Raw genomic sequence first — 55,530 nt, 5'->3', positions numbered from 1 at the left:
AAGGACGTGAACACTTCCAGGAAGAAGAAGAACACGTTCACGCACATGGCGTAGGTGATGGTGGTGGAAAGGCTCTTCATGGCTTCCTTGCCGGGGTCGAAGCCGGTCACGCGCTTGACCACCAGGATCAGCAGCATGAGCAGCGCGGGACCGGAGCAAAACGCGCTCGAAAGGAAGCGGGCGGCCAGGATAGCCGTCAGCCAGTAGTGGCGTCCGGGCAGACCGGCGTACAGGAAGGCCGTCACGGTATGGATCGAAAAGGCCCAGATCACCGAGAGGTAGACCAGGGGCTTGACCCAGCCGGGAGGGGTCACGCGCTTCCAATAGGCGGTCAAGGTGGTCCAGCCGATAACCACGTTCAGCAACAGGTAGCCGGTCAAGACCATCATGTCCCAGAACAGGATCGAGTTGGGCGTGGGGTGCAGGATCACGTTCATAAGGCGCTGCGGCTGGCCCAAGTCGATGACGATGAAGCCCATGCACATGATGACGGCCGCGATGGCCAGAAATTCACCCATGATGATGAGCTTGGAATAGGCTTTGTAGTGGTGGAAGTAGTAGGGCAGCACGAGCATGACCGCCGAGGCCGCGACGCCGACCATGTAGGTGAACTGGGCGATGTAGAATCCCCAGGAGACGTCGCGCGACAGGCCCGTGATCATCAGACCGTTGTTCAACTGGTAGAGGTAGAAGCCGGAACAGACGCCCATGATGACAAGCAAGACAATCAGTGCGCCGAAGTAACGGGGGCTTCCCTTGAGGGCTTTTTCAAGCATGGGGCACTCCTAGAGGATGTAGTACACACCGGGTTCGGTGCCGACATCGGGTTTGCGCCGAATGGCGTAACGTTCCTTCAGGACCTGGCGCACCGTGGAGTTCGGATCTTCCAGGTCACCGAAGTAGATGGCCCCGTTAGCAGCCTGCACGCAGGCGGGCATTTCACCCTTGTTGAGCTTTTCCACGCAGAAGGTGCATTTTTCCACCACGCCGCGGGTGCGGTGCGGATAGATGTTGTTCATGTTTTTGACGAAGGGAGCGGGATCGCGGAAGTTGAAGCTGCGGGCGCCGAAGGGGCAGCCGGCCATGCAGTAACGGCATCCGATGCAGCGGTGGTAGTCCATGACAACCAGGCCGTCGGGACGCTGGAACGTGGCCTTGGTGGGGCAGACCCGCACACACGGCGGATGAGTGCAGTGGTTGCAGAGCAGCAGGAACTTGCGGTGTTCAATGGCCTCGGCCAGGAACTTGGGGCGTTCGGTGGGGAAAGTGGCCTCGAAGGTGTCGGTCCACATCCACTTGATTTCCTGCTTGCCTTCGATGGAGGGCACGTTGTGGAAGCTGTGACAGGCTTCGATGCACTTGGCCTGCAACGCGTCGTCGAACTTGCCGGTATCGATGACCATGGCCCAGCGCTTGGCGGTGAGCGGATGGGCGAAGTCCTCGGCCGTGGGGATCAGGGAGTCGGCGGCGTTGGCTCCTTCGCCCAGAAACCCGAGGGTTCCGGCGGAAACGACAGCGGCGGAGACGCCGGCGATTTTGAGAAAGTCGCGTCTGGTTCTCTTCATAATTATTTCTCTCCCTTCTTCACGGGCGAGATGTTGTGGCAGTTCCAGCAGTAGGGATTCACGCCAACGGCGTTGTGACACTTGTCGCAGAACTTTTCCTTGTCGGTGTGGCAGTTCATGCAGGTGTCGGTCAGGCTCATGTTGAATTCCTTGCCGGCCTGGTTCGTGAAGACGCGGGTGTTCTCGCGGATCACCTTGTCACGCCATTCGTTGAGAAGCGTCATGTGGCGGTCGCGCATTTCATTGGTGGGAAGCACGCAATCCTTGACGTTCTTGGGCAATTCGGGCTGCACGTCGAACTTGGCCTGCCCAACTCCCCGCAAGAAGGGGAACAGCGCCAGGCACAGGAAAATCACCAGGCCTGGAATGACGTATTTGCCGTGATACATTATTCCTCCTCCTCAAAGCCGGGCAAGGGTTCCTGGCGCAGGTTCATGGTGCGCTCCTGTTCCTCGTCGTCGAGAATCAGGGCGTTGCCCACAAGCTCGTGCAGGCCGGCCACGCGGACTCCGGGGGCCCAATAGTCGGCCAGCGCGGGCAGGGTGGCGCGGTCGATGGCGCAGATGCAGCCCATGGTGTTCACACCGAACTTCTGCTGCACGTAGTTCAGGGCGTTGCCGCGGGGGAGGCCGCCGCGCAGGCGCATTTCAAGAAACTCGCCGTTGTTGAGGCCGGCGCCGCCGCCGCAGCAGAAGGTCTGTTCGCGGATGCACTGGGCGGGCATTTCCGTGAAGCCGTCGGTGACGGCGTTGAGCACGTAGCGGGGTTCGTCGAAGAAGCCCATGCCGCGAGCCGTGTTACAGGAGTCGTGCCACGTGGGCTTGATGCCCGCGTTGCGGCTCTTGTCCAGCTTGAGCTTGCCGTGCTTGATGAGGTCGGCGGTGAACTCGACAAGGTGGATCATCTTCGTGGACTTGGCGTTGTCGAACACCGTGCCGGTGATGGGGCTCTTGGGCACTTCCAGGAACTCCGGCGGTCCATTCATGGTGTCCATGAACTGGTTGATGACGCGCCACATGTGGCCGCACTCGCCGCCGATGATGTATTTGACGCCCAGGCGTTTGGCTTCGGCGTACATCTTGGCGTTGAGCTTCTTCATCCAGGTGTCGTTGGTGAAGGAGCCGAAGTTGCCGCCTTCCGAAGCGTAGGTGGACCAGGTGACGTCCAGACCCAACTGGTGGAAGAGCAGCAGATAGCCCATGAAGGTGTAGATGCCGGGCTCGGCGAAAATGTCGCCCGAAGGAGTGACGAAAAGAATCTCGGCGCCCTTCTTGTTGAGCTGGGGCTCGATGGCGATACCGGTGATGGTTTCGATATCGTCGACCAGGTAGCCCATCATTTCCTTGAAGGCGTGGGGCTGGATGCCCAAGTGGTTGCCGGTGCGGTTGCAGTTGGCCACCGGTTCGAGGATCCAGTTGATGTTGAGTCCCACGAGGTGCATCATTTCACGGGCCAGGATCGTGATCTCGGCCATGTCGATGCCGTAGGGGCAGAACAGCGAACAGCGGCGGCACTGGGTGCACTGGTAGAAGTACATGAACCATTCTTTGATCACGTCTTCTTCGAGCTTGCGCGCGCCGGCCAGCCGGCCCAGAACCTTGCCGGCCATGGTGAAGTCGCCGCGGTAGATGGAGCGCAAAAGCTCGGCGCGCAGCACCGGCATGTTCTTGGGGTCACCGGAGCCGATGAAGAAGTGACACTTGTCGGCGCAGGCGCCGCAACGCACGCAGATGTCCATGAACACCTTGAGCGAGCGGTACTTCTTCAGGCGTTCGCGAAATCCTTCGGTGATGATCTCGCGCCAGTCGGGGGGCAGTTTCCAGTCTTCGTCCGTGGGGCTCCAGTCGCGGGGGTTGGCCATCCCCAGGTATTTGAGCACCTCGGGTTTGCCGGGATAGGAGAAATTGCCGGGACGAAATTCCGGCTTGATATCCATCCACGTCTTTACCGGCGTGGTGTAATCAATGCTCATCAGTTCTTCAGGCGGCGCCATTTTGGCCATAACGTATTCCTCTCAGGTCGTTCGCCACGGGGGGCTTAGGCTTGCTTGTCCACGGGAATTTCGGCCTCGATCATCTTCTCCCGGTATTCGTCCTCGTAATGCTCGTACGAATGGGGCTTCACGCTCGGGTCGTTCCAGGGATTGACATGATGGACCATACGCGTGTCGTTGGGCACGTTGCGCGTGGGACTGAAGAAGATGCCCGGGGCGTGCATGAGCTTGCTGAAAGGAAAGTAGGCCCACAGAACGCAAACCAGGAAGAAGTGCGCGTAGAACGCCGGATCCACGTTCTTGGGAATTTCGGGGTGGAAGGTCACCAGACCCATGGCCAACTGCTTGACCGCGATGACGTCCACCTTGACGAAATAGCGCATGTAGATGCCCGTAAGGCCGATGCCGATGAGCAACAGCAACGGAAAGTAGTCGTTGATCAAGGAGATGTAGCGAACTTTCCGGTCCCAGAAGCGGCGTCCCAGCAGGAAGGCCAGGGCGGCCAGGAAGGTGACGTCGGTCAGGTAGAGGGTGGGAACGCCGATCTGCAGGATGTTGTCCACGAACTCGATGCCGGTGACGGCGGTCGGGACGGGCTCAAGAAAGAAACGCAGGTGGCGAATCACCACGATGAGGAACGTCCAGTGGAACAGGAGGGCGAAGAACCAGAGCCCTTTGGCCGGCCCGTAACCCACGCGCCCATCTTTGTAGCGGTTGTCCAGGTAGAAGTTGCGGAACAGACTGCGGAAGCAGAGCACTTCCAACAGCATGCGCACAACGGTCTGGAAACCGGTTTTGGGGTTGTCGAACTTTTGATGCTTGACCCACGGCAGACCATACTGCTGCCCGCCGGTCGTGGGGATGTTGAATGGCACAGGCGTGGCCGCCCAGCCGATAACTTTTGACACGAACCCCACGATAAAAATGGTCACGGCCGCGTACGGGACGTAAATCCCGAAGACGTTGGCCATGCCCGCCCCTGCCCCAAAAGCCGACAAGGCGATCAACGCCGTGACAGCCAGCAAGGAAAGAAATGCTGCCATGTACCCTCCACCTCGCTATGTTCCAATGCCGACGCCGGCTATTCAGCCGGCTCCTCCTCACCGACGCCCACTATGAGGCGGGCATGTTTCAACAAGAGATGCTGGTGCTTTTCGAGTTCCCTCACCCTGATCTCGTTAAGCTTTTCCCTACAGGCGGTGTAGAGGTCCAGGCAGGTGAGCACGAGCCCGTCGATGAAGGATTCGACGGCCAGCAGATCCACCCAGGCCTCGCGGCGCTTGATTTCGGACCACAGCCTCTCACGTAGAACCTTTTTGAAGGTCACGAGAAAGCCCGCCGCACCCGACGGGCTGAAATTCTGAACCGCCCGCACCCGGACGACCTCGTCCAGGGCGAACATGGCTTTGTCCAGGGCTTCCTGGTTCTTGGGGTCAAGGACGGCGGAGCACACTTCTTCAAGACCCTCGCGAAGCCTCCAGGCCACGGGGTTGAGGAACTGGTCCGAGGACTTTTTCCAAAGTTTCGCTGTTTCAGGGGGATAGGTGTCCAGAACCTGGTTGTACCACTCTTTGACAATAGGGCCCCGCTGCTCGGCGAGAAGCGTCAGTACGACATTCATAATTGGATCTTTTTGGATTGCATGGAATTTGATGAGCTTGTTCCCATCGTCACAATCTTTCTTCCCTTACCCCGAAAAGCCATGTCATGTAAAGACTATATCAACAAAGTGCGCAAAGCCGTGCCCAGGACCGGGTGGAAAGCCCCTCTGGCCGGGAGTTTACAGGGACAAACCCACAGGCTAGGACGAAGCCCATCGCAACCGCCACACGGCCACTGGCCATACGGACAACCATGCACCTTTCCCCGCAAGAACGCGCACTTCTGGCCTCGGTGTCCCGCTTCGAAACCATCGGGCGCTATCAGGGACTCATGCCCGGGAAACATCTGGTCACCTTCGGCCAGGACCTGACCGCGCGCCTGGAGCGTCTGGGGTTGATCGAAGAGGTGGAGCTCACCTACAATTGCGGAAAAACCCTCAAAGCCGTGCGCCTCACCCCCCAGGGACGCCTGGAGATCGAAGACGAGCAGCACCCGCAGGGCGCAGACGATCCCGCGGAATTGACCCTTGAGCACCTCGTGCTTCTCCAGGATGTGCTCCATTTTTCGCACATGCCCCGATACCGCTTCATGCTTCCGGCAAAAAAAGCCAAAATTTACAATCAGGAAGATTTAAACGATCTTTTTGTACGAGGGTATCTGCTCAAGCTCAAGGTCTCCACCGATGACAGGGGCGCGGCCAAAGGCTACGTCATCTCGGCCAAGGGGGAAAAAGTCCTGTCAGAGGCGGGGTTTAGCTGATATTGGCGGGAGGCCCCGGAAAGGGGCGAAGGATGGGGAGGAAGACTGGGGGAGAAACCCCTTTTGTGAACAAAAGGGGTTTCTCCCCCAGGCCCCCTCTTTCCCAAAAAACTTCAATGTAAAGGTTGGGGAAACGAGCGGCAATGCGCAATGGGACCGCTTTGAACAAAGTATATTGCTAACATAGAGTAAGAGCTAAAGTTTTTTGGAGATGGGGGTGTGGGGGAAGGACCTTTTGTTCACAAAAGGTTCTTCCCCCGCTCTTGCTTCTTCCCTGCCCCCTCCCGTCCTTACCCGCAGGCTTCTTCCCCGGCGGGCGTTTCGCTGACGATGCGGGCGCCGGCGGGCCAGTTGAGTTCTATCTGCACGCATTCGCGGTCTTTTTTGCGGGCGAGTTTCATTTCCACTTCGACCATGGCCGAGGGGCGCAGAGTCAGGCAGTCTTCGCCCACGGCCATGCAGACCGATCCGGCCTTGAGGCCCGAGGCCACGTCGGCCACGGTGGAGGCCGCCTCGGACAGGGTCATGACGCCTTCCAGTTTGACTTTGTCTCTGTTTTTGTCCTTGCCCATACTGTGTTCTCCTGTTCACAAGCTCATGGGGGCGTCCAGGCGTACTTCGCGCGCGTTCTGGGACGAAAGCAGGCGCACGCTCAGCAGGCCGCGCCGAGCCAGGGTTTTGATATCGGCCGCCAGGGGGCCTTCAAGATGCTCCAGGGTTTCGGGAAAGGCCTCGCGCGCGCCGTACAGCCGCAGGCGCGAGCAGTCCGCCCCGTTGCCTTCGACGCGAAGCGTCAGGGGAGCGGCCGCGGGCGCGGTGTGGGCGCGCAGGCAGGCGTTCAGGGCGTCGAGGCCCAGGGCCAGGCTGAGGGCCGCTCGGAGATGCGCGGGGGAAAGGTCGTGGGCGCAGTCCAGGGTCCAGGGCCCGGACACGCCGTCCAGGTAGGCGGCCATGTCCACGCCGTCGCTGTCCGGTCGCAGGCGCAGGGCTTCGATCAGCCGGATGAGCAGGAGCATGGTCCTGTCCCGGGGGCCGTCGTCGGGGAGCAGTCCGGCCTGGGCGGCCAGGGTCATGAGGCGGGAGAGGGCCTTGGTGAAGCGTTCGCCGGCCAGGGAGAGCGCCTCCCCTGTTTTGGGCGGGACCGCGACGGTCGAAGGCTCCAGGATGTTTCGCAACGCGAGGGCCGCATCGGCCCCGGTCTGGCGGCCCAGGGGATCCTTGCCCAGACGGGAGCCCGGTTTCATGGTATTTTCCTTGCGAGAATCTCGCGACAGAGGTTCAGGTAGTCCAGGGCGCCCTGGCTGGAGGCGGCGTAGTCGAAGATGGGTTGGCCGAAGCCCGGCGCTTCGGCCAGGGCCACGCAGTCGCGGATGCGGGTTTCGAAAAGCAGACGGGGAAAGTGCGAGCGAATGGCCTGGGCCACTTCGCGACACAGGCGTTTGCGGTGGTTGTAGCGGGTCAGGACCACGCCCAGGATGGTGATCCGGCCGTTGAAAACCCTGGCCGACTCCACCGTGCCGAGCAGGTCGGCCAGGCTGGCCAGGGCCAGGTATTCGGCCTGAACGGGGATGAGCACCTCGCCGGCCGCGGCCAGGGCGTTGACCGTGATGAGCCCCAGGTTGGGCGGGCAGTCGAGCAGAAGCACGTCGAATCCGGTCAACCCGGCAACGGCTTGGGCCAGTAGACGTTGCTTGCCGGGAAGGGCGGCCAGTTCGGAGTCGACGCCGGACAGCCCCAGCGAGGACGGAGCGACCTTGAGCCCGCGCCGGCCCCGCAGAATTTCGCCCAGTCCGATTTCGCCCTTGAGCGCCTCGTAGGTGGTGCGGCCGGGCTGGGCCTCCACGCCGAGCGAGGCCCCCAGGCACCCCTGGGGGTCGAGATCGGCCAGGGCCACGCGCAGGCCCAGGCGGGAGAGTCCCGCTCCGATGTTGACGGCGGTGGTGGTCTTGCCCACGCCGCCTTTCTGATTGAGCAAGGCTATGGTGCGCATAGCCTTTTCGTCTACGTCATGGAGGTTTCCCCCGGGCGGCGAACGTGTGGCGGGGGTGTGACATCGCCGCGTCGGATCAGCGCCGGGCCAAACGTTCGGCCAGACCCTCCAGGGCTGCCAGGGCGGACTGCTCCTTGATGGAAGCCCGGTCGCCCGTGAAGGCGTAACATTTGGCCGACACGTGGCCGTCCACGAGCCAGGCCATCCACACCGTGCCCACGGGCTTTTCCGGCGTGCCGCCGGTGGGACCGGCCACGCCGGAGACCGCCACGGCCGTCTGGGTCTTGAAGACACCGGCGGCTCCCCGGACCATGGCCTCCACGGTTTCGCGGCTCACCGCGCCGAAGCGGTCGAGAACCTCCTGGGGCACGCCCAGGAGATCGCGCTTGATCGGGTTGGCGTAGGCCACGGCCCCGCCCACGTACCAGGACGAACTGCCGGCAAGGCCGGTGAGGGTGTGTCCGATGAGGCCGCCGGTGCACGATTCGGCCGTGGACAACAGCCAGCCGCGTTCGGTCAAGCCCTTGGCGATGCGTTCCACGCAAGGTTGCGTCGTCATGAAGGTATCCTCTCTTTGCGGCCCGCTTGACCGCGTTTGTCACCCGACGTAAGACCCGGCTACGAGAAATACGCTCCCCGGAGGCCTTTCATGCTTGATCCGCGCTTCGTGCGCAAGAACCTGGACCTTGTGCGCCAGGCTCTGGCCAATCGCAACATGCAGTTGAACCTGGACGAATTCGCCCGCCTGGACGAAGAACGCCGTGCCCTTCTGAGCGAGGTGGAAGCCCTCAAGGGCGAGCGCAACAAGCTCTCGGCCGAGGTGGCCAAGCGCAAGCGCCAAGGCGAAGACGCATCCGAACTCATGGGCCGGGCCTCCGCCGTGGGCGATTCCATCGCCGCCCTGGAGGGCAAGGCCCGCCTGGCCGACGAAGCCTCGGAAGCCTTTCTCTATTCGGTGCCCAATGTGCCCCACGCCTCCACGCCCATTGGCAAGACCGAGGCCGACAACCCGGTGGTGCGGGTGGTGGGCGAAAAGACCACGTTTCCCTTCGCGCCCAAGGAGCACTGGGAAATCGGCCAAAACCTGGCCGGTCTCGATTTCGAGCGGGCCGCCAAGCTGACGGGGGCGCGTTTCGCCGTGCTCTGGGGCTGGGCCGCCAAGCTGGAACGCGCCCTGGCCGCGTTTATGCTCGATCTGCACACGCTCACCCACGGCTACACCGAGATCGCCACGCCCTACATGGTCAATTCCCAGAGCCTGATGGGTACGGGACAACTGCCCAAGTTCGCCGAGGACCTCTTCAAACTGGAAGGCTGGGACTATTACCTCATTCCCACCGCGGAGGTGCCCGTCACCAACCTGCACCGCGACGAGACCCTGGACGAAGCCAGCCTGCCCCGCACCTACACGGCCTACACCGCCTGCTTCCGGTCCGAGGCCGGGTCCTACGGCAAGGACACCAAGGGCCTTATCCGCCAGCATCAGTTCGGCAAGGTGGAGTTGGTGCGCCTGACGCATCCCGGCCGGTCCTACGAAGAGTTGGAGCTGCTCACCACCCAGGCCGAGGAAGTGCTCAAGCGCCTGGAGCTGCCCTACCGGGTCATCAGCCTGTGCTCCGGCGATTTGGGCTTTTCTTCGGCCAAGACCTACGACATCGAGGTCTGGCTGCCCGGGCAGAACACCTACCGCGAGATTTCCTCCTGTTCCAACTTCGAGGACTTCCAGGCCAGGCGCGCGGGCATTCGCTTCAAGCCCAAGGGCGGAGGCAAGACCCAGTTGGTGCACACCCTGAACGGCTCCGGCCTGGCCGTGGGACGCACCATGGTGGCCATTCTGGAAAACTGCCAGCGCGAGGACGGCTCGGTGGCCATTCCCACGGCCTTGCAACCCTACATGGGCGGGCTTGAAGTCATCACGGCTCCCGGGAAATGACCGCGCGCGTCAGGACGCGCCAGGCCCTGGTCCGGGGCGCGTGCGTGGGAGCGGCCACGGCCGCCATGGCCCTGGTCTTCTATCTCGATCTGCGTCAAGCCGCGCTGCTTGGCGTTGTGGCCGGAGCGACGGCCCTGGGATTGCGTCTGGCGGACGCGGTCGACCGCTAGCCGACGGGGCGTTGAAAGAATTTATTCCCACGGCCTGTTCAAGACACTCGCCGGCGAGCGCGAAGGCACGGCAAGCCTGAATCGGAGTCGAAGACTGGCGGGCTTGCCGTGTGCGAAGCGGGCGCGGCCGGCGGGGATTTTGTTTGCGGGCCGCCAAGCCCCTGCCGGCAGGAGACGTTTTCCCATGCACGAGGCGCTGGCCTTCTTCTCCACGGGCGCGACCCTGGGCCTGGCCTCCGGGCTTACGCCCGGACCGCTCATGATGCTCCTCTTCGCCCAGACGCTGACCCACGGTCCGGGCGAGGGCTCCAAGGTGGCCGCGGCGCCGCTCTTCACCGACGGGCCGGTGATGCTCTTCTACCTGGCGGCCCTGAACGCCTTGAGCGCGTTTCCCGCCGCCTTGGGCCTGATCGGCCTGGTGGGCGGGGGCGTGGTGGTGCGTTTCGGCCTGGGCTGCCTGCGCAGCGGCCCCCTGGTCCTGGCCGCGCCCACGGGCGCTCCCGGGTCCTGGGCCAAGGGATTGTCCACCAACTTCTTCAACCCCAAAATGCACCTGTACTGGGCCACGGTGGGTTCCCCCATGTTGCTTTCCTCCCTGGAGCGGGGAGCGGCCTGCGCGGGGGGCTACCTCTCGGGCTTCTACCTCTGCCTGATCGGAACGAACCTGGGCCTGGTCTGGCTTTCCGGGCGGTTTCGGACCTTTCTCTCCGGTCGGGCCTACGTGGCGACCATGCGCGTCATCGGCCTTCTGCTTCTTCTGGCCGCCGCCGGACTGTTCTGGGACGGTTTGTCCCGGCTCGGTCTTGCCCGCACGCCCTGGGCCGGGTAAACGGGACTCCCAAATACGTTTCGGAGGAAAGCCATGCATCACGTCGATCCCTTCGTCGCGGGCCTTGTCCAGATGGCTCCGGAAGACACCCCCGCCGCCACCCTGCAAAAGGCCGCGGACTTCACGGCCCAGGCGGCCGACCGGGGAGCGCGCGTCGTCTGCCTGCCGGAACTCTTCGCTACGCCGTACTTCTGTCAGACGGAAGACCACGCCCATTTCGCCCTGGCCGAAACCGTGCCCGGCCCCACCACCCGGGCCCTGGGCCGCGTGGCCAAGGACAAGGGCGTCACCGTGGTGGCCCCGCTTTTCGAGCGGCGCGGTCCCGGCGTCTTTCACAACAGCCTGGCCGTCATCGACCCGAAGGGCGAGGTCCTGGGCGTGTATCGCAAGATGCACATCCCCGACGACCCGGGCTACTACGAGAAATTCTATTTCACTCCCGGCGACCTTGGATTCAAACGCTTTACGACTCCGGTGGGCCCCATCGGCACGCTCATCTGCTGGGACCAGTGGTATCCCGAAGCCGCGCGCCTCACCGCCCTGACCGGGGCCATCATCCTGTTCTATCCCACGGCCATCGGCTGGCACCCGGAGGAAAAGGCCGCGTTCGGCGTCAAGCAGCGCGACGCCTGGATAACCATCCAGCGCTCCCACGCCATCGCCAACGGCTGTTACGTGGCCAGCGTCAATCGCGTGGGACACGAGATTCCCCCCACCGGCGGACCGGGCATCGAATTCTGGGGATCGAGCTTCGTCTGCGACCCCTTCGGCGAAGTCCTGGCCCAGGCCGCTACGGATCGGGAGGAAATCCTGACCGCCGAAATTGATCCCAAGGAAGTGGACACCATCCGCACCCACTGGCCCTTCCTGCGCGACCGTCGCATAGACGCCTACCAGGCCATCGAACGGCGCTATATCGACGATTGAAGCGAAAACAAGAGAACGACCGGGGGAAAACCCCTTTCCCCAAAAACTTCACATATGCTTCGCCTGGGCCGCTCCGGACGCGAAGCGTTACGCGGGGGTCCGGGGGCGAGCTTCGCCCCCGGCCGCCGGAGGCTCTGTATGATGACCGACGCCGCAACGTATCGTCTGCCCGCCGAATGGGAGCCTCACGCCGCCACCTGGTTGGCCTGGCCCAAAAACGTCAGCGACTGGCCGGGCAAGTTCGCGCCGATCGCCTGGGTGTACGGCGAGATCGTGCGCAAGCTCGCGCCGTACGAAACCGTGCGCATCCTGGTGGATGACGCCGCGGTCGAGGGCAAGGTCCGTCGTGTGCTGCAACGCGTGGGCGCGTTCCTGGAAAACGTGCGTTTCCACCACATTCCCACCGACAGAAGCTGGGCGCGCGACATGCTGCCGGCCTTCGTTTTGCGCGACGAGAGCCCCAGGGCGGCGGCCGTGTGTTTCGGTTTCAACGCCTGGGCCAAGTATGCCGATCACGCTCTCGACGCGCGCGTGGCCGAACAGGTGGCGCAAGGCGTCCGCGTGGCGGTCCTGCCGGCCGAACACGAGGGACGCCGCGTGGTGCTCGAAGGCGGGTCCATCGACTGCAACGGCCAGGGGGTTTTGCTCACCACGCGCGAGTGCCTGCTCGACCCCATGGTGCAGACCAGGAATCCGGGGTTTTCCCAACGCGACTACGAAGCGGTGTTCCGCCGCTATTTCGGCGTGGAGCGCACCATCTGGCTGGATCGGGGCATTGCCGGCGACGATACTCACGGCCACGTGGACGACCTGTGTCGGTTCGTGGCCCCGAACCGGGTGGTGCTGTGCCGGGAGAAGGACCCGGCCGATCCCAATTACCGGGTGCTGGAGGAAAATCGGGAACTTCTCGAAACCGTGGCGCTCGACGGCCTGGGCAAGCTGGAAGTGATCGACCTGCCCATGCCCGACCCCCTGACCTTCGACGGCGTGCGCCTGCCGGCCAGCTACGCCAATTTCTACATTGGCGACGGCTGCGTTCTGGTGCCCACCTTCAACGACGAAAAAGACCGCATGGCCCTGGGCATTTTGTCCGAATGCTTCCCCGACCGGCAGGTCGTGGGCGTGCACGCCGTGGACCTGGTCTGGGGCCTGGGCACCCTGCATTGCCTGTCCCATGAGCAGGCTTCGGCCCGGGGACCGCGAGCGATCCCGTGAGGCGTCCGGACCCGGCGTCGCGGGCCGCGCGCTCCGGGCTGAGGCCGTGAGCGGCCCCGCACGCCGGCAGACGGGGGGACGAGCGCACGCCCCCGCGCCACTCTCCGCCGCCGGGGGCGGTCGGCGCGGCAAGGCCCTTTCGGGCCGGAGGACCGCCGCCCGGGTCCGGTCTTACCGGGCGATCATGGCCCGCAGCACGTCGGCGCAGGCTTCGGCGTTGTGGCTCATTTCGTGGAGGTACTCCACGCATTTGACATATTGGTAGATGTTTTCGAACTCGGCGCCGCATTCCAGGACGGAGCGCACCAGATGGCGCTTGCCGCGCGAGACCTTGAGGTGGTTCAGACGGATGCGGTGGTAGGTCTTCTTGGTGGAGGAGCGTTCCGCGCCGTCGCCGTAGATGAGGCTGATGGTGGCCTGCAGAGCCGGGCGCAGAAGTCCCACGCTCACCGCCACCAAGCGCGAGAACTCCAGGAGTTCCCGCAGGAGTTCCGCCGGGAGGCTCAGGCGTCGCATGCCCAGCCAGCTCAGGGCTTCCTGGGCGCAGTCGAGGATGTTGTCCTGGTTGCGGGTGTAGTTGAAGTACAAGACCTTGTCGACTTCGAAGAACGCGGCCCTGGGCAGATGGTTGCGGATGCGGCGCTTGATCTTGTCGGCTTGTCCTTCCAGGGTGTCGATTTCCGCGCACAGGGCGGCGAAGGCCTTGGAGCCCGCGCCGGTGGCGTATTCCTTGAGGGCCGCTTCGATGATCAGCGGGGCCTTGCCCACGGGTTCGTAGTGTTCGAGCAGGCGGGGGAGGCGCTGCTTGCCGAAATGACGGACGATCCAACGCGAAAGACCCATGGGAAGGCACCTCGATTGAGTGGATTGGCGGGCGTGAGAAACGCCGGGCGATTTGATCGGGAAACGGTAGGCAAAAACGCCACCCTTGGCAAGAAGACCGGGGCGCGCCCGGATTCGGGGCGGCAAAAGAAAAAGGCCGCGCGGTGCGCGGCCTCAAGAAACGTTGGACGACCCGGGGTCAGATCGCGTTGGGGCCGGTCTCGCCGGTGCGGATGCGCACCACTTCCTCGACATCGAGCACGAAGATCTTGCCGTCGCCCACCTCGCCCGTGTGGGCGGCCTGGCGCACCACGGCGATGACCTTGGCGGCCGCTTCGTCGGCTACGACGATGTCGATCTTGACCTTGCCCACGAAGTCCACCTTGTATTCGGCTCCCCGGTAGAACTCGGTGTGTCCGCGCTGACGGCCGAAGCCCTTGACCTCGGACACGGTCATGCCCTTGACGCCCATCTCGGTGAGGGCCTGTTTGACGTCGTCGAGCTTGTGGGGCCTGGTGATCACTTCTATCTTTTTCATGGGGCTCCTTCGGCCGGCGGCCTTATTCGCTGTAGGCGGTCTCGTTGTGCTCGCTCACGTCGAGTCCGACGCCCTCGGCGTCGGGGCTCAGACGCAGGCCCATGAGGGCGTTGACGATCTTGAGGAGCACGTAGCTCACCACGAAAGCATAGCCGCCAACGGCCACGATGCCAAGGGCCTGGATGCCCACTTGCGAGGCGTTGCCGAAGAACAGGCCGTCGGCGCCGGCGGGATTGATCGCCGTGGAGGCGAAAAAGCCGGCCAGGAAGGTGCCCAGAAGTCCGCCCAGTCCGTGGATGCCCACCACGTCCAGGCTGTCGTCGAAGCGCATGCGCGACTTGAACACCACCGCGAAGTAGCAGCACAGCCCGGCCAGCAGCCCGATGCAGACGGCCGAGTTGGGGCCGACGAATCCGGCGGCCGGGGTGATGGTGGCCAAGCCGGCCACCGCGCCCGAGGCCGCGCCCAGGGTGGTGGGCTTGCCCTGGTAGAGCCATTCCATGGCCGTCCACATGGCCATGCCGGCCATGCCGCCCAGGTGGGTGGCGATGAAGGCGTTGGCGGCCAGGCCGTCGGCGGCCAGGGCGCTGCCGCCGTTGAAGCCGAACCAGCCGAACCAGAGCAGTCCCGTGCCCAGGAGGGTCATGGGGAGATTGTGGGGAAAGAACTGGCGCTTGCCGTGGTCGCGGCGCGCCCCGATGACCATGACCGAGGCCAGGGCGGCCATGCCGCAGGTCAGGTGCACCACCAGTCCGCCGGCGAAGTCGAGCACGCCCAGGGTCTTGAGCCAGCCGCCCGCGCCCCACACCCAGTGGCACACCGGGTTGTAGACCAGCACGGCCCAGGCCACGCTGAACACCGCGAACGAGCCGAAGCGCACCCGCTCGGCAAAGGCCCCGCTGATGAGCGCCGGGGTGATGACCGCGAACATGCACTGGTAGATCATGAACACGTTGTGGGGAATGGTCGGCGCGTAGTCGGGATTTGGCGCGACGCCCACCCCGGACAGGCCGGCCCAGGCCAGGCTGCCCACCAGGCCCTTGATGTCCGGTCCGAAGCTCATGGTGTAGCCCAGGTAGACCCATTCGAAGCTGATGAGCGAAATCATGATGAAGCTTTGCATGATGGTGCCCAGCACGTTCTTGCGCCGGACCATGCCGCCGTAGAACAGAGCCAACCCCGGCGTCATGAGGAGCACCAGGGCCGCGCACACCAACATGAACGCGGTGTCGCCCGACTGAATCATGGATCACAATCTCCTGGGCCGCAGGGGGGAGCGCGACCTGCCGTCGCCCTCGGAGAGGATTTTCGGCGGGTGTTTTTCCGGGAGGCGGCATTCGCCCGGAAACAAAAAAAGATTGTTATTTCAATGGCTACTGCATGACAAAAATGTTAAGTGGCATTTTTGTCCGGGGCTGATTAACAATACTGTCGAGATTCGGCAAGAGGGACACGCGACTTTTTCCGCGCCGGACGCGCAATCGGACCGTGCGGGCCCGGGTTGCCTGAAATGGCGAAATTGGGCAAAAGAACCCGACTCGGTCGACAAGGTTTCCTCCCTTGGGCCGGCCGTTTCCCCGCGTTTGGTCGTCGTCTTCCCGTGCATGGCCGCGCGGTCGTCCCTGTCGGGAGTCCGCCGGGGGGCGCACCCCGCCAGGGGGGCGAAATTCGTATGCCATTTCCCGCGTTTCGCCGTCTTCCGGGCGTTTGTCGCCGGACAGGGCCTGACCGGGCACAAGACAGGCGTCGGCGCGCTGTTTCGACGCGGGCCGCTTTTTCATCCGGAGGCAAAGACGTGAACCGTGTCGCGCGCTTTGGTGTTGGAAACGGCTTGGGCGGCCGGGTGGCGTTCCGGGCCGCGCGGACGGGGCTGCTCGTGGCGGGCCAGGCGATGTGGTTCGCGAAAGCGGCCTGGGCCACCCGGGACGATTCGGCCCTTTCCCTGGCGACGGAGCCGGCTTCGTCCGGCGCGAGCGCCTGGGTGTTGGCCGCGGTGGCCCTGGCCGCCTTCGCGGTGCTGTGCCTGTGCCTGTGGTTGACGTTGCGCCTGCACGCGGTCAACACGCGCCGGCGCGAGCTGGAGGAACTCCTGACCCGGCAGAACGACACCCTGCGCCAGGAGGTGGAGCGGCGGACCAAGATGTCCGAGGCGCTGTTCCAGAGCCAGCGCACTTTTTCCGACATGTTCGAGTTCTGTCCCGTGGCCCTGGCCATCAGCCAGATCGAAACCGGGCTCATCTACCAGGCCAACACGGCCTTCTGCACCCTTGTGGGATGTCCAGCCGACCAGGTGCAGGGCAAGACCTCCATCGAGCTGGGGCTGTTCCGCGACGCCAAGACCCGCATGGACATCGTGGCCAAGGCCATGCGCGACAAGGCCATAGCCAACTACGAACTGCTCCATGTGGACCGGCGCGGCCGCAAGCGCATCCTGCAACTCACCGGGGCCCTGGGCAATCTCTTCGGCGAGCCCTGCCTGCTCTGGCTCATGAGCGACATCACCGGACGCAAGGAGCTCGAAAGCGCTCTTGTGGCCGCCAGGGAACGGGCCGAATCCGCCAACCAGGCCAAGAGCACCTTTCTGGCCAACGTCAGCCACGAGATCCGTTCGCCCCTGAACGGCATCCTGGGCCTGACCGAGCTGGCCCTGCGGTGCAATCCCGCGCCGGACATTCAGGGCTATCTGGAAAAGATTGTCGCTTCGAGCCACGTGCTGTTGCGGGTGGTCAACGACATCCTGGACATTTCGAAAATCGAGGCGGGCAAGCTCGAACTGTGTCCCACCCCGTTTCGCCCCCGGTCCATTCTCAGGCGGGTGGAGGGGCTTTTCGCGCCCAAGGCCCGGGACAAGGGCCTGGCCCTTACGGTGGAGGCAGCTTCGGACGTGCCCGAAGGCCTGGTGGGCGACGCCCTGCGCCTGGAGCAGGTGCTCATCAACGTGGTGGGCAACGCGGTGAAGTTCACGGAGCACGGGGTGGTGGAGGTGCGCCTGCACATGCTTGGCTGCGACCAGCACAAGGCCCGGCTGGTGTTTAGCGTGCGCGATACCGGCATAGGCATGGACAAGGAGCAGATTTCGCGCGTCTTCGAGCCGTTCGTGCAGGCCGACGTGTCCACGGCCAGGCGCTTCGGCGGCACCGGACTGGGGCTTTCCATCGCCAGGCGTCTCTTCGCTCTCATGGGCGGCGCCATCACCGCGCACAGCGAGCCGGAAAAGGGCAGCCTTTTCTGGCTGGAGATCGCCCTGCCCGTGGCCGAGTCCGGCCTGGACGAGGGGGAGGCGGAAATCGAGGGTTCGCCCGCTCCCGAGGGCGCGCGCGCGGACGGCGCGGAAATCCCGGAGGCGACGGACGTTCGGGACGCGACCGGCCCGCACGGGCGCGCGCGCCCGGACCAGAGCGCCATCCCCCCGGAGGAGCGCGTGTTCGACCCGCGCAGGGCCCTGGAGCCTCTGCTGGGCAACACCGCGTTTCTGCACCGTTTGCTGGAGGGCTTCACTCGGGAATACGGCCAGGCCGGGGCCCGTTTGCAGACCATGCTGAACAAGGGAGAATTGTTCCAGGCCGAGTCGTTGCTGGGCGAGATGTCGGGCTTGGCCGCCAACCTGGGCGGGGCCAAGCTGCACCGGGCCTGCCTGGACCTCAAGGCCGGACTGCGCGAAAGCGCGTCGCGCGAGGATCTGATCGACGCCTTTTTGGCCGCTCTGGACGAGTTTCTCGAAGAGACGGCCGGATTCAAGGCCTGAATCGCGTTTGACGCGCCGGACTTGGGGCGCTCGGACAATCGTTGCGGGCCGGACAGGATGTCCGGCCCGCAGTTGTTTTGCGGAAGGTGTTGCGGCGACCCGTTCGGAACCCTGCCGAAGCGGGCGGTTCGCCGCTTCGAAGGCGTCTCCCCGCGGCCGGAAAACCCGAAGGCTTCCCCGCCCGGTCGTCCTACGCCGGCAGGGCCCTGGAGCCGTTTCCGCCGGTTTCCGGCTCGGCGGATTCGCCGCTTTCACGCAGATCGGCGATGAGCGTGCTTAACGTATGGGCCTGGCCGGCCAGTTCGGTGACGGCCGTGGTGGAATGCTCCATGGCCTGGGCGGTTTCGGTGGCGATGGCGCTTATGGCCTCCACGGCCCGGTTGATCTCCGCGAAGGAGGCGGACTGCTCCTCGGCGGCGGCCGCTATGGAACGCACCTGGTCGCCGGCGTCCTCCACCATGGACACGATGTCGGACAACACCCCGCCCGACCGCTCGGCCAGGCCGGTGGCTTCGTTCACGGCCGAGGCCGCGCGGTCCACCCGGACCAGGGTCTCGGAGGAGCCGTGTTGTATCCCCGCGATGGCGTCGCCCACTTCCTTGGTGGCGGTCATGGTCTTTTCGGCCAGCTTGCGCACCTCGTCGGCCACCACGGCGAAGCCGCGTCCGGCCTCGCCGGCCCGGGCCGCCTCGATGGCGGCGTTCAAGGCCAGGAGGTTGGTCTGGTCCGCGATGTCGGAAATCACGTTCATGATGCGTCCGATGCCCTGGGCCTGTTCGCCCAGTTCGCGCATGGTGTCGGAAAGGGCCTGGGCCTCCTGGCGGACGGCGGTCACGGCGGTCACGACGTCCTGCACGATGTTCGCGCCTTCGTGGGCCTTGTCCCGGGCGGTGTCGGCCGCGTGGGCCGTCCGGGTGGCGTTTTGGGCCACTTCCAGAATGGTGGCGTTCATCTGGTCCACCGCGGTGGCCGCGCCGTGCACCCGGTCGTTCTGCTCGGAAGCGCCGTGGCTCGAGTGTTCGATCTGGGTGGACAGCTCCTCGGACGCCCTGGCCATGCGTTCGGCCACGGCGGCGGCCTGGGCCGCGGTGCGGGCGATGAGGGCGTTTTGCTCCACGACGCGCAGTTGCTGGCGGCGAAGCTCCGAGAGGTCGGAGAACAGGGCCACTCCGCCTATGCATTCCCCGCTCAGGTCCATGAGCGGGGCCGCGTCCACCTGGGTGAAGGCCATGTTGCCCTTGCGGGTGGGAACCTCGAGCCGCACCTTGGTCAGCGGCCGGCCCTCGGCCACCACCTGGGAGGTGATGGTGGACCGGGAGGCGTCGCCGTAGAAAAACAGGCCCACGGGCTTGCCGATGTAATCCTCGGGCGTGCCGTCGGCTTCGAGAAAGTCGAGCACGGGGCGGTTGATGTAGAGCAGGTCCCCCTTGGTGTCGGACACCAGGCAGGCCACGGGCATGCCCTGCAACAGGCCCTTGCTGAAGCCCAGTTCCCGCTTCAGGTCTTCCACCATCTGGCGAACGTGGTCGGCCAGGTCGGCCAGTTCGAAGTGGCAGGCCATGTCGAGCTTTGCGGAGTAGTCGCCCGAGGCCACGCGGTCGGCGTAGTCGTTGACGGCCCGCAGCGGCTTGAGGATCAGTTGCCGCGTGACCAGGCCGATCACCAGGAAAATGCCCGCCAGCGCGGCCAGACCGGCGATGAGCAACACGGTGCGCTGCCTGGAGGCCACGGCTTCAATTTCGGCCTTTTGGGCGGCCATGACCGTGATCCAGCCGGTGAGCGTCGAGCGGTGCAAGGCCATGACCTTGGCGTCGTTGTCCCAATCGCATTCGATGACGCCGTTTTTCACGGAAAGAATCTTCTGGATGCACCCCTGGTTGGCCAGGTTTTCGCCGACCAGGGCCTTGTCGCCGGAGTGGGCGATGATCAGCCCGGTCTCGTCGATGACGAACCCGTAGCCGTGCTTGCCGAAGCGCAGGGGTTCGATCAGGGACGCGGTGGAGGCGTTGAGGTTGGCGCAGGCCCCCACGCCGCCCAGCAGATTGCCGGCGCTGTCGCGCACCGGCCTGGCGGCGACGAGAATGAGCGCCCCGCCGTGCTTGGCCTTGATGACGTTGCGCGAGAGCGCCTTCTGGGCCCCGCCGAGAATGGCGGACGCGTAGGAGCGATCCGTGTAGGACCGGCCGGGTTGATAGGCCTGGCCGTCCGAGCCGCGTCCGGCCACCAGCGTTCCCTTGGCGTCGAAGATCACGATGGACTGCATTCCGGGAAAGCTGGAAAGCGCGTCGGCCAGAACGTGTTGCACCGGCCCGGCGTCACCGGTACAGGCGCGGGCCACCTCGGCGCGCTGGGCCAGCGACATGGCCAGGGAGTCGGTCTGGTCGGCCAGCAGGTCCAGGGCCCGGCCGGTGGCCTCGGCGGTTTGGTCCAGGGTTTGTTTGGAAAGGGACTCGGTCAGGGACATGGTCGAGTCGGAAACGTAAAACAGCAAACCGAGAACGCTGGCCAGGATCGTGGAACCGACCGCCAGGGACACAACATGACTCACACCAATGCGCATGACCCAATCCTCCTTGTTCGACGCGCCGCGACAGTCTTTCCGTTTCACGTTGCCGTATGACGAACCCCGGGCGGGCGAAAACGGCGGCGGCATGTTCCCGGGCGCGGTTTCGCGCCGTCGGCCTCGGCGTTCGAACGGATTGGCGCCGGGCGTCGGCCGCCCGGATGGTCCGGTCTGGACCGGGCACGGCCTTGGGGAACGGGTTTGTCGCGCGTCTCGGGGTTTCCATGTTCCTTTGTGGAAAATAGTATCTTGTTTTTCAAGGGGAAAAGCGGGAAATGACACGTTTTGCAACGATAATGCATCAAGCGTATTCGGCATCATGCGTACGGTTTAAAAAGCAACGAAAATTTGCCGATGCGGGTGTCACCCGGCCAGGTTCGAGGTATATCAGAAAAACGTATGGCGGGGGAACCGTTCCCGGGACGGTCGCGAGCGGACGCCGGACCCGGACGGGAATGCTTTACCTGAAGCCCCGATCAGCGGTATCCCCTGTTTTCGATCCGGCCAGTCGATTCGCCGGCCGGTTGTCGCGAGCGGTCGGCCCCGTCCGTATCGACAGGGCCGGGGGCATGGTGTTGCATGGGCCGGGGAATGCGCGGCGGGGAGGTTTCAGCATGGACGAGGTACAGCGGTGGCTCGGGATCGCCTTGAACGCCTTCAAGGGGTGGGCGCAGGCGCATTTCGGATGGCCGGGGGTGGTCCTTGTCGTCTGCCTGGCGGCGCTGGCGCTCGTCTGGGTGTTTTGGCACAAGGTGGTCAAGGTCCCCGGCGTGATCCCGGTGGCCGCGCTGGTCAGGCGGCCTCGCCTGACCGTTTTCCAGCCCGGAACCTTCGGCGTGCTGGTGGCCGACCTGGAAAACGACGAGTCCAACGCCACCCGGACGGCCAGTCTGCGTTCGTCCATTGCCGCGAAGATCGATGGTGTGGTCGTGGAAAGGCTCAACCGGCGCATCGCGGGCATCGGGCGGGGCACGACCAAGTCCCTGGCCAAGGCCCGCCGGGATGCGCGGCGGTATTTGAAGAAAACCCAAGCCCGGCTCGTGATCTGGGGCTACGCGCATACCGTGGGGAAAGAGCCCAGTCTCGAACTGCGCATCGAACAGGCCGTCGGGCAGGGGTGGGAGCGCTCCAAGGTCTTTACCTACGCGGACAGCCTGCATATCGAAGACCGCTTCTACGACGAAATGGTCGATGTCCTGGCCATGACCATCGCTTCGCTCTATTCGGACTTTCTGGAACGGCAGGGGGGGGAGTTGGTCGCGCTGCTCGCGCCCCACGCCAAGGCCTGCCGCCAGTTCCTGGGCAACGGGAACCTGCCGCCGCCGCAACGCGCCCAGGTGCGGGGACACCTGGCCAAGACCCTGGATCTTCTGGCCCGGCACGCCGACACGGCCGAGCCGCTTCTGGAGGCTGTGGCCCTGCGCCGGGACAACCTGTCCGCAATCGTCAGGGAAGACGACCCCGCCGGCTGGGCCGCGGCCCAGCACGACTTGGGCCTGGCCCTCCTGGAGGTCCTGCGACGAGGCCTCGACCCGTCGCCCCTGGAGGAGGCGGGCCAGGCCTTCGCCTCGGCCCTGGAAGTCCGCACGCTCCAGGCCATGCCCGTGGAGTGGGCCGCCTCCCTGACCGGCCAGGCCCGGGTCCTTTACGAGCGGGGCTGGTGCGACGGCGAGCCGGCCTGGTGGAAACAGGCGGAGGGACGGTTGCGCCAGGCCCTGGAGGCGTTGTCCAGGGACCGCAGTCCCGAGGAGTGGGCCGAAGCGACGCACCGCCTGGCTGTGGTCCTGCGTGTCTTGGGCAATACAGGTGAGGACGTCCCCCGGCTGGACGAGGCCGCGCGCCTGCTGCGCGCGGCCCTGGAGGTGCGCACCCGGGAGCGCTCTCCCGAACCGTGGGCCGCGAGTCGGCAGGCGCTGGGTTGGACACTGCTGGACTTGGGGCTGTGCGACGCGGATGCGGCGCGCCTGGAAAAGGCCCTGGCCGTTTTCGCCTCGGTCCTGGAAGTGCGCACCCGGGCCAGGTCGCCCCTGGACTGGGCGGACACCAAACAGGCGCTCGGCTGGGCGCTTTACCGACTGGGCGAGCGCGAGACAGACGTGGCCCGGCTCCAGGCTGGGGAGGCTTCCTTGCGGGAGGCCCTGGAGGGCCTGACGCCGGCAAACGCCCCGCGGGCCTGGGTGCAGGCGCAAGGGAATTGGGGAGCCATTCTTCAGGAGTTGGGCGAGCGGACAACCAACACGGACCGCCTGCGCCAGGCCCTCGCGTCCTATCAGGAAGCCCTGCGGATTGCGAGCCCGGAACGCTTCCCTCTGGAACACGCCGGCCTTCGCCACAGCGAAGCCATTGTCCTTCTCAGCCTTGGCCGGTGCGAGGCGGATGGCGATCTGCTGGAAGAGGCGGCGCAGGGTTTTCGGGAACTCCTCGCAACGACCCCGCGCGAGCGTTGGGCCGATTTGTGGGTGTGTTGCCAAATAAACCTGGGGAGCGCCCTTTGCGCCCTGGGCGAGCGGGAATCCGGCACGGCCCGCCTGGAAGAAGCGGCGCGGGCCTGCCGCCAGGCCCTGACCGTCTGGAAAAAGGAAACGGCTCCCCACGGGTGGGCCGAGGCGCACTACCGGCTTGGCTGGATCCTGAGGGCCATCGCCGGGCGGAAGAAAACCCGGCGCGGCATCCGGGTCGCCCTGGAGGCCCTGCTGGGGGCCTGGGAGGTGTTCCGGGAAGGGGACCGGTACATGGCGCAGCTCACCTGCGAGGCGATCGTGGACGCCCTGCATGTTTTGGCCGCCTACCCCGAGGACGCGCACCGGACCATTCTTGAAAAATACCAGCCCGAGCTGAACCGGGCCCGGGTGTGGGCCTACAAACACCACGTCGAGTTTCCGTGCGAGCTGGTCATGACGCCGATTGTGGATCCCGAGGCCTGACAAGGCCCGACGGGCCCGTGCGACAGCGCGACGCGCGCCACCCCCGGAACGCGTCGCGCCGGGGGAAAGCGGGGTGCGGATTTTCCGCGCGCGTTTCCCGGCCCTGGGTCAGGGCGCGCCCATGGCCTCCAGCAGCCAGAAGAACAGGGCCGCGACGCCGGCCGAGGCCGGAATGGTCAGCACCCAGGCCGTGACCAGGTTGCCGGCCACGCCCCAGCGCACCGCCGACAGGCGTTTCGAGGCGCCCACGCCGATGACCGTGGTGGAAATGGTGTGCGTGGTGCTGACGGGCATGCCCAGGTGCGAGGCCCCGGTGATGACCAGGGCGGCGGCGGTTTCCGCGGCGAAGCCATGCACGGCTTCGAGCTTGAAGATCTTGTGCCCCATGGTCTTGACGATTTTCCAACCGCCCATGGCCGTTCCCAGTCCCATGGCCAGGGCGCAGGCCAGCTTGGTCCAGAAGGGCACCTGGATGTCTGGCGAGAGATGGAAGGTGTACAGGGCCAGGGCGATGATGCCCATGGTTTTCTGGGCGTCGTTCAAGCCGTGGCTGGTGGCCATGAAGGCCGAGGAGAGCATCTGGAGCTTCTTGAAGAGCCGGCTGACCGTGCGGGGATGGCTTTTGACGAATACCCAACTGAGCGTCACCATGAGCAGGTAGCCGCCCAGAAAGCCGGCCAGGGGGGAGAGCAGCAGCGGCACGATGACCTTGTGGAAGATGGAGGCGTAATTGGGGGCGGAAAATCCCCGATAGGCGATGGCCGAGCCGATCAGCCCGCCGATGAGCGCGTGGGACGACGAGGAGGGCAGGCCCAACCACCAGGTGAAGAGGTTCCAGGCGATGGCCCCGCAAAGCGCCGAGAGCACCAATGTCTGGCAGCCGGCCACCATGTCGGGCGAGACGATGCCCGCGCCCACGGTGTGGGCCACCTCGGTGCCCAGAAAGGCCCCGAAGAGGTTGAGGCTGGCGGCCATGAACACGGCGGCCCTGGGGGAGAGCACCTTGGTGGAGACGATGGTGGCGATGGCGTTGGCCGAGTCGTGGGCGCCGTTGGTGAAGTCGAACACCAGGGCTATGGCCACCACCGCCACGAGCAGCAGGGGGATATCAGGCATTTTTTAGAAGCACCCCCTCCAGCACGTCGGCCAGTTCTTCGGTGCGCTCCACGGCCTGTTCGATGCGGTTGTAGAGGTGGGTCCACTTGAGGATGTTCAGCAGGGTCTTGGGGTCCTCGTCCGGGCTGTCGTAGATTTCGCCCAGTCCCACCACGAGGAGCATTTCGCATTCGTACTTGTGGCTTTTGATGTTTTCGATCTGGTCGTGAGCCGGTTTGCCCTTGCTGAGCAGGTTGATGACCTCGCCTGCGTCCTCGATCATGCGGCGCAGATTCTTGACCACCCGCTTGAGCGGATAGTGGATGTCGGAGAACTGGAACAGGGCCACCCGGGTGGCGGCGCTGCGGATGATGTTGATGAGCGTCTCCTGGGTGACGTTGATCTGGTGGATGTCCTCCCGGTCGATGGGCGTGATGAAGGTGGAGGAAAGCTCGGTGGCGATGCGCCTGGCGATGGCGTTGGCCTCGGCTTCGATGATGTTGATTTCGGTGTACCGGGTGTCGATGTCCTGAAAGTTTTCAAAGAGGTCGTCGAGAACCGAGACGGCCTTTTTGAGTTTGCGGTTTTGTTCCTTGAAGTGGTCGAAGAATTTTACGTCCTTCGGAAAGAAACTGAATCCCATGCTGGCTCCTTGCCTCGGGTCCTTGGGTGCGGACGCGCGCTTCAGCGCGTTTGGGCGTCCGGTTTTTCCTCCACGGCCTGGGGCGAGGCCGTCTGGAGCAGTTCGGTGATGACGCCGCTCATTTCCTCGCTGCGCTTGAGCACGGTTTGCAGCATGCTCCTGGCCTGCGCCGGGTCGGCGGGCGGGTTGTCGAGCAGCGTGGCGGCGTAGCCGCGAATGCTGGTGAGCGGGGTGCGCAACTGGTGGGAGGCGTTGATGACAAAAGCGCGAAGCAGGCGTTCGGCCTGCTTGAGGCTGGTCACGTCGTGGGCCACGACAATAAAACGGCGCTTGCCCCGGGCGGTGTGAAAGGCCACCAGGTCCACGTCCATGTCCTTGTCCGTGGCCAGGGTGGCGGCAAAGCGCCTGGGCGCGGGGGCGGGATCGGCCAATCCTTGCTTCAGGGCCTCGTGCACCTGGACCCCCAGCCCCGTTTCCAGGGCGTGGTGGCCGTCGATTTCTTCGCCGACCAGGGCTTCCAGGGCCGGATTGTGGGCGAGGATCACGCCGTTTTCGTCCAGGATGGCCACGGGGTCGGTCATCTTGTCCAGAACGGCCTCGTATTGGGACAGGGTGTCGTGCAGGGAGCGCCGGTTCTTGCGCAGCTTTTTGCTGAGGGAGTTGATGGAATCCGCCAGGGACTTGAATTCGGAACCGGGATAGACCCGGATCTTGTCCGGCGTCTCGCCGCCGGCGATGCTCTCCACGGCCCGGGAGAACCGGGCCAGCACGCGCCTGGCCCGCACCAGCACGAAAACCGCCAAGCCGGCCGCGCACAGGGCCATGACCGCCACCAGGGCCAGCACCCGCTCGCGCGAGGCGTCGAGTTCGCGGGCCACGTCGGAGTAGGGGGAGGCGATGCGCAACACGCCGTCGGGCAACCCGGCCAGGCCTCGCGCGGACTGGGCCATGTAGAGCATGTCCTTGCCCAGGGTTTCGCTGTGGCGGGTGGATTTGCCCATGGTGTGGCCGTCCAGGGCCTGGACGATCTCGGGGCGGTCGGAGTGGTCGGTCAGTTCGGCCAGGTGCTCGGCCGCCACTTGGGAATCGGCCAGCACCTTGCCCCCGGAAATGTAGGTCACCCGCACGCCCAGCCGCTTGCCCAGCTCATCCACCAGGGAACGTAGCTGGTCCAGGCCGGAATAGGGGGCCTTTTCCGCCAGAATCCAGGCCGCCACGCCCAGACTTCGGGCTTCCCTGCCCTCGAATTCCTGAACGAGCAGGGTCTGGGCCCGGGTGTTGGCCTTGACGAAGACGAATACGGCGGCCACGGCCAGGACCGCCAGGGCGGCCGCCAGCAGGCGGCCGAAGTAGGAGCGACTTTCCATGGAAGACTCCAGTGAACGTGACATTTTCGCGACGGGAGCGACGCCGAAGCGCGCCAACGTAGCAGGCCGGAAGGTCAAAAAAAAGCCCGGCTTGACGAAATGGCGTCAATGTCACCTGACCGTAACAAACAGGATCGCAAACGCGCTTCTTGTAACAGGCGCCGGCCGGTTCGAAAACCCCTTGGCTTGACCGGAACCGAGCGCTATAGACGGCCCTTGCATGACCGCGCATCAACTCTGGACCTCCCTCGGCTGGCCCCTGGTCAAGCTTCTGCTCTCGCTTTCGGTGAGCCTGCTCGTGGCCAACCTGCTCGAAACGCTGAACTGGACGCGTTATCTGGCCCGCTTCGCCAGCCCCCTGGTGCGCCTGGGCCACATGCGCGACACCGTGGGAGCCAGCTTTTCCATGGCCTTTTTTTCGGGCCTGGCCGCCAACACCATGCTGGCCGAAGCCCATGCCGAGGGGCGCCTTTCCAGGCGCGAACTCATCCTGGCCAACCTGTTCAACTCCCTGCCCACCTATTTTCTTCACATGCCCACCATGCTCCTGGTGGCCCAACCCTTTCTGGGCCGGGCCGCCGTGGTCTACGTGGGGCTGACGCTGATCGCGGCCCTGGTGCGCACCCTGGGCATCGTGCTGGCCGGGCGCATCCTGCTGCCCAAGCCAGAGGAGGGCTGTCTGGAGTGCCAACTGCCCCAGGCGGGAATCCATTGGCGCTCGGCCCTGGAAAAAACCTGGTCCCGGTTTCGGCGGCGCATCAGGAAAATCTGCCTCATCACCACGCCGATTTTCGTGGGGGTCTACGCCCTCAACCACTACGGCGTGTTCGCCCTGCTCGAACGGTTTATGGCCCAACACCTGGGCGTTCTCGGCTGGCTCTCGCCCAAGGCGGCTTCCATCGTGGTCTTCGGGCTGGCCGCCGAGTTCACCGCCGGACTGGCGGCGGCGGGCGCGCTCCTTGGCGCGGGCGACCTGCCCGCCAAGGAGGTGGTGCTGGCCCTGCTGCTGGCCAACGTGCTCTCCACCCCCATGCGGGCCTTCCGGCACCAGTTTCCCTACTACGCCGGCATATTCAAGCCGGCCCTGGCTTTTCGACTCATTGCGCACAACCAGGCCTACCGGGCCTTGAGTCTGGTGGTCGTCATGGCGCTGTACTCCCGTTTCGGTTGAACATCGCGCCCGAATCATGGCAGAACAAACCCTCCCGAAACGCTTTTCAAAGGCCGCACCATGAACGCAAACCACCTTCTGGACCAACTGCGCGACCTGGGCGACGAACGAAATCGACAGGGTATGGCCCGCTACGGCATCAACACCGCCCGGGCCGTGGGCGTCTCCATGGCCGCGCTCAGGCCGCTGGCCAAACGCATCGGCCGGGACCACTTCCTGGCCGAGGATCTCTGGGACAGCGGCATGCACGAGGCCCGTCTGCTGGCCTGTCTGGTGGAGGACCCGGAAGAGGTCAGCGAGGCCCAGCTTCACGCCTGGGCCGCGGAGATCGACTCGTGGGATCTGTGTGACCAGTTCTGCAACAAGCTCGTGGTAAAGACCGGGCACGCCTGGACTCTGGCCGAAGCCTGGGCCTTGCAACCCCACGAATTCGTTCGCCGGGCCGGGTTCTCGCTCATGGCCCAGTTGGCCGTGCACGATGCGCGCGAAAAGGACGAGGATTTCGAGGTCTTTCTTTGTCTGGTGGAGCGGTTTTGCACGGACGAGCGCAATTTCGTGAAAAAAGCCGTGAACTGGGCCCTGCGCCAAATCGGCAAACGCAATCCGGCCCTGTGCAAGCTGGCCCTGGCCTATTGCGACCGTCTGGAACGGCGCGACTCCAAGTCCGCCCGGTGGATAGCCCGGGACGCCCGGCGCGAACTCGAACCCCGCCTGGAAAGCGGGGATCTCAAACGCCCGGCGCGTCGCGAGGCCCCTTCCGGCTCCTGACGATCGCGGGCGGTTCGGAAGCACCGAACGAAACGGCGCGGACGCTCCCCTTTTCAAGGGAGAATGTCCGCGCCGTTTTGTGTTGTCTTTCGGGTGGAAGGCTACTTCAGCCAGAACAGGTCGACCAGCGCACCCAGAAAGAGCGAGGCCGCGACCACGCCGTTTAGGGTGAAGAAGGCCGTATTGATGCGCGAGAGGTCGTTTTCGCTGACCAGGCGATGCTCCACGACGAGCACGACGGCGGTGAAGATCAGGCAGATGAAGTAGCCCAGTCCCAGTCCGGCGGCCCAGCCGGCCAGGGCGAACAGGACCGCGGCCCCGGCGTGGAGCCGGGCGGCCAGGGTGAGGGCCTTGCCCAGGCCGAAACGCACGGGCGCGGCGCGCAGGCCGTTGGCGCGGTCGAACTCCACGTCCTGGCAGGAATAGAGCACGTCGAAGCCGGCCACCCAGCAGGTGACGCCCAGGGCGAAGAGAAAGGCCGCCGGGGCGATGGTCCCCTGATAGGCCAGCCAGCCGGCCAGGGGGGCCAGGCCGAGCACGGAGCCCAGAAAAAGGTGGCACAGCCAGGTGAAGCGCTTGGTGAAGCTGTAGAGGGCCGCCCAGACCAGGGCCACGGGGCTCAACATCAGGCAGACCCGGTTGAGTCCCCAGCAGGCCAGCACGAAAATTACCGCGCAGGCGGCGGTGAAGGCCCAGGTCTCGCCGATTCCCAGAACGCCGCGAACGAGTTCTCGTTCCTGGGTGCGCGGATTTATGCGGTCGTAAGGCAAGTCCGCCAGGCGGTTGACCGCCATGGCGAAGGACCGCACGGCCACCATGGCCAGGGCGAGGAACAGGAAAGCTCGCCAGCCGGGCCAGCCCTTGGCCGCCGCGAACAGGCCCAGATAGGCGAAGGGCAGGGCGAAGACCGAGTGTTCGATCTTCACCAAGGAGCAAAAGAGCTTGAATTTGGCCAGCGCCGGACCGCTGTCCTGGAAGCTGAGCGCGCCTTTGATCGTCTGAAGCATCCGCATGATGGTCTCCCTGAGCCGGCCCCGTTTCCCCGGGCCGAATGATTGAGGCGACATGCTGGATGCGACGCGGAAAAAAGTCAAACCGTATCCGCGCCCCAAGGCTCCCGCGTCGCGTTTCCGCTGTCTGGTTCTCCCTGTATTCCGGGGCCTGTCGGGCCTTCCCTGCCGGCGGGGACTCTGGTAAGCTTCCGCAACGTTACGAATCAGGAGTGATCCCCATGTCGCTTTCGTCCGCCCTGGGCAAGGGCGTTCCTTTCTTCAAGATGCAAGGCTGCGGCAACGACTTCGTGATCATCGACAACCGCGTGCAACGCGTGCCCGTCTCGGTGATGGACGAATGGGCCCGGCGGGTGTGCCGCAAGAGCTTCGGGGTCGGAGCCGACGGCATGATCTTTCTCGACGCCGCGCCGGAGGGCTCGGGCTACGACTACATTTGGCACTTCTACAACGCCGACGGGTCGCGGGCCGAAATGTGCGGCAACGGATCGCGCTGCGCCGCGCGCCTGGCCAACCTGCTGGGCATGGCCGGACCCGAACACGTGCTGGGCACGGACGCCGGGGGCATAGGGGCCAAGGTGCTGCCGAACGGCCAGGTGCGCGTGCGCCTGACCAAACCCCAGGGCTTGCGCACCGCCATCGCCCTGGACGTGGACGGGCAATCCCTGACCGCGCATTTCGTCAACACGGGCGTGCCCCACACGGTGGTGTTTTTCGACGACGTTTCCTCCGTGGACGTCAAGGCGTTGGGCCGGGCCATTCGGTTTCACCCGGAATTCGCCCCGGCCGGCACCAACGCCAACTTTGTCGGCGTGACCGGTTCCGGTTCGCTGAACCTGCGCACCTACGAACGCGGCGTGGAGGACGAAACCTACGCCTGCGGCACCGGAGCCTGCGCCTCGGCCGCGGTGGCCAACGCCCTGGGACTGACCGGACCGGAGGTGGAGGTCACCACGTCCGGCGGCGAAGTGCTGGGCGTGAGCCTGCAAGACGGGGACATCTACCTGCGCGGTGGGGCGGAAGTCACGTTCAGCGGCGACTTCTATCCCGAAGCGCTGCATCTTCCCACTCCCTGACCAAAGGGGGATTCGATGATCAAGTACACCGGCTTCAACCATTTGGCCATGGCCACCCGGGACATGGAGACCACTGTACACTTCTGGCGCGACCTGCTTGGCCTGCGCCTTGTGGCCGGACTCGGCCGAAAAGGATACCGGCAGTACTTTCTCGAACTCACCGAAACCGACATGATCGCCTTTTACGAGTGGAACGGCGTGGAGCCCATGCCCGAAAAAGACCACGGCGTGCCGGTGAAGGGCCCTTTTGTTTTCGACCACTTGGCCATTGGAGTGGAAAACCGGGCCGACCTGTGGGAACTCAAGGACAAGCTCGACGCCGCGGGATTCTGGGTGTCCGAAGTGATCGACCACGGGTTCGTGCTTTCGCTTTATTCCTTTGACCCCAACAACATTCCCATCGAATTCTGTTGGCGTCAGCCCGGAATCGACCTGAGTTTCCGTCCCAAGATGGTGGACCGCGATCCCCCGGCCTGTGGACGCGAAGGCCCCAAGCCCATGCCCGGGCGTTGGCCCGAAGTCACCACCCCCACCCCGCACAAGGACTTCCGTATCTACCCCGGCGAGGGCCGGGAGTTGTTCGGCAAGGGGTAACGGGAGAAGCATTCGGGGGGAAAGAACCTTACGTTCACAAAAGGTGCCTTTCCCCCTTCCTCCCAAAATCTTCGATTCACGCCTGGAAAGGGGGACGCGTTTCTTCTTCTTGGCACAACCAATCCTTTTGAAAACGCGCGTGCGTTTGCCGCACATGCGCCTTCCTGAACACCCAAGGCCAAAGTTTTTGGGGGAAGGAGGGGGCTTGGGGGGAGGAAACCCCTTTTTCCCAAAAAAGGGGTTTCCTCCCCCTCTTTCCTCTTCTCCCTCCCCCCCCCCTCTCGCCCGCGTTGCGGTCCGCATGGTATGGGTGTAGGCGCTTGGCACGGGCGCGAGCCCGTTATTTTCAACCGCAAGGATATCCCTATTCATGGCATCTCTCGCCTCTTCGGCCATCGGCGTTTTCGATTCCGGCGTGGGCGGGCTCACGGTGGCCCGCGCGGTCATGGAGCGCCTGCCGCACGAGAACATCGTCTATTTTGGCGACACGGCCCGGGTGCCCTACGGGGTCAAGTCGCCCGAGGTGGTGGAACGCTACGCCCTGGAAATCACGAATTTTCTGCTGCGCCAGGACGTCAAGCTCCTCATCATCGCCTGCAACACCATGGCGGCGGCGGCCTATCCCGCCGTGCGGGACCTGGCCCGCATGCCCGTCCTGGAAGTCATCGACGCCGGGGCCAGAAATGCGGTCCTGCGCACCCGCAACCGCCGGGTGGGCATCATCGGCACGCCGGCCACCATCCACAGCCGGGCCTACGAGGAAGCCATCCGCCGTCACGAGTCGGCGGGGATCACCCTGGTGGCCAAGGCCTGCCCCTTGTTCGTGCCCCTGGCCGAGGAGGGCTGGCTGGACCACGCGGTCACCCGGCTCACCGCCCGGGAGTACCTGGGCTCGCTGCTGGCCGAGGGTATCGACACGCTGGTGCTCGGTTGCACGCACTATCCCTTGCTCAAACCCGTGATCCAGGACGTGGTCGGGCCGGACGTGGTGCTGGTGGATTCGGCCCTGTCCATCGCCGAGCGCACCGAAGCCATCCTCAAGGAAATGCACCTGCAAAATCCCCAGACCGGGCCGGCCCGGCACGTGTTCCATGTTACCGACGTTCCGCATCGGTTTCAGGATGTGGGGGAGCGGTTTCTCGGGCGCGAGCTGGAAAACGTGCGCCTGGAATCCCTGTAGGCCCGGGGGGGGCGGATGCCTCGCGATGCGGCCTGGGCGACCCGCACCCATGCGCTCGGACCGGACGGACTGGCCCGCTGCGCCTGGTGCGGTGACGACCCGCTGTATAGGGACTATCACGACAACGAGTGGGGCCGTCCCCTGCGCGACGACCGCGCGCTCTTCGAAATGCTGTGCCTGGAAGGCGCGCAGGCCGGTTTGAGCTGGTTGACCATCCTGCGCAAGCGCGAATCGTATCGCCGGGCCTTCGACGGGTTCGATCCGGAAAAGATGGCCGCCTACGGGCCGGCGAAGATGGCGGCGTTGCTGGCCGATCCCGGCATCGTACGCAACCGGCTCAAGGTGGCGGCGTTCGTGAAAAACGCCGCGGCATTTCTGGGCATGGCCGGACGTCCGGGCGGTTTTTCCGCTTTCGTGTGGGAGTTCGTGGACGGTGAACCGGTGGTGAACCGGTTCAGAACCCTGGGCGAGATTCCGGCCAGCACCCCGGTGAGCGACGCCATGAGCCGCGAACTCAAGAAAGCGGGCTTTTCCTTCGTGGGCTCCACCATATGCTACGCCTTCATGCAGGCTGTGGGCATGGTGGACGACCACCAGGAGGCCTGCTTCGTGCGCGCCGGGCGTTGAGGGCGGGCCGGGCCGATCGCGCCGGGGACATGGCGCGGTCGGGTGGTCGGCCCGGCCCGGGTTGCGTCAGCTTCTCGCGGCCGGCAGGGCGACGGTCCCGCGGGCGTTGTCGGTTCCGGGGCCTGCGCCGTGAATGCCCGCGATGAGCGCGTGCAGCACTTCCACCTGGTCGGCCAGGTTGGTCACGGAGAGGGCCGACTGGCGCATGGCGTCCGACGTCTGGGTCGAGACCGTGTTCACGTCGCCCAGGGAGGCGCTGATGGCCTCGCTGGAGGCCGACTGCTGTTCCGCCGCCGTGGCGATGGAGCGCACCTGATCGGCGGCCTTGTCCACCAGATCCACGATGTTTCGCAACGAGCGGCCGGAGCGCTCGGCCAGTTCCGTGGCCTGGTCGATGGCCGAAGCGGATTCCTGGACTTCGGCCACGCAACGGCGCGTGCCCTGCTGCACGGCCGCGATGGCCTCGGCCACCCGGTGGGTGGCGGTCATGGTCTTTTCGGCCAGCTTGCGCACTTCGTCGGCCACCACGGCGAAACCGCGTCCGGCCTCGCCGGCCCGGGCGGCTTCGATGGCGGCGTTCAAGGCGAGCAGGTTGGTCTGGTCGGCGATGTCGGAAATCACTCCGAGAATCTGGCCGATGTCTTCGGCCTGGTGGTCGAGCGCGGTCATGTCCTGCATGAGGGTCACGCTTTGGGCGCGCACCTGGCCGATGCCCGCCACCACGTTGTCCACCACTTCGGCCCCGGCCACGGCGTCGGTCCGGGCCGCCTGGGTGGTTTCGGCCGCCTGGGCCGCGTTGCGGGAGACATCGAGCACGGTGGCGTTCATTTCGTCCATGGAAAGGGCCGTCTCGCCGATGCGTTCGGCCTGGGTTTGCGCGCCCTTGCTGGCCTGCTCCACCTGGGCGGAAAGCTCCTGCGAGGCCTGGCTGACCACGTCGGCCACCTCCCGCAGCTTGAGCGCCGCCGCGATCATGCTCTCGGTCTTGGCCTGGCTTTCGCGCCCCACGGCCTCGGCCAGGGACTTGGCTTCCAGGGCCTGGGCCGCGTTGGACTGGGCATGGGCGGTTTTTTCCTCGATTTCGCGTATGTTTGTGGTCAACTGCTCGGCCATGGCGTTCAGGGCGGCCTGCAACGAGGCGCTTTCGTCACGTCCTCTGGCGTCCAGGTGAACGTCGTAGTCTCCCCGGGCGATGCGTTGCGCGGCCGCGGTGGTTTCCCGAATGGGCCGCACGATGCTCGCGCTGATGGACAGCGACAACGGCAGGACCACAAGGCCGAGCACCAGCACGGCAAGCCCCACGCCCCACAGGGTGCCCTTGCGTTCCACGGCCTGGAGTTCGGCGGACACGGCGTGTTGTTCCTCGCGGATATTGTCCAGGTACACGCCGGTGCCGATCCAGAAATCGGTGCCGGGGATCATTTCGGCGTAGCCGAGCTTGGGCTGGTCCCCCTTGCCGGGCTTGTCGAAGGTGAAACGGATAAAGCCCCCGCCGGACTTGGCCACCTTGGCCAATTCGCGGATGGTGTAGACGCCCGTCTTGTCCCGGAGGTCGCTCAGGTCCTTGCCGACCAGGTTCTTGAGGGTGGCGTGGGCCACGTTGGTGTGGCCTTCGTAGACGTAGTAGTAGCCGGAATGGTCCTTTTCGAAGCGGATGGGGTCGATGACGCCGCGGATGAGCGCGAGTTTGTTCTCGCGGCCGTCCACGGTCTTGAGGGCCTCTCCCAGGGCCAGGGCGATGGTGTGGGTGGCCACGGCGATCTTGTCGGCATGGCCCTGGTCGATGATGCGCCCGACCTTTTCGACGCTTATGCTTTCGATGGTGGAGCCGTTGTGTTGGAACAGCACGATGATGCCGGCGGAAAAAACGAACATGATGGCCAGCATGGCCAGGATTCTGGTGGAAATGGTGTACCTGCGCATGGATGACTCGTGAAGGTTGCGGGTTTTTCGGAAGAACGGGCGGGAAATGGGGCGGCGTGCGCGTCGAGGGGGGCGTTCGTCGTCGAAGGAAGTGCCCGGCATGGCGCGCTTCCGGCTGCGGTCGCGGATGGTTGTCGTCCGTCGGCCGGTCTTGCCAGGGAAAAACGGCGCCATGAATTTCGTCGGGGCCATTGTTCAGAGGAATTCGGAGGTTGTCAAGAATAGGAATATTGGCGAAATGCGCTTCGCGACTTGGCAAAATCGACTTCGGCGTCGTATGGGGCGACAAGAAGACACCCTTTTTCTGGAGGCCGTCATGTCCCGCATCAGCGTCATCGCCTGTCTTTTGGTCCTTTGCCTGGCTCAGGCCGCGTGGGCCGAAGAAATCGACTGCGTCACCACCGAGTGGAAACTTATCGGCGCCAACCACAAGGTTTGCGTCAACGCCTTTCAAGACCCGGACATTCCCTGCGTGACCTGCTACATCAGCCAGGCGCGCACCGGCGGACTGTCCGGCAGCGTGGGCCTGGCCGAAGACCCTTCGGAGTTTTCCATCGAATGCCGCCAGACCGGAACGTGCCAAATGCCTTCCCGGGTGCCCAGGAGCAAGAAGGTGTTTTCCGAAGGCACGTCGATCCTTTTCAAGGATACCCAGGTTACTCGAATCTTTGATGAAAAGCGAAACGTGCTCGTCTACCTGGCGGTCAGCCGCAAGATCATCGCCGGATCGCCCAAGAATTCGCTTTCCACGGTGCAATTGAAATAGGTCCGTTTGGCGGAGACAAATTTGTCCGCGGGCGTTTCGCCCGCTCGCGTCCGGGCCCGGCTTCGCGGAAAGCCGGGCGCGCGTATCCCGCGCCATGCCTTCGCACCCTTCGGGCGAGGGCCGCGCCGTGGTTCGGACATCCCGAAAAAACCGGCGCGCGGCGTTGCGGGTCGAAGGAAAACCCTATATCGCTGAGGTGCCGGAAGGTGATTTCGCCGGCGTGAGGATGCTCGCCCCCATGAACCGGAAGTATCTCGACCTGTGCTTCGACGCGGCCTGTCTGGTCGACGCCGATGGACGCCTGCTGCACGCCAACGAGGCTTTTTTGACGTTTTTGGGCATGGATAGGGGCGAGACCTTGGGGCTCGGCCTGGCGGAACTGGTCGGTCTGGAGAATCTCGACGACCTGGAACGCGCCGCCGACCTGCAATCCGAACCGGGCTTGCGTTTCAAGTTTCAGCCCCGCGGGCAACACTGCGTGGTGGTGGACGCCCGGGTGGCGCGCGTGGAGGGCCACGCCCTGGCCGTGTCGTTTCGTCCCGGAGTCGGCCGGCTGGCGGCGGAAGAGGCCGAACGCATGGCCCTGCACGACGCCCTGACCGGTCTGCCCAACCGGGTGCTGCTGCTCGACCGCATGCGGCAGACCCTGGCCCGGCGGGGGCGGCACCGCGAGTTCGTGGCCGTTCTTTTTCTCGACCTGGACGGCTTCAAACCCGTAAACGACACCTACGGCCACGAATGCGGCGACCAGGTGCTCAAGGTCACGGCCAAGCGTCTGGTCGAGGCCATGCGCGGCGGCGACACGGCTTCGCGCATAGGCGGGGACGAATTCGTGCTCGTGCTGGCCGAGCTCAAGAATGGGTTGCACGCGGGACTCACGGCCAATCGGCTCATTAAGTCGGTGACAATGCCCGTGGACTACAAGGATTTTCAGGTCCGGGTAAGCGCCAGCATGGGCATCTCCGTGGCTCCAAGCGACGGGGAAGAGCCGGAAGAGCTTCTCCGCAAAGCGGACGAGGCCATGTATCTGGCCAAGAAAAGCGGCAAAAACGGTTACGCCTTTCACAACGAATCCGCTTACTTCGATTGAATTGAGGGAACGACCGGTCATGGATGACGCCATTTTGGAGGCGCTGGCCGAAAGGTTGGCCGACAAGCTTGAAGCCCGGTTTCGCCATTCCGTGCGCCTCGCTGTGCGGGAAGAGGTCTCCCGGGCTCTTTGCGGCGGTCGGGATGGCGACGACTTCTTCAAACGCCTCAATCAGGAAATCATGGGCCGGTTGAGCGACATCTACAAGGAACTGGCCAGCGTGCAGAACGGCCAGCCCAAGGACCCCCGGCAGGCGGCCCAGGCGGGCGAAATCATGGCCGAGGCCTCGGAACGGCTCGACCAGGTGATTCAGGCCACGGAAAAGGCCACGTTCGAGATCATTGAACTGGTGGAGCGCAATCTGAGCGTTCCCGAACACCTGGCGGAAATGTACGCCGGGTGCTCCTGCGGTCAGGACCGGCGCGACGACGCGGCGAACCTGTGCCACCGCTTGTCGTCGGACCTTATCCAGATCATGACCTGTCTGTCGTTTCAGGACTTGACCGGCCAGCGCATCAAGCGGGTCATCGCCATGCTGAACAAGGTGCGCGCCATGATCGAGGAATTGTATCTCTCCACGGGCATGCTCATGAAAGCCCGCGAGAAGGATCCGCAAAAACCCCTGGAGCAACTGCGCGAAATCGCGGTCAACCAGGTTTCCCAGTCCGACGTGGACGCCCTTCTGGCCCAACTCAATTTGTGATCGCACGCCGAATTGGCGGGGGAGAGGTCTTGCGGCCGGCGAACGCTGGCCGCGCGTTGTTTCGTGGGCAAGGACGCGCGCCCGGGGCGCTTGCGCGTCTGGCGGCGGGGGGTCAGGCTTCGATGCGGGCCATGAACACGCGGTTGCGCCCGGCGTTTTTGGCCGCATAGAGGGCTTCGTCCGAGGCCTGGATCAATCTTTGGGTCTGGCTGTCCAGCCAGTCGGGATTGAAGAGGGCCACGCCCACGCTCACGGTGAGCTTGATGCCCGAGGTGAGGATGCCGCCGTCCACGTCGCGAATGACAAAGTTGTAGTTTTCGATGTGCTTGCGGATGAGCTCCGCCATGTTGAGGGCCTGGGTGGGGCTGCCGCCGAGCACCAGGACCGTGAACTCCTCTCCGCCGAAACGGGCACAGAACACGCTTTTGCCGGCCCTGACGGCCTGCTTCTGGCTGTCGCGCAGCACGGACGCCACGGCGGCCAGGGCCTGGTCGCCGATGAGGTGGCCATACGTGTCGTTGAAGGCCTTGAAGTGGTCCACGTCCACCATGAGCAGGTACAGGGGCTTGTTGCTGTTCTGGGACATGTCCACGGCCTTTTCGAGCATCTCGTCAAAGGCCCGGCGATTGCCCAGTCCCGTCAACTGGTCGGTGCGGCTCTGGCGGACCAGGTCGTCGGCGTCCTTTTCCATGAGCCGGACCACGTCCTGAAAGCCCAGCCGGATGTCGTCGATGACCGCATCGATGTCGCGTCCGCTTTGCAGAGTTTCCACGGTGTTGGTTTCGAGCACTTCGAGGTCGCCCTTGCGGCGCAGGATCATGCTGCGCGATTCCCGGATCAGGCGCGAGATTTCGCCCAGGGCTTCCTGAAGGCGTCTGCGCCAGGTCAGGGAGAGGATCTCTTCGATCTTGCGGGAGGTATCCTGAAAGGCCTCTTCGCTGAGATTGCCCTCCTTGAGCACCTGGACGACAAGCTCCTGCATCCGGCTTTTTTGTTCGACGGTGTAGGTGTCGAAATCGCGGATGGAGCGCATGAACAAAATAAGCGCGTACCACTTCGATCCGCAACGAATGTTCAACCGATCGAGCAGATCGAAGACGCCCTTGTCCGTTTCGTCCGTGACGCCGGGTTTTCCCGCCTGAAGCTTCATGCATTCTCAATAAAAGAAGTCGTTCAATTTGACCAGACCCTCTCTGAAACTGGTTCGAAAAACATTCACCGCCAACTCAGGCGGAGGCGGGCGGTGGGGCTGAGGGCCGAGATCACCACGCCGGCGGAGTCGATTTCCGCCTCGCCCCCCGGGGCGAGCAAAAGGTCGCCTCCGAAACGACCCGTGGCCCAGACGTCGCCCTGCAGGCAGCGCAGGCGCAGACGGCCCGCGCCTTCCAGGCGCAGGCATTCGCCGGCCGTGAGGGGGGCTTCCAGGGCGGTTGGTCCCTGGCCGCGACCGCGCGGGCGAAACAGGGCGGACCACAGGGTGTCGAGCATACCGTGTTCCTCGACGTGGGGCCAAAGAGTGGGGGTGGTGTCCTTGGGCATGGGGCCTCCTCGTGTTGGCCTTGCTTTGAGCAGGAAATCTGTTACCGGTACAGATACAGTTTCTTTGCCTGTATACCGGTACAGATTATGCCGTCCCAACCCCTGCGTTATGAAGCCGTCCGCCGGCACGTGCTGGACCTGGTGGAATCCGGAGCGCTCGCCCCCGGAGCCAAGGCCCCGTCGCTGCGCGGATTGGCCGGAAGACTCGGCGTCAGCCTTTCCACGGTGAACCAGGCCTATGCCGCCCTGGAAGACCAGGGCGTGCTCGAAGCCAGGCCCCGGTCCGGGTTCGTGGTGTGCCGCGCGCCGGTCAGGCCGCCGGTGCCCGAGCGCGAACCCGAACCCGACGTGCCCCCGGAGCCCAATCGTCGGGCCAGGCTGGTGCGCCAGGTGCTGGCCGGGCTGGGGCGCATGGACTCCCTGCACCTGGGGCTGGCCTGTCCGGCGGAAGACCTTTTGCCCACGGCCCGTCTCTCGCGTCTGTTGGCCCAGTGCCTGCGTCGCGAAGGCGGAAGGGCCGCCCGTTACGGGGACGTGCTCGGCCACGAACCCCTGCGCCGCCAGGTGGTCCTGCGCGGGCTGGAGATCGGCGTGCATGTCCGGCCGGACGAGACCCTGATCACCTGCGGCGCCATGGAGGCCCTGTACGTGGCGCTTCGTTGCGTGGCCCGGCCGGGGGATACGGTTCTTGTGGCCTCGCCCACGTATTTCAGCTTTTTGCAACTGCTGGAAACCATGGGCATCCGCGCGGTGGAAGTCCCCTCGCACCCCGGCGAGGGCGTGCGTCCGGCCGATCTGGAGAGAGCCCTGTCGCGCTTTCGGGTGGCGGCCTGCGTGCTCACGCCCAATTTCAACAACCCTGACGGCTCCCTGGTGCCCGACGAAGCCAAGGCCGAGATCGTCGCGCTCATGGCCCGCCACGAGGTCCCGCTCATCGAAGACGACATCTACGGCGATCTGTGTTTCGGCAAGGTTCGCCCCGGGGTGTGCAAGCGCTTCGACGCCAAGGGGTTGGTGCTGACCTGCTCGTCGTTTTCCAAGACCGTGTCGCCGGGCTACCGGGTGGGCTGGCTGTGGCCCGGGCGCTACCTGGAACGCGCCCACGAGATCAAAAGCACCCTGAACGTCACCTCGCCCACGCCCACCCAGATGGCCCTGGCCGAATACCTGGAATCGGGCCAGTACCCGCGTCACCTGGCCCGGCTGCGCGCGGCGCTGTGCGACCAGATGCGCCTCATGCGCTCCCTGGTGGGGCGTCATTTTCCCGAGGGAGTGCGCGTAAGCGACCCTCAGGGCGGCGTGGTGCTCTGGGTGAAATTGCCGGGACTGGCGGACGGCGTGGATTTCCTGTACCGGGCGCAGGAGCGCGGGCTTACCGTGGCTCCGGGCACGCTCTTTTCCCCCAGCGGACGCTTCGGCGACTACGTGCGCCTGGCCGCCTCGCTGCCGGCGGGGTCGGCCGTGGAACAAACCGTGCGCCTTCTGGGAGAAATCGCCCGGGAAATGGTCTGACCGGCGCGCCTTCGACGAAGGAAATATGGCCGAGGCCCGGTCCGACGTCCGCCAGGGACGCGACCGGCCGCGACAATCCAGATAACCCGGCCCAGGCCGGCGACAGGTCATGCACCCCATGTCTTTATCCGTTCCCGCCCGTTTTTTTTGTCCGCAGGGTCTGTTCCGATGCCCCTTCGACGCTTCGACCTCTCGCGGGGACCGTCCGTGAGCGTCCAATCCTTCGCCCACGGCGGCGACGTGGCGTCCCTGGCCCGGGAAGCGGGTTGCCTTCCCGGCGAGGTGCTGGACTTTTCCGCCAACATCAATCCGCTGGGACCGCCCGAGTGGTTGCGCCCGGTGTTGAGCGCGGCGGTTTCGGACCTGGTTCGCTACCCCGACCCCCAATGCCGGGCCTTTCTCGCAGCCGCCCGGGAGCGCCTGGGCGTGCCGGTCGACTCGCTCGTGGCGGGCAACGGCGTCAGCGAACTGCTCCACACCCTGTGTCGGGTCCTGGCCGACCGGGGGATTCGCCGCGCCGTGATCCCGGCCCCGTGCTACGTGGACTACGCCCAGGCCGCGGTTTCGGCCGGGTTGACGGTGGAAACCGTCCTTCTGGACCGGGCCGACGGCTTCGCCTGCGATTCGGCCACGTTGGCCGACCGGCCGGGCGCTGCGGCCGGGGGACCGGGCGCGGTGTTCCTCGGCAGCCCCAACAACCCCACCGGGCGGGTGGTCCCGGCCGCCGCCATCCTGGATCTGGCCCGCCGCCTGGCCCGGTCCGATCCGGGAAGCCTGGTCGTGGTGGACGAGGCCTTCGGCTCGTTCGTGGAAGGGTTCGAAAGTCTGGCCGCGTGCGGCGAGCCCAACGTGGTGGTTCTGGCTTCGCTGACCAAGATGTACGCCGTGCCGGGGCTTCGCCTGGGGCTTTTGATTGCCCCGGCGGACGTGGCCGCGGACGTGCGCGCGGCCCAGCCGCCCTGGACGGTCAACGCCCTGGCCCAGGCCGTGGGCGTCAGGGCCATGCGGGACGCGGATTTCGAGGCCCGTTGCCGCGCGTGCGTGTCCGGGCTGCGCCAGGAGCTCGCGGAATGGCTGGGGGATGTGGACGGAATGCGCGTTCTTTCCGGCCAGGCCAATTATCTTTTCTGTCATCTGGACACGGGGCGGGCGTCCGACCTGCGCGCGCGCCTTTTGCGCGAGAGCCGGGTGGCGGTGCGCGACTGCGCGAACTACGCGGGCCTGGACGAACGGTATTTCCGGGTGGCGGTCAAGAGCCGGGAGGACAATCGCCGCCTGGTTGCCGCCCTGGCTCTGGCGCTTAATCGTCCGGTCCCGGGCCAAGCCGTCAGGCCCGGGCGCACCGCGGCCCTCATGGTGCAGGGGACCAGTTCCAACGCGGGCAAGTCCGTGCTGACTGCGGCCCTGTGTCGGATTCTTCTTCAGGACGGGGTGCGGGTGGCCCCGTTCAAGTCCCAGAACATGTCGCTCAACTCCTTTGTGACCGCCTGGGGGGAGGAAATGGGCCGGGCCCAGGCGTTGCAAGCCAGGGCCTGCGGACTGGCGCCCCGGGCGGCCATGAATCCGGTGCTGCTCAAACCCTGTTCGGACACCGGTTCCCAGGTGATCGTCATGGGCAAGCCGGTGGGGAACATGCGGGTGGGCGAGTACTTCGCCTACAAGCCCCAGGCCTTCGAACGGGCCAAGCGGGCCTACGACGAGTTGGCGGCCGGCTGCCAGGCCATGGTGCTCGAAGGCGCGGGCAGCCCGGCCGAGGTCAACCTCAAGGCCCACGACATGGTGAACATGGCCATGGCCGAGTACGCCGGGGCCAGGGTGCTTTTGGTCGGCGACATCGACCGGGGCGGGGTGTTCGCGTCCCTGTGCGGCACCATGGAACTGCTCACCGAGTCCGAACGGGCCAGGGTGGGCGGCTACGTGCTCAACCGCTTTCGGGGCGATCCGTCCCTGCTGTCCAGCGCCTTCGACTTCATGCGAAACGCCACGGGCAAGCCGGTGCTCGGGGTCGTGCCCCACATGGACGACCTGGGCCTGCCCGAGGAGGATTCCGTCTCCTTCAAGGAGATGGGCTTTTCCGCGAGCGCGGCCGGTCGCGAGCTGGAGGTGGCCGTCGTGGACCCGCCCCACATCTCCAACTTCACGGATTTCGACGCCCTGGCCGAAGAACCCGACGTGAGCCTGCGCGTGGTGCGCGCTGCGGACGATTTGGGCCGCCCGGACGCCTTGATCCTGCCGGGCAGCAAGAACACCCTGGCCGATCTTGAGGCCTTGCGCGAACGCGGGTTGGACCGGGCCATCGTGGACTTGGCCGAGCGGGGGACGGAAATTGTCGGCGTGTGCGCCGGGTTGCAGATGCTGGGGCGTGCGGTGCTCGATCCCTTGGGGCTGGAGTCTCCGCTGGGGCGCGTGCGGGGCCTGGGACTTCTGGACCTGGAAACCGAGCTCGCCCCGGAAAAGACCCTGACTCAGGCCGAGGCCACCCACCTGGAAAGCGGATTGCCTTTGCGCGGCTATGAAATACACCATGGCCAGACCCGCCAGGCCGGTCCCGGCGCGCCGTGCCTGGTGCGGTCGCAAGACGGTCGGGTCCTGGGCTACGGCCGTTCCGGGCGCGTCTGGGGCACCTATCTGCACGGGGTCTTCGACGCCGACGCCTTTCGCGGCTGGTGGCTTGGCGGCCTTCGGGCCCGCAAGGGGCTGCCCGCGTTGGCCGATCGGCCCCAGGCCGAGGCGGGGCTGGAGCGAAGTCTGAACCGTCTTGCCCGTGTGGTGCGCGAAAGTCTCGACATGACGGCGGTCTACGCCCTGCTCGGACTCTGAGGCCCGCGCGCGTCTTCTCTTTTGCAGGACAGGGCGCTTGAAGCCCGGACCGCAAGGGGCTAGTATGGATAAAACCCTATCCCCCCGTCGGGGCGGGGCCGGCAGAAAGCCCGGTGCGGACGCCTCGCCCGCCGGGGGCTCGCGCCGCCAGGATGCATGAACACCATATTTTCCCGTTTCCCGCGCTCTCCCAAAAATCGCGCCCGACTCAAGCTGGCGGCGCTGATCGTGGCCGTGCTGGCCGCGGTGGCCTACCTGGCTCCCCTGGCGGTCACGGGATTCATTGGGCAGGACGCGCTCAAGGCCAGCATCGAAACCGAATTGGCCAAGGCGTTGGGCCGCCCGGTCAGCCTGCGGGGCCCGGTTCATCTGACCATGCTGCCCTGGATGGGACTTCGCACCGGCCCGGTGAGCGTGTCCAACGCGCCGGGCTTCGGAGACGAGCCGCTCCTGTGGGTGCAGGCCGTGGACATCGGCTTCGATCTGCTGGCTCTGGCCCGGGGCCGACTGACCGTGGACGCCTTGGGCCTGGAAGCTCCCGTCTTGCGTCTGGTCCGCCTGGAAGACGGCCGAAACAACTGGAGCGCGCTCCAGGGCTCCGGCGGCGGGCGGCCGGGCATTCCCCTGCGCGGGCTTCGTTTGATCCGAGCCACCCTGGTGTACCGGGACGAGCGCACCGGACGGGACCTGACCCTCAACCACGTGAACCTGCGCACCGGCCGGGGCGAAATCTTCAATTTTTCCGTGGCCTGCGACGTTACTGCCACTTCGCGCAACCTGGAGGCCAAGCTCACCATGATGGGCCAAGCCACCATGGACGCCAGCCAGGAAAATCTCTTCTTCGAAAAAGCCCACCTGGCCGGCACAGTGGCCGCTCCCGCCGGCCAGCCGACCATCGAGCGGGCCGGCAAGGAGCCCTTGCGGGCGGTCCTTTCCTCGCTCGTGAGCCTGAACACCAAGTCGGGCGCCCTGGAGCTTTCCGAGCTCAAGGTCAACGGGGGCGGAGCCCAGTTGGAAGGCACGGTGAACGTGGCCGGGTTCAAGGACGAGACCCTGGCCCTGGTGTCCAGGCTGTCGATTCACGGCCGGCGCGAAGGGCAGTGGGCCAAGTTTCTGGGCGTGGAGTTGAAAAGCCCGGGCTCGGGCCAGGCCGGGGAGGGACCTTCCCTGCGCGCCCAACCCCTGGGCGAGGAGGAGCCGGCCGCGCGTCTGGATCTGTCTTTCGGGCCGGGAGGCTGGCGCATCGAAAATCTGGTGGCCGGAGACGGCCAGGGGCAACTCAAGGGACGAGCCAGCTTTGTGGACGAGGAACTGCGCTTCGACCTGACGGCCAGGGGCTTCGACACCTCCCTGTGGAAGGTCCGGGACTCGGGGGGGCGCTGGCCCCTGTTGGACGCCCTGCGCTCGGTCAAGACCATGCGCGGGAGTCTCCGGGGGTTTGACCTGCGGGTTGGCGACGTGCGAATCGCCGAGGCCTTCGGTACCTTTGCCGGACAGGACGGGGCGTTCCGGGCCTATCCCGTGAGCGTGCGCACGCCCGAGGCCCTGTTTACCGGGGAGATGCGGATCGGGCAGGACGCGCCGGAAGCCGGCTTCGCGGTCAGCGCGCAGGTGGCCGCCCTTTCGGCCGCGCCGGCCGGCGACGGCAAGGCCCCGCTGGTGGCGGCGCAGACCGTGGTTCAGGGCTCGCTCGCTTCAACCGGGCTTACGGCCCAGGTACAGGTCGGACTGGGCGACCCCGCGCCGGGTTGGCGCATTCCCGGGCTGGGCGAGGACTGGGACCGGCTCTGGCGAACCCTGGGCGCGTCGACGGCCAAGGCCACCCTGCATGTGGGGCCGTCCTCGGACCAGAGCGACGACTGGGACAGTTGGACCGCTTCGAACGTGGACGTCAAGACCCAGGCCGCGCACCTGGGGGGGAGCCTGTCCTCCAAGGCCGGCCGCCTGGAAGTGGATTTGTCCACGGACCGTCTGGATGTGGACCGGCTGCTGGCCTTGGCCGAAAAGGGCGAGCAGGAGTCCTCCGAGGATTTCCTGGCCCCCATGGAAGGCCGGGTGTCGGTGAAGAAGCTCGTGCTCAAGGGGCTTGAGCTCGACGACCTGACCCTGGCCGGGCAGGTTTCCCCGCGCATGCTCAAGCTCAACACGGTCACCGCCACCCTGGGCGGCGGCAAGGTGACCGCCACCTGCGACGCCGACGCGCGCGAGGGCCGCAGGAGCCTGACGGCGCAGGCCGCCCTTTCCGGGGTGCAGGCGCAGGCCTTGGCCCAGTACCTGCCCGCCGGGGTCAAGCTCGTCGGCGCCGTGGACGGCAAGGTGACCGTCGAGTCCGCGGGCAAGGCCGGACAACCCCTGTGGCGTTCCCTGCGCGGGCAGGCCGATCTGAATCTGGCTTCGGGACAGGTCGCTTGGGGCGCGCAGGGGGGGCGCGCGGCAACCGTGTGGCCCTTCAGCCGGGCGGGGCTTTCGTTGCGGGCGGTCCTGCATCCCGCGTCGAATCCGGGCCAGGGACCGGAAAACGTGGTGGCCGACGTCAGCGGGCAACTGAGCGCCGACACCCTGGGCGCGCTCAAGCGTTCCCGGCTGGACATCCACGGACAGGCCGGACTCGACCGCAACGGCCGTCCGTTGTGGTATCGCCAGCCCAAGCTGGAAAGTTCGCTCACGCTGGGGCTGCCCTTCGGCCGGACCCACAGCACCATGGCGTGCCAGACCTCGGGCAAGTTCGAGGCCGACCTGGACAAGGGCTCCTTCGCCTACTCGGACGTGGACGTGCGTCTGGCCGGAGCTTCGGGACGGGCCCGGGTGGCCGGAAACAGCGCCCAAGGCGGGACCGCGCTTTCCGGCAGCGTGGAGTTCGCCAACTTGAACCCGCGCGATCTGGCGCCGCGGCTGGGATTTTCCCTGCCCGCCAAGGCCGGGTCCACGGCCTGGCGTCGCGCCGGATTTTCCCTGGAGATCGGCGGCACCGCGCGCGAACTGCGCCTTACCAACATCAGGGCCTCCCTGGACGACACGCTCGTCACGGGAAGCGGCGTGTTCGTGGAAGGCAAGCCCCGGCTGGACCTGAGCATCGACGTGCTCAACCTGGACAAGCTCTATCCGCACAACGTCAAGGACGATGCGGCGACCAAGCTTGACGATCCCTTCCCGTTGGAGACCCTGCGCTCCCTGGACCTGGACGCCAAGGTCAAGATTCTCCGCCTGGTCAAGGACAAGCTGGCCTGGGGAGACGCCGACATCGTGATGTCCGCTCACGGCGGCAAGCTGACCATGCGCCAGCAGTCCGTGCGCTTTTACGGGGGCACCTATTATCTGGATTTCCAGGGCGACGCGCGCGGTCCCCAGTTGCGGGGCTCCCTGGAGTTGCGCATCGCCGGAGCCCAGGCCTATCCTTTTCTCATGGACCTGGGCGAGATCGATTCCGTGATCCGGGGCACGGTGGAGTTCGCCCTGGCCGTGGAAGGCCATGGCGCGACGGAGCGGGCTTTGCGCCGCACCTTGTCGGGCACGGCCCAACTGAGACTCTCGGACGGGAAGTTGCTCCTGCGCGACAGTTCGTCGCCGCGTCCCCCTCTGACTTTGGCCCAACGCGAAGCCCAGACGCCTCCTCCTCCCCCGCCCGGGGCGGACGTGGTGGGATTCGGTCGTCTGTCGGGCACCTTCGCCATCCGGGACGGCGTGGCCTTGACCCGGGACGCGGTCCTGGCCGGACAGGAACTTGTGGTGCGCGGCGAAGGCTGGGTGGACTTGGCCGACGAACGCATCGATCTGGCGCTCACCGCGCAACTCCAGGGCGGAGGCGAAGCGCCCTTGCGGATTTCCGGACCGCTCTACGACCCCAAGCTCGACATCGACCGCACCAAGGTCATTTCGGACAAGATTCTGGGGCTTTTCAAAAGCGTGCTCACCCTGCCGGGAACGATCTTCGACCGGATCAGGCGGTTCTAGCAGCCCGCCCAAAAAGTCGATTCGTGCGGCCTGTTCAAAAAACGTGCTGGCAAGGCGCGCAAAAAAGTCAAGCCCGAAGCGGAGTTGGCATCCATTGCGGGGTTGAGTTTTTCGCAGCAACGCAGCCAGCAAGGATTGTTCATCACTGCTAAGCCACCCTGTCGACAACCGGATTCGTCCGCACCTCTGGAGCGGGGACAAGGCGCGGCTCCCCTTGCGGGTGCGCCTGGCGCCTTCCGCGTTTTTCCGGCCGGCCGAAAAAAAGGCCCCGAACCTTTCGGTCCGGGGCCTTGCAGTCAAAGGCGTATCGAGGCGGGGTCGGTCTAGTACATGCCGCCCATGCCGCCCATGCCGCCCATGCCGCCGGGCATGGCGGGCATGTCCTTCTTGGGCTCGGGCTTTTCGGCGATGGCGCACTCGGTGGTGAGCAGCAGACCGGCCACGGAAGCCGCGTTCTGCAGCGCGATGCGGGTGACCTTCTTGGGGTCGATGACGCCGGCCTTGATCAGGTCTTCGAACTCGCCGGTGGAGGCGTTGAAGCCGAAGCCATCCTTGCCGTCGCGCACCTTGGCCACCACGATGGAGCCCTCGAAGCCGGCGTTGCCGGATATCTGGCGCAGGGGCGCTTCGCAGGCGCGGCGCACGATGTCGATGCCGGCGGCTTCGTCGTCGTCGGCGGGCTTGATCTTCTCGGCGGCCTTCAGGCAGCGCACCAGGGCCACGCCGCCGCCAGGCACGATGCCTTCCTCGACGGCCGCGCGGGTGGCGTTCAGGGCGTCTTCGACGCGGGCCTTCTTTTCCTTCATCTCGGTCTCGGTGGCCGCGCCGACGTTGATGACGGCCACGCCGCCCACGATCTTGGCCAGGCGTTCCTGGAGCTTTTCACGGTCGTAGGAGGAGGTGGTCTCTTCGATCTGGGCGCGGATCTGCTTCACCCGGGCCTTGATGTCGTCGACCTTGCCGGCGCCGTCGATGATGGTGCAGTTTTCCTTGTCCACCACCACGTGCTTGGCGCGGCCCAGGTCGTTCAGGGTCAGGCCTTCCAGCTTGATGCCCAGGTCTTCGGAAACGGCCTGGCCGCCGGTGAGGATGGCGATATCCTGCAGCATGGCCTTGCGGCGTTCGCCGAAGCCGGGGGCCTTCACGGCGCAAACCTGCAGGGTGCCGCGCAGCTTGTTGACCACCAGGGTGGCCAGGGCTTCGCCTTCGACATCCTCGGCCACGATCAGCAGGGGCTTGCTCATCTTGGCGACCTGCTCGAGCACGGGCAGCAGGTCCTTCATGGCGGAGATCTTCTTCTCGTTGATCAGGATGAAGGGATCGTCGAGTTCGCAGATCATCTTTTCGGTGTCGGTGACGAAGTAGGGCGACAGGTAGCCGCGGTCGAACTGCATGCCTTTGACCACGTCAAGGGTGGTGTCCAGGCCCTTGGCTTCTTCGACGGTGATGACGCCTTCCTTGCCGACCTTGTTCATGGCCTCGGCGATGATGTTGCCGATGGTGGCGTCGGAGTTGGCGGAAATGGTGCCGACCTGGGCGATTTCCTTCTGGTCGCGGGTGGGCTTGGCCAGGCTGGCCAGCTCTTCGACCATGGCCTCGACGGCCTTGTCGATGCCGCGCTTGATGGCCATGGGATTGCGGCCGGCGGCCACCAGCTTGACGCCTTCGGAGTACACGGCCTGGGCCAGGATGGTGGCGGTGGTGGTGCCGTCGCCGGCCACGTCGGAAGTCTTGGAGGCGACTTCCTTCACCATCTGCGCGCCCATGTTTTCGAACTTGTCGTCAAGCTCGATTTCCTTGGCCACGGTGACGCCGTCCTTGGTGATGATCGGGGAGCCGAAGCTCTTCTCGATGACCACGTTGCGGCCCTTGGGGCCCAGGGTGACTTTCACGGCGTTGGCAAGCTTGTCGACGCCCCTTTTCAGCTTTTCGCGGGCTTTGGCGTCGTAAAGAATCTCTTTGGCGGACATAGCGCTCTCCTTCGGGATATGTGAAATGGGGAAGTAGGTCGAATTTACTCGATCACGGCCAGGATGTCGTCTTCACGCATCATCAGATGCTCGACGCCATCCACCTTGATCTCGGTACCGGCATATTTGTTGAAAAGCACGGTGTCGCCCGTTTTGACGGCCAGCTCCACGCGCTTGCCGTCCTCGCCGACCTTGCCGGGGCCCACGGCGATGATTTCGCCCCTCATGGGCTTTTCCTTGGCGGAATCGGGAATGATGATGCCGCCGGCGGTCATCACTTCTTCCTCAAGACGCTTCACCAGCACGCGGTCGTTGAGCGGTTTGAGCTTCATGCGGATTATCCTCCGATAGGTTTTTTTCGTCCTGCTTGTTAGCACTCATCAGGAGCGAGTGCTAACGACGTGCGGAGCCTATAGCCACAAGCACGGTGGGGCCACAAGGGGAAGACAAAAAATCCGCGAAAAATGGCTGGCAGGGAAAAGCGATTAAGGAAATATTCCTCGCTGAATCAAAGAAAAACTAAAAATTTCTCGAAATTGCTTAAAAATGCTCGGCAAGGTCCGCCAGTCCTTGTTTTGCGGGCCACGAGCCCGCTTCCCGGCTTGACTTCCCGGCCTCTTCAGGGGATGACCATGGGCGTGAGGAAGATGCCCTTCGACGCTGTTTCGCCGGGAGTTCAAGCCTTCGCGGTCGCCCCCGGGCCGGCGACAGGACTCCGGCGGCCCCATGCGGATGTCGGACCCGCACCTGTCTGCAAGGAAACGTTATGAACGCCATCATCGGCATAGTGATCGTGCTTGGCTGCGTGATCGGCGGCTACATCCTGGAACACGGCAACATGGCCGTGCTCGTCCAGCCCATCGAGGTCATGATCATTTGCGGAGCGGCCCTGGGTGCGTTCATGATCTCCTCGCCCATGAGCGTCTTCAAGGACGTGCTCAAGCACATCCCCGCCATCTTCACCGGCAAGGAGGACACCAAGGCCTTCTACCTGGAGCTTTTATCGCTCATGTACGAGCTGTTCCAACTGGCCAGACGCTCGGGCGCGGTGGCCCTGGACGCGCACGTCAACCGCCCCACGGACTCCGACATCTTCCGGCGCTTCGGCTCGGTCATGAAGAACAAGACCGTGCTCAACTTCATCTGCGACAACCTGAAGATCGTCATCGCCGGCAACATCGAGCAGCATCATTACGAAGCCATCATGGACACCGACATCGCCACCCGCAAGCACCACGACCTGATTCCCTCCTCCATGGTGAGCAAGACGGCCGACTCGCTGCCGGGCCTTGGCATCGTGGCCGCGGTGCTGGGCATCGTCATCACCATGGGCAACATCAACCAGCCGCCCGAGGTGCTGGGTTTGCACATCGGCGCGGCTCTGGTGGGCACCTTTTTGGGCGTGCTCTTGTGCTACGGCTTCATCGGTCCCATGGGCACTCTGCTCGAACACCAGGCCGCGGCCAAGCAGGCCCGGCTCAAGGTGGTGAAGAGCGCGCTCATGGGCTATTCCATAGGATTGGCTCCCATCCTGGCCGTGGAATACGCCCGGCGGGCCATTCCCACCAACGTGCAGCCCAGCATGGAAGAACTCGAAGAAGGCATGAAGAAGGGCTAACAGCCCGTCGCGCCCGGCGGATGTCGTTCCTGTCGGCGCAGGCGGCCTCTCGCGTCCGCGTCATGCACGCCGGGCGGACGCCGGGCCGTGTTCACTTCTCGACTCCCGAAGGGAACGGATTCCGGGCTTGGATCGCCCGGAAGGCGGGATCAAGACGCTTGCGGTTTGGCGGGAGCGCTTTCGAACCCCTCGTTTTCCCGGATGATGGCCAGTTCGCGCATGAGCCGGTCCAGGCGCAATCCGGTCAGTTGCTGTTGATGGCAGTCTCCGCCGGAGAGGCAGCGGTTCATGTCGTCGCACCACTTGGTCAGGTCGGAAATGCCGTACTTGCGGGCGTCGGCGAAAAACAGGGCCTTGTTGTCCGGGTCGGGAATGCCGTCGTAGGCCAGGCGCAACCCCAGGAGGACGCGTCCCTGCCGGTATTGCGAGGCCACCGCCTCGTAGGCGGCCATGAAGGACAGCGGATCGCCCATCATGTCGGTGGGATCGACCAGCCGAAAATAGATCAGCACCACCAGATGGTCCAGCTTGGCCAGGTCGAGGGGCTTGGTGGATTCGAACGACAAGGCCATGCCCGAGGCCCCGATGTCTTCAATGCGGGGATTGTAGGGCCTGCCCTGGACGAGACGGGGTTCGCCCAGATTTTTGAGGAACACGTGTCCCATGTCGGTCTTGCGACGAAACCAGATCGCAAGCTCAATAACGTGGCTTTCCCGCACCTGCACCCGAAAGCTCGACCTGAATTCGTCCATGGCTACTCCCGTGGGCCATCGGGAACCTCGACCCGCACCTGGCCGCGCAAGCCGTCTTTGAGCTTGAGGTCGGGGTTGGGCAGGGTGAGTTCCACTTCGAAGTGGGAAGGCAGTTGGTTCTCGGTGGCGTCCGCCGTGAGCTGAATGCGGCTGATCACGGCGTGAAAGACCTGGCCGGGCAGGGATTCGAACGTGACCGTGGCCTTGTCGCCCACCCGCAGGCGGGGCACCTTGATTTCATGCACCAGGGCGCGGATGTACAACGGGTCCATGCCGCCCAGAACGAAGAGCTTGGTCTTTTCCGTCAGGACCACGCCTGGCTTGAGGTCGGGATTGACCCACAACACGTAGCCGCGTTCCTGCGAACGCAGCTTGGCCTCGCCCGGGATGCCGGCGCTGGAAGCCTTGGGACCGTACTTGGCGCGGGCCAGTTCGAGCTCGCCCCTGAGCATTTCCTTGTCGAAGTTGATGCTGTCTTGCATGGCGCGCTGCTTGAGGCGGAGCACCTCGACCAAACGGGCCTGCTCGCGGACCTCCTCGGTGGAGGACTTTCCTTCGAGCAGTCTGCGACGGTATTCGTCCAGGTCGAGCTGGGCGGCGTCCAACTGCGCCTGGTTCTTGGCCAGTTCGGACTCCTGGGCGGAGATGTCGCTCTTCGAAAGCTTTTGCCGTTCGGCCTGCATGTCCTCCAGCGGAAAACCATAGGTCATGAGCGACTGTTCGGGCTCCACGCGGGAGCCTATGTCCACAAGCACGCGAGTGATTTTCATATCCCCTTCAAAGGGTTTCGCCGGCGCCTCGGCGTCTTCGCCCTGCTTGCTCTTGACTTCTTTGTCCTGCTCCTTCCAGAGCTTCATTTCCTTTTCGGTGGCGTGGGGCGACCATACCTCGTACTTCTGGGGGCTGGATGTCTTGCCGATGAACTGGACAACCTCGGCCCGGGTCGGACCGGCGGCCAGGGCGGCGGCGAGAAAAACGGTCAGAAAAAACGTGCGCATCGATCCTCCACATGAAACGCGGCTTCACACCGCTGATTCTTCGTACAGGGTTTTGTTCGCGCAGGCAAACGCCGGGCCTTGCGAGTCCGAAGAATTTTCTTCGGAACGTGGTATTTTTTCAGCACTTTTTGCGAAACTCCAGACAAAATGACGCCCCCACCCGGAGGTCGGCGACGCGCGTTGTTCCCCGGCCCGGTTCCGGGCGCGGAGCTTTGGAGCGTCCTGGATTGGTCCAGCGTGTTTCCGGCGCGCCCGCTTCCCGGCACGCCTGGACGTTTTGCCGGAAACGTGTACGAAAAGCCGGACGCCGGACAGTACATCAGAGGTGGATATGGACTTCCTGGTTTCGATGCCCGTTGGGCTCCCCGCACTGGCGGCGGCGCTGGCGCTTGTCCCGGGGACGCGTCCGCGCGGGCCGGTCGTGTGTTGCGCCGTCGCGCTGCTGGCCGCGGCGGGGCTCGGGCTGGCCTGGCGTTCGGGCTGGGCGCATGTGCCGCCCACCTTCGGGGGCGCGTCCCTTACCCGGGCGGCCATCGGGGTCGATCTCCTTCTGCTGGCCGGAATCGCGTTCGCGGCCGTGGTCCGCACGAAGGACGCCGCTTCCGGCGTCCTGGCCGCCGTACAGGCGGCGGTGCTGTTCACCCTGACCCGGTCGGGCGGATGGGATTTCGCAAGCGCCGCGCCCGGCCTGGTCGCCGGTCCTCTCTCGCGCGTGGCGGTCTTGGTCGTCTCCCTGGTGGGGGGGCTCGCGGTCGTGTGCGCCCTGGGAACCATGCCGGACCGTGAGAGGCGTCTGGGCCTGGTCGGGAGCCGGCAACCCCGATTTTTCTTCTTCCTCCTGCTGTCGCTCGCGGCGGCCAACGGGGTGATGCTGTCGGACAACCTGCTGTGGTTGCACTGTTTCTGGGTCCTCTCCACCGTGTGCGCGGCGGCGCTGCTCGCCTACGACGGGGACGAGGGCGCCCGGCAAGGCGCCGTCCAGGCCCTGCGGACCAACCTGGCCGGCGCAACGGCCATGCTTTTGGGCCTGACCTTGCTGTACCGGGCGGGAGCGCCCCTTTCCGTCGGGGAGTTGGTCGATGCGGGATCGGGCGCGGTCCAAGTTCGTCTCCTGCTTCCCCTGTTCCTGTTGTGCGCGGCCGGCTTGGCCGCGTCGGCCCAGGTCCCCTTGCAGGGCTGGTTGTTCGAAGCCTCGTCGGCCCCGGCTCCGGCCCTGGCCCTGGTGCACTGCGCCACCCTGGCGCCGGCCGGAGCCTTTCTGGCGCTTCGGCTGTGCCCGGCCTTTCAGGGAACCATGCTCTCGGGCCTGCTCGGTCTGGCCGGGGCCTTCACCTTCCTTGCCGCTTCCACCCTGGCTGTGGGCCAAACCGACGCCGGCAGGACCCTGGTCCGATCCACCGCCGCGGCCTTGGGGCTGGCGCTGGCCTGCGCTGGCATCAACACGGCGGCGGCGGTCACGGCCGGCCTATTGATCCTGATTTTCCACGCCGTGTCCAAGGCCCTTCTGTTCGTCTGCCTGGCGGTCATGGAGGAGAAAACCGGTCTGCGCGACGTGGCGGACATGGGCCGGCTCTTCGCCGTCATGCCGAGCACCGCGCTTGCCGCCCTGATCGGGGCGCTTTCCATGTTCCTGCCGCCGTTCGGTCTGGCCTTGGGCCTGTGGATGGCCCTGGAAGCCGCCACGGGCGCGCGGGCCATGCCGGTGCTCCTGCTGTTGGCCCTGGGGACCGGATTTTGGGTGCTGCTGTGGTCCCGCTGGGCCGGGGTGCTGCTGCGTTCCCTGCGTCTGGGCGATGCTCCCACGGAAACCCTGTCGCCCGCGGTGCGGGTCGCCCTGTCGCTCTTGGCGGGGGGCGCCGTCGCCCTGTCGCTGTGCTCTCCGCCGCTCTACACGGGGCTTGTCGTTCCGGCGGTGCGCGCCTCGCACAAGGCCGTGGCCTATGTGTTGCGGACATTCAACTTCGTGGGCGATCTGGGCGTGTTCCCGGTCTATCCCCTGTTTGTGGTGCTGGGACTGGGGGCGGTCGTGGCCTGGCGCGCCGCGGCGGCCCGGCCGGATGGGCCGGCAGAGAAACCGCGCCCGGAAGGAGCCATCGCGCACGAAGACGATATCCGGGTGGACGCCCCGCTGGCCCTGGACGGTCTTTTCGACGAAAACCGCCTGAGCGGTCCCATCAACACCGCGGGAATCGTCCTGCTGGCGGTCATGTTGGGCGCGGTGTGGGGAGGGCTGGTCTGATGCACAAGCTGCTTCTCGCCTGCGCGGCCCTGGTTCTGGCTCCCCTGGTCGGCGGGTTGGCCGTGGGCCTGGATCGCAAGATCGCGAGCCGGTTGCTTTCGGTAGCCGCTCCGCCTGTGTTGCAGCCGTTTTTCGAAGCGTTCAAGCTGGCGGCCAAGTCTCCGGCGACAGGCGAGCCGGGCCAGGTCTTCACGGCGTGGCTGCGCGCGACGTGTTCGGCCCTGGCCGTGTTTCTGCTCTTTCTGGGCTCGGACCTCCTGTTGGCCTGTTTCGTGTTCGCCGCCGGCGCGACGTTTTCCGCCATGGCCGGCGTCAGCTCCTCCTCGGTTTGGGACCGGGTTCGGGCGCGGGAAGCGTTGGCGGCCCAGCTTTCCTGGGGACCGCTGCTCATCCTGGTGGTGGCGTCCATGGCCGTGGTGGCGGGAAACTTCAAGGCCGCGTCCGTGTTTGCCCTGGACCGTCCCCTTCTGTATAGGCTGCCGCTGGCCTTCCCGGTGTTGGTGGGGGTTCTGGCCGTGAACCTGGGCAAGCCGCCCTTCGATT

Annotated in this window: 49 protein-coding genes (2 of these 49 only partly in view); 24 read left to right on the top strand and 25 right to left on the bottom strand. The window is 65.3% G+C overall.

Going from position 1 to position 55,530, the window contains the following annotated elements; translation table 11 throughout:
• The 6 genes in view from dsrP to ACYQ01_RS07350 are tightly spaced (at most 38 nt apart) and all read right to left on the bottom strand, a layout consistent with a single transcriptional unit that may run on beyond the window.
• Nucleotides 1–776, bottom strand: the 5' portion of a protein-coding gene (gene dsrP, locus ACYQ01_RS07375; RefSeq protein WP_459933188.1) for a sulfate reduction electron transfer complex DsrMKJOP subunit DsrP. It extends 394 nt beyond the left edge of the window; 776 of the gene's 1,170 nt are visible here — the first part of the coding sequence; its start codon is at nt 774–776; its stop codon lies off the left edge, out of view.
• A 9-nt stretch (nt 777–785) separates the two neighbouring features.
• Nucleotides 786–1,565: a sulfate reduction electron transfer complex DsrMKJOP subunit DsrO gene (gene dsrO, locus ACYQ01_RS07370; protein WP_459933187.1), complete on the bottom strand. Its 780-nt coding sequence runs from the start codon at nt 1,563–1,565 to the stop codon at nt 786–788.
• Nucleotides 1,566–1,567: 2 nt separating this feature from the next.
• Nucleotides 1,568–1,954, bottom strand: coding sequence for a sulfate reduction electron transfer complex DsrMKJOP subunit DsrJ (gene dsrJ, locus ACYQ01_RS07365; RefSeq protein WP_459933186.1), 387 nt, complete (start codon nt 1,952–1,954; stop codon nt 1,568–1,570).
• Nucleotides 1,954–3,567: a sulfate reduction electron transfer complex DsrMKJOP subunit DsrK gene (gene dsrK, locus ACYQ01_RS07360; RefSeq protein ID WP_459933185.1), complete on the bottom strand. Its 1,614-nt coding sequence runs from the start codon at nt 3,565–3,567 to the stop codon at nt 1,954–1,956. Before dsrK ends, dsrJ begins: the two co-directional genes overlap by 1 nt.
• Nucleotides 3,568–3,602: 35 nt before the next feature.
• Complete coding sequence (gene dsrM, locus ACYQ01_RS07355; protein ID WP_459933184.1) at nt 3,603–4,601, bottom strand: sulfate reduction electron transfer complex DsrMKJOP subunit DsrM; 999 nt, start codon at nt 4,599–4,601, stop codon at nt 3,603–3,605.
• Nucleotides 4,602–4,639: 38 nt separating this feature from the next.
• Nucleotides 4,640–5,179, bottom strand: coding sequence for an RsbRD N-terminal domain-containing protein (locus ACYQ01_RS07350; RefSeq protein ID WP_459933183.1), 540 nt, complete (start codon nt 5,177–5,179; stop codon nt 4,640–4,642).
• Nucleotides 5,180–5,412: 233 nt separating this feature from the next.
• On the opposite strand from ACYQ01_RS07350, the gene ACYQ01_RS07345 reads away from it, so the two are divergent.
• On the top strand, nt 5,413–5,919 hold the full coding sequence (locus tag ACYQ01_RS07345) for a hypothetical protein (RefSeq protein WP_459933182.1): 507 nt from the start codon (nt 5,413–5,415) through the stop codon (nt 5,917–5,919).
• A 290-nt stretch (nt 5,920–6,209) separates the two neighbouring features.
• Here the strand turns inward: ACYQ01_RS07345 and ACYQ01_RS07340 are convergent, their stop codons facing one another.
• The 4 genes from ACYQ01_RS07340 to ACYQ01_RS07325 form a co-directional block, all read right to left on the bottom strand.
• On the bottom strand, nt 6,210–6,491 hold the full coding sequence (locus ACYQ01_RS07340) for an amphi-Trp domain-containing protein (RefSeq protein ID WP_459933181.1): 282 nt from the start codon (nt 6,489–6,491) through the stop codon (nt 6,210–6,212).
• A gap of 15 nt (nt 6,492–6,506) precedes the next feature.
• Nucleotides 6,507–7,163, bottom strand: coding sequence for a hypothetical protein (locus ACYQ01_RS07335; RefSeq protein ID WP_459933180.1), 657 nt, complete (start codon nt 7,161–7,163; stop codon nt 6,507–6,509).
• Nucleotides 7,160–7,909 (bottom strand): ParA family protein, encoded by a 750-nt coding sequence (locus ACYQ01_RS07330; protein ID WP_459933179.1) that lies wholly within the window; start codon nt 7,907–7,909, stop codon nt 7,160–7,162. The genes ACYQ01_RS07335 and ACYQ01_RS07330 overlap by 4 nt, the downstream gene beginning before the upstream one ends.
• A 76-nt stretch (nt 7,910–7,985) precedes the next feature.
• Nucleotides 7,986–8,468, bottom strand: coding sequence for a CinA family protein (locus ACYQ01_RS07325; RefSeq protein ID WP_459933178.1), 483 nt, complete (start codon nt 8,466–8,468; stop codon nt 7,986–7,988).
• Nucleotides 8,469–8,558: 90 nt separating this feature from the next.
• Here ACYQ01_RS07325 and serS point away from each other — a divergent pair, with 90 nt between their 5' ends.
• From serS to ACYQ01_RS07300, 5 genes are all read left to right on the top strand, one after another.
• Nucleotides 8,559–9,842: a serine--tRNA ligase gene (serS, locus tag ACYQ01_RS07320; protein ID WP_459933177.1), complete on the top strand. Its 1,284-nt coding sequence runs from the start codon at nt 8,559–8,561 to the stop codon at nt 9,840–9,842.
• Nucleotides 9,839–10,012 carry a hypothetical protein gene (locus ACYQ01_RS07315; protein WP_459933176.1) on the top strand — a complete coding sequence of 58 codons (174 nt, stop codon included), beginning with the start codon at nt 9,839–9,841 and terminating at the stop codon, nt 10,010–10,012. Before serS ends, ACYQ01_RS07315 begins: the two co-directional genes overlap by 4 nt.
• Nucleotides 10,013–10,196: 184 nt before the next feature.
• Nucleotides 10,197–10,841, top strand: a complete 645-nt coding sequence (locus ACYQ01_RS07310; protein ID WP_459933175.1) for a lysine transporter LysE — start codon at nt 10,197–10,199, stop codon at nt 10,839–10,841.
• Between the two features lie 33 nt (nt 10,842–10,874).
• Nucleotides 10,875–11,768: a carbon-nitrogen hydrolase gene (locus ACYQ01_RS07305; protein WP_459933174.1), complete on the top strand. Its 894-nt coding sequence runs from the start codon at nt 10,875–10,877 to the stop codon at nt 11,766–11,768.
• 138 nt (nt 11,769–11,906) lie between these two features.
• A complete protein-coding gene (locus ACYQ01_RS07300; RefSeq protein WP_459933173.1) occupies nt 11,907–12,983 on the top strand; it encodes an agmatine deiminase family protein in 1,077 nt (358 codons plus the stop codon).
• A 171-nt stretch (nt 12,984–13,154) separates the two neighbouring features.
• Here ACYQ01_RS07300 and ACYQ01_RS07295 read toward each other — a convergent pair whose 3' ends face one another.
• From ACYQ01_RS07295 to ACYQ01_RS07285, 3 genes are all read right to left on the bottom strand, one after another.
• On the bottom strand, nt 13,155–13,826 hold the full coding sequence (locus ACYQ01_RS07295) for a DUF47 domain-containing protein (RefSeq protein ID WP_459933172.1): 672 nt from the start codon (nt 13,824–13,826) through the stop codon (nt 13,155–13,157).
• A gap of 178 nt (nt 13,827–14,004) precedes the next feature.
• Complete coding sequence (locus tag ACYQ01_RS07290; protein WP_459933171.1) at nt 14,005–14,343, bottom strand: P-II family nitrogen regulator; 339 nt, start codon at nt 14,341–14,343, stop codon at nt 14,005–14,007.
• A gap of 22 nt (nt 14,344–14,365) precedes the next feature.
• Nucleotides 14,366–15,589: an ammonium transporter gene (locus tag ACYQ01_RS07285; protein WP_459933170.1), complete on the bottom strand. Its 1,224-nt coding sequence runs from the start codon at nt 15,587–15,589 to the stop codon at nt 14,366–14,368.
• Here ACYQ01_RS07285 and ACYQ01_RS07280 point away from each other — a divergent pair.
• Complete coding sequence (locus tag ACYQ01_RS07280) at nt 15,588–16,142, top strand: hypothetical protein (protein WP_459933169.1); 555 nt, start codon at nt 15,588–15,590, stop codon at nt 16,140–16,142. The genes ACYQ01_RS07285 and ACYQ01_RS07280 overlap by 2 nt on opposite strands.
• Nucleotides 16,139–18,088, top strand: a complete 1,950-nt coding sequence (locus ACYQ01_RS07275) for a sensor histidine kinase (RefSeq protein WP_459933168.1) — start codon at nt 16,139–16,141, stop codon at nt 18,086–18,088. Before ACYQ01_RS07280 ends, ACYQ01_RS07275 begins: the two co-directional genes overlap by 4 nt.
• Before the next feature lie 190 nt (nt 18,089–18,278).
• Here the strand turns inward: ACYQ01_RS07275 and ACYQ01_RS07270 are convergent, their stop codons facing one another.
• A complete protein-coding gene (locus ACYQ01_RS07270) occupies nt 18,279–20,648 on the bottom strand; it encodes a methyl-accepting chemotaxis protein (protein ID WP_459933167.1) in 2,370 nt (789 codons plus the stop codon).
• A gap of 617 nt (nt 20,649–21,265) precedes the next feature.
• Here ACYQ01_RS07270 and ACYQ01_RS07265 point away from each other — a divergent pair.
• Nucleotides 21,266–23,575 carry a tetratricopeptide repeat protein gene (locus tag ACYQ01_RS07265; protein ID WP_459933166.1) on the top strand — a complete coding sequence of 770 codons (2,310 nt, stop codon included), beginning with the start codon at nt 21,266–21,268 and terminating at the stop codon, nt 23,573–23,575.
• 108 nt (nt 23,576–23,683) lie between these two features.
• Here the strand turns inward: ACYQ01_RS07265 and ACYQ01_RS07260 are convergent, their stop codons facing one another.
• From ACYQ01_RS07260 to ACYQ01_RS07250, 3 genes are read right to left on the bottom strand one after another with little or no spacing between them, the layout of a single operon-like run.
• The gene (locus ACYQ01_RS07260) at nt 23,684–24,691 is read right to left on the bottom strand and encodes an inorganic phosphate transporter (protein WP_459933165.1); all 1,008 of its coding nucleotides are present in this window, start codon (nt 24,689–24,691) and stop codon (nt 23,684–23,686) included.
• Nucleotides 24,684–25,313 carry a DUF47 domain-containing protein gene (locus tag ACYQ01_RS07255; RefSeq protein WP_459933164.1) on the bottom strand — a complete coding sequence of 210 codons (630 nt, stop codon included), beginning with the start codon at nt 25,311–25,313 and terminating at the stop codon, nt 24,684–24,686. Before ACYQ01_RS07255 ends, ACYQ01_RS07260 begins: the two co-directional genes overlap by 8 nt.
• A gap of 41 nt (nt 25,314–25,354) precedes the next feature.
• Complete coding sequence (locus tag ACYQ01_RS07250; RefSeq protein ID WP_459933163.1) at nt 25,355–26,680, bottom strand: histidine kinase dimerization/phospho-acceptor domain-containing protein; 1,326 nt, start codon at nt 26,678–26,680, stop codon at nt 25,355–25,357.
• A 220-nt stretch (nt 26,681–26,900) separates the two neighbouring features.
• On the opposite strand from ACYQ01_RS07250, the gene ACYQ01_RS07245 reads away from it, so the two are divergent.
• Together ACYQ01_RS07245 and ACYQ01_RS07240 are read left to right on the top strand one after the other, a co-directional pair.
• A complete protein-coding gene (locus ACYQ01_RS07245; RefSeq protein ID WP_459933162.1) occupies nt 26,901–27,851 on the top strand; it encodes a hypothetical protein in 951 nt (316 codons plus the stop codon).
• A 60-nt stretch (nt 27,852–27,911) separates the two neighbouring features.
• Nucleotides 27,912–28,619, top strand: a complete 708-nt coding sequence (locus tag ACYQ01_RS07240) for a DNA alkylation repair protein (RefSeq protein ID WP_459933161.1) — start codon at nt 27,912–27,914, stop codon at nt 28,617–28,619.
• A 101-nt stretch (nt 28,620–28,720) separates the two neighbouring features.
• Here the strand turns inward: ACYQ01_RS07240 and ACYQ01_RS07235 are convergent, their stop codons facing one another.
• A complete protein-coding gene (locus ACYQ01_RS07235; RefSeq protein ID WP_459933900.1) occupies nt 28,721–29,626 on the bottom strand; it encodes a UbiA-like polyprenyltransferase in 906 nt (301 codons plus the stop codon).
• A 224-nt stretch (nt 29,627–29,850) separates the two neighbouring features.
• Between ACYQ01_RS07235 and dapF the strand changes: the two genes are divergently transcribed.
• From dapF to ACYQ01_RS07215, 4 genes are all read left to right on the top strand, one after another.
• The gene (dapF, locus tag ACYQ01_RS07230; protein ID WP_459933160.1) at nt 29,851–30,705 is read left to right on the top strand and encodes a diaminopimelate epimerase; all 855 of its coding nucleotides are present in this window, start codon (nt 29,851–29,853) and stop codon (nt 30,703–30,705) included.
• A gap of 15 nt (nt 30,706–30,720) precedes the next feature.
• Entirely contained in the window at nt 30,721–31,299 is a 579-nt protein-coding gene (locus ACYQ01_RS07225; RefSeq protein ID WP_459933159.1) for a VOC family protein, read from the top strand.
• A gap of 370 nt (nt 31,300–31,669) precedes the next feature.
• A complete protein-coding gene (gene murI, locus ACYQ01_RS07220; RefSeq protein WP_459933158.1) occupies nt 31,670–32,479 on the top strand; it encodes a glutamate racemase in 810 nt (269 codons plus the stop codon).
• A gap of 15 nt (nt 32,480–32,494) precedes the next feature.
• Complete coding sequence (locus ACYQ01_RS07215; protein WP_459933157.1) at nt 32,495–33,106, top strand: DNA-3-methyladenine glycosylase I; 612 nt, start codon at nt 32,495–32,497, stop codon at nt 33,104–33,106.
• Between the two features lie 66 nt (nt 33,107–33,172).
• Here the strand turns inward: ACYQ01_RS07215 and ACYQ01_RS07210 are convergent, their stop codons facing one another.
• The gene (locus ACYQ01_RS07210) at nt 33,173–35,029 is read right to left on the bottom strand and encodes a methyl-accepting chemotaxis protein (RefSeq protein WP_459933156.1); all 1,857 of its coding nucleotides are present in this window, start codon (nt 35,027–35,029) and stop codon (nt 33,173–33,175) included.
• A gap of 316 nt (nt 35,030–35,345) precedes the next feature.
• Between ACYQ01_RS07210 and ACYQ01_RS07205 the strand changes: the two genes are divergently transcribed.
• The 3 genes from ACYQ01_RS07205 (at nt 35,346) to ACYQ01_RS07195 (ending at nt 37,588) form a co-directional block, all read left to right on the top strand.
• A complete protein-coding gene (locus tag ACYQ01_RS07205) occupies nt 35,346–35,795 on the top strand; it encodes a CreA family protein (RefSeq protein WP_459933155.1) in 450 nt (149 codons plus the stop codon).
• A 238-nt stretch (nt 35,796–36,033) separates the two neighbouring features.
• Nucleotides 36,034–36,885, top strand: coding sequence for a diguanylate cyclase domain-containing protein (locus tag ACYQ01_RS07200; protein WP_459933154.1), 852 nt, complete (start codon nt 36,034–36,036; stop codon nt 36,883–36,885).
• A gap of 19 nt (nt 36,886–36,904) precedes the next feature.
• On the top strand, nt 36,905–37,588 hold the full coding sequence (locus tag ACYQ01_RS07195; RefSeq protein WP_459933153.1) for a protein phosphatase CheZ: 684 nt from the start codon (nt 36,905–36,907) through the stop codon (nt 37,586–37,588).
• A gap of 112 nt (nt 37,589–37,700) precedes the next feature.
• Here the strand turns inward: ACYQ01_RS07195 and ACYQ01_RS07190 are convergent, their stop codons facing one another.
• Together ACYQ01_RS07190 and ACYQ01_RS07185 are read right to left on the bottom strand one after the other, a co-directional pair.
• A complete protein-coding gene (locus ACYQ01_RS07190) occupies nt 37,701–38,738 on the bottom strand; it encodes a GGDEF domain-containing protein (protein WP_459933152.1) in 1,038 nt (345 codons plus the stop codon).
• A gap of 65 nt (nt 38,739–38,803) precedes the next feature.
• Nucleotides 38,804–39,127: a hypothetical protein gene (locus ACYQ01_RS07185; protein WP_459933151.1), complete on the bottom strand. Its 324-nt coding sequence runs from the start codon at nt 39,125–39,127 to the stop codon at nt 38,804–38,806.
• 87 nt (nt 39,128–39,214) lie between these two features.
• On the opposite strand from ACYQ01_RS07185, the gene ACYQ01_RS07180 reads away from it, so the two are divergent.
• The 3 genes from ACYQ01_RS07180 to ACYQ01_RS07170 all read left to right on the top strand — a co-directional run bounded on the left by ACYQ01_RS07180 (nt 39,215) and on the right by ACYQ01_RS07170 (nt 47,410).
• Nucleotides 39,215–40,639 (top strand): aminotransferase-like domain-containing protein, encoded by a 1,425-nt coding sequence (locus ACYQ01_RS07180; protein WP_459933150.1) that lies wholly within the window; start codon nt 39,215–39,217, stop codon nt 40,637–40,639.
• Nucleotides 40,640–40,846: 207 nt separating this feature from the next.
• Nucleotides 40,847–43,459 (top strand): cobyric acid synthase, encoded by a 2,613-nt coding sequence (locus tag ACYQ01_RS07175; RefSeq protein WP_459933149.1) that lies wholly within the window; start codon nt 40,847–40,849, stop codon nt 43,457–43,459.
• A gap of 156 nt (nt 43,460–43,615) precedes the next feature.
• Nucleotides 43,616–47,410 (top strand): AsmA family protein, encoded by a 3,795-nt coding sequence (locus tag ACYQ01_RS07170; RefSeq protein ID WP_459933148.1) that lies wholly within the window; start codon nt 43,616–43,618, stop codon nt 47,408–47,410.
• 323 nt (nt 47,411–47,733) lie between these two features.
• Here ACYQ01_RS07170 and groL read toward each other — a convergent pair whose 3' ends face one another.
• Nucleotides 47,734–49,380, bottom strand: coding sequence for a chaperonin GroEL (gene groL, locus ACYQ01_RS07165; RefSeq protein WP_459933147.1), 1,647 nt, complete (start codon nt 49,378–49,380; stop codon nt 47,734–47,736).
• Nucleotides 49,381–49,424: 44 nt separating this feature from the next.
• On the bottom strand, nt 49,425–49,712 hold the full coding sequence (gene groES / locus ACYQ01_RS07160; RefSeq protein ID WP_459933146.1) for a co-chaperone GroES: 288 nt from the start codon (nt 49,710–49,712) through the stop codon (nt 49,425–49,427).
• A gap of 434 nt (nt 49,713–50,146) precedes the next feature.
• Between groES and motA the strand changes: the two genes are divergently transcribed.
• Nucleotides 50,147–50,998, top strand: coding sequence for a flagellar motor stator protein MotA (gene motA, locus ACYQ01_RS07155; protein ID WP_459933145.1), 852 nt, complete (start codon nt 50,147–50,149; stop codon nt 50,996–50,998).
• A gap of 149 nt (nt 50,999–51,147) precedes the next feature.
• On the opposite strand, the gene ACYQ01_RS07150 is transcribed toward motA, so the two are convergent.
• Together ACYQ01_RS07150 and ACYQ01_RS07145 are read right to left on the bottom strand one after the other, a co-directional pair.
• Nucleotides 51,148–51,750: a hypothetical protein gene (locus ACYQ01_RS07150; protein ID WP_459933144.1), complete on the bottom strand. Its 603-nt coding sequence runs from the start codon at nt 51,748–51,750 to the stop codon at nt 51,148–51,150.
• Nucleotides 51,751–51,752: 2 nt separating this feature from the next.
• Nucleotides 51,753–52,748 (bottom strand): efflux RND transporter periplasmic adaptor subunit, encoded by a 996-nt coding sequence (locus ACYQ01_RS07145; protein WP_459933143.1) that lies wholly within the window; start codon nt 52,746–52,748, stop codon nt 51,753–51,755.
• A gap of 331 nt (nt 52,749–53,079) precedes the next feature.
• Between ACYQ01_RS07145 and ACYQ01_RS07140 the strand changes: the two genes are divergently transcribed.
• Together ACYQ01_RS07140 and ACYQ01_RS07135 are read left to right on the top strand one after the other, a co-directional pair.
• Entirely contained in the window at nt 53,080–54,987 is a 1,908-nt protein-coding gene (locus tag ACYQ01_RS07140; protein ID WP_459933142.1) for a proton-conducting transporter transmembrane domain-containing protein, read from the top strand.
• Nucleotides 54,987–55,530: the 5' portion of an NADH-quinone oxidoreductase subunit H gene (locus tag ACYQ01_RS07135; RefSeq protein WP_459933141.1), read on the top strand. It continues 275 nt past the right edge of the window; 544 of the gene's 819 nt are visible here — the first part of the coding sequence; it begins with the start codon at nt 54,987–54,989; its stop codon lies off the right edge, out of view. The genes ACYQ01_RS07140 and ACYQ01_RS07135 overlap by 1 nt, the downstream gene beginning before the upstream one ends.

The organism is Fundidesulfovibrio butyratiphilus, assembly GCF_054657235.1.
The sequence above is the reverse complement of the archived record's forward strand: the minus strand, read 5'-3'. Positions and strand labels throughout refer to the sequence as shown.

What these genes read in the sequence shown, in the direction of transcription:
- serS (WP_459933177.1), top strand. Translation starts at nt 8,559, where the DNA reads ATGCTTGATCCGCGCTTCGTGCGCAAGAACCTGGACCTTGTGCGCCAG.
- ACYQ01_RS07340 (WP_459933181.1), bottom strand. Translation starts at nt 6,491, where the DNA reads ATGGGCAAGGACAAAAACAGAGACAAAGTCAAACTGGAAGGCGTCATG.
- ACYQ01_RS07185 (WP_459933151.1), bottom strand. Translation starts at nt 39,127, where the DNA reads ATGCCCAAGGACACCACCCCCACTCTTTGGCCCCACGTCGAGGAACAC.
- dsrO (WP_459933187.1), bottom strand. Translation starts at nt 1,565, where the DNA reads ATGAAGAGAACCAGACGCGACTTTCTCAAAATCGCCGGCGTCTCCGCC.
- ACYQ01_RS07190 (WP_459933152.1), bottom strand. Translation starts at nt 38,738, where the DNA reads ATGAAGCTTCAGGCGGGAAAACCCGGCGTCACGGACGAAACGGACAAG.
- ACYQ01_RS07170 (WP_459933148.1), top strand. Translation starts at nt 43,616, where the DNA reads ATGAACACCATATTTTCCCGTTTCCCGCGCTCTCCCAAAAATCGCGCC.
- ACYQ01_RS07145 (WP_459933143.1), bottom strand. Translation starts at nt 52,748, where the DNA reads ATGCGCACGTTTTTTCTGACCGTTTTTCTCGCCGCCGCCCTGGCCGCC.
- groES (WP_459933146.1), bottom strand. Translation starts at nt 49,712, where the DNA reads ATGAAGCTCAAACCGCTCAACGACCGCGTGCTGGTGAAGCGTCTTGAG.
- ACYQ01_RS07250 (WP_459933163.1), bottom strand. Translation starts at nt 26,680, where the DNA reads ATGGAAAGTCGCTCCTACTTCGGCCGCCTGCTGGCGGCCGCCCTGGCG.
- ACYQ01_RS07245 (WP_459933162.1), top strand. Translation starts at nt 26,901, where the DNA reads ATGACCGCGCATCAACTCTGGACCTCCCTCGGCTGGCCCCTGGTCAAG.
- murI (WP_459933158.1), top strand. Translation starts at nt 31,670, where the DNA reads ATGGCATCTCTCGCCTCTTCGGCCATCGGCGTTTTCGATTCCGGCGTG.
- ACYQ01_RS07240 (WP_459933161.1), top strand. Translation starts at nt 27,912, where the DNA reads ATGAACGCAAACCACCTTCTGGACCAACTGCGCGACCTGGGCGACGAA.
- ACYQ01_RS07215 (WP_459933157.1), top strand. Translation starts at nt 32,495, where the DNA reads ATGCCTCGCGATGCGGCCTGGGCGACCCGCACCCATGCGCTCGGACCG.
- ACYQ01_RS07210 (WP_459933156.1), bottom strand. Translation starts at nt 35,029, where the DNA reads ATGCGCAGGTACACCATTTCCACCAGAATCCTGGCCATGCTGGCCATC.
- ACYQ01_RS07305 (WP_459933174.1), top strand. Translation starts at nt 10,875, where the DNA reads ATGCATCACGTCGATCCCTTCGTCGCGGGCCTTGTCCAGATGGCTCCG.
- ACYQ01_RS07310 (WP_459933175.1), top strand. Translation starts at nt 10,197, where the DNA reads ATGCACGAGGCGCTGGCCTTCTTCTCCACGGGCGCGACCCTGGGCCTG.
- ACYQ01_RS07350 (WP_459933183.1), bottom strand. Translation starts at nt 5,179, where the DNA reads ATGAATGTCGTACTGACGCTTCTCGCCGAGCAGCGGGGCCCTATTGTC.
- ACYQ01_RS07195 (WP_459933153.1), top strand. Translation starts at nt 36,905, where the DNA reads ATGGATGACGCCATTTTGGAGGCGCTGGCCGAAAGGTTGGCCGACAAG.
- ACYQ01_RS07295 (WP_459933172.1), bottom strand. Translation starts at nt 13,826, where the DNA reads ATGGGTCTTTCGCGTTGGATCGTCCGTCATTTCGGCAAGCAGCGCCTC.
- ACYQ01_RS07265 (WP_459933166.1), top strand. Translation starts at nt 21,266, where the DNA reads ATGGACGAGGTACAGCGGTGGCTCGGGATCGCCTTGAACGCCTTCAAG.
- dapF (WP_459933160.1), top strand. Translation starts at nt 29,851, where the DNA reads ATGTCGCTTTCGTCCGCCCTGGGCAAGGGCGTTCCTTTCTTCAAGATG.
- ACYQ01_RS07235 (WP_459933900.1), bottom strand. Translation starts at nt 29,626, where the DNA reads ATGCTTCAGACGATCAAAGGCGCGCTCAGCTTCCAGGACAGCGGTCCG.
- ACYQ01_RS07150 (WP_459933144.1), bottom strand. Translation starts at nt 51,750, where the DNA reads ATGGACGAATTCAGGTCGAGCTTTCGGGTGCAGGTGCGGGAAAGCCAC.
- ACYQ01_RS07255 (WP_459933164.1), bottom strand. Translation starts at nt 25,313, where the DNA reads ATGGGATTCAGTTTCTTTCCGAAGGACGTAAAATTCTTCGACCACTTC.
- ACYQ01_RS07180 (WP_459933150.1), top strand. Translation starts at nt 39,215, where the DNA reads ATGCCGTCCCAACCCCTGCGTTATGAAGCCGTCCGCCGGCACGTGCTG.
- dsrK (WP_459933185.1), bottom strand. Translation starts at nt 3,567, where the DNA reads ATGGCCAAAATGGCGCCGCCTGAAGAACTGATGAGCATTGATTACACC.
- ACYQ01_RS07330 (WP_459933179.1), bottom strand. Translation starts at nt 7,909, where the DNA reads ATGCGCACCATAGCCTTGCTCAATCAGAAAGGCGGCGTGGGCAAGACC.
- ACYQ01_RS07325 (WP_459933178.1), bottom strand. Translation starts at nt 8,468, where the DNA reads ATGACGACGCAACCTTGCGTGGAACGCATCGCCAAGGGCTTGACCGAA.
- ACYQ01_RS07300 (WP_459933173.1), top strand. Translation starts at nt 11,907, where the DNA reads ATGATGACCGACGCCGCAACGTATCGTCTGCCCGCCGAATGGGAGCCT.
- motA (WP_459933145.1), top strand. Translation starts at nt 50,147, where the DNA reads ATGAACGCCATCATCGGCATAGTGATCGTGCTTGGCTGCGTGATCGGC.
- ACYQ01_RS07345 (WP_459933182.1), top strand. Translation starts at nt 5,413, where the DNA reads ATGCACCTTTCCCCGCAAGAACGCGCACTTCTGGCCTCGGTGTCCCGC.
- ACYQ01_RS07140 (WP_459933142.1), top strand. Translation starts at nt 53,080, where the DNA reads ATGGACTTCCTGGTTTCGATGCCCGTTGGGCTCCCCGCACTGGCGGCG.
- ACYQ01_RS07270 (WP_459933167.1), bottom strand. Translation starts at nt 20,648, where the DNA reads ATGCGCATTGGTGTGAGTCATGTTGTGTCCCTGGCGGTCGGTTCCACG.
- ACYQ01_RS07200 (WP_459933154.1), top strand. Translation starts at nt 36,034, where the DNA reads ATGAACCGGAAGTATCTCGACCTGTGCTTCGACGCGGCCTGTCTGGTC.
- groL (WP_459933147.1), bottom strand. Translation starts at nt 49,380, where the DNA reads ATGTCCGCCAAAGAGATTCTTTACGACGCCAAAGCCCGCGAAAAGCTG.
- ACYQ01_RS07315 (WP_459933176.1), top strand. Translation starts at nt 9,839, where the DNA reads ATGACCGCGCGCGTCAGGACGCGCCAGGCCCTGGTCCGGGGCGCGTGC.
- ACYQ01_RS07285 (WP_459933170.1), bottom strand. Translation starts at nt 15,589, where the DNA reads ATGATTCAGTCGGGCGACACCGCGTTCATGTTGGTGTGCGCGGCCCTG.
- ACYQ01_RS07225 (WP_459933159.1), top strand. Translation starts at nt 30,721, where the DNA reads ATGATCAAGTACACCGGCTTCAACCATTTGGCCATGGCCACCCGGGAC.
- ACYQ01_RS07290 (WP_459933171.1), bottom strand. Translation starts at nt 14,343, where the DNA reads ATGAAAAAGATAGAAGTGATCACCAGGCCCCACAAGCTCGACGACGTC.
- dsrM (WP_459933184.1), bottom strand. Translation starts at nt 4,601, where the DNA reads ATGGCAGCATTTCTTTCCTTGCTGGCTGTCACGGCGTTGATCGCCTTG.
- ACYQ01_RS07335 (WP_459933180.1), bottom strand. Translation starts at nt 7,163, where the DNA reads ATGAAACCGGGCTCCCGTCTGGGCAAGGATCCCCTGGGCCGCCAGACC.
- dsrJ (WP_459933186.1), bottom strand. Translation starts at nt 1,954, where the DNA reads ATGTATCACGGCAAATACGTCATTCCAGGCCTGGTGATTTTCCTGTGC.
- ACYQ01_RS07260 (WP_459933165.1), bottom strand. Translation starts at nt 24,691, where the DNA reads ATGCCTGATATCCCCCTGCTGCTCGTGGCGGTGGTGGCCATAGCCCTG.
- ACYQ01_RS07280 (WP_459933169.1), top strand. Translation starts at nt 15,588, where the DNA reads ATGGATCACAATCTCCTGGGCCGCAGGGGGGAGCGCGACCTGCCGTCG.
- ACYQ01_RS07205 (WP_459933155.1), top strand. Translation starts at nt 35,346, where the DNA reads ATGTCCCGCATCAGCGTCATCGCCTGTCTTTTGGTCCTTTGCCTGGCT.